The organism is Desulfohalobium retbaense DSM 5692 (assembly GCF_000024325.1).
GTDB classification, from domain to species: Bacteria; Desulfobacterota; Desulfovibrionia; order Desulfovibrionales; family Desulfohalobiaceae; genus Desulfohalobium; species Desulfohalobium retbaense.
The window spans coordinates 749729-807399 of record NC_013223.1 but is presented as its reverse complement, the minus strand read 5'-3'; the positions used below and the strand labels follow the sequence as shown (position 1 = coordinate 807399).

At 54.4% G+C, this 57671-nt stretch carries 51 protein-coding genes, 1 tRNA gene and 1 pseudogene (1 of these 53 cut by a window edge); 13 read left to right on the top strand and 40 right to left on the bottom strand.

What is annotated here, in order from left to right; all coding sequences use genetic code 11:
- Together DRET_RS03385 and DRET_RS03380 are read right to left on the bottom strand one after the other, a co-directional pair.
- Window positions 1–183, bottom strand: partial view of an MlaE family ABC transporter permease gene (locus DRET_RS03385; RefSeq protein ID WP_015751126.1) — the beginning only. Its footprint begins 588 nt before the window's first position; 183 of the gene's 771 nt are visible here — the first part of the coding sequence; its start codon is at window positions 181–183; the stop codon falls past the left edge of the window.
- Between the two features lie 207 nt (window positions 184–390).
- Window positions 391–1677 carry an alkaline phosphatase family protein gene (locus tag DRET_RS03380; RefSeq protein WP_244147921.1) on the bottom strand — a complete coding sequence of 429 codons (1287 nt, stop codon included), beginning with the start codon at window positions 1675–1677 and terminating at the stop codon, window positions 391–393.
- A gap of 206 nt (window positions 1678–1883) precedes the next feature.
- Here DRET_RS03380 and DRET_RS03375 point away from each other — a divergent pair.
- Window positions 1884–1972: transfer RNA gene (locus DRET_RS03375), tRNA-Leu, on the top strand.
- Window positions 1973–2038: 66 nt separating this feature from the next.
- Here the strand turns inward: DRET_RS03375 and DRET_RS12875 are convergent.
- Complete coding sequence (locus tag DRET_RS12875; RefSeq protein WP_015751124.1) at window positions 2039–3106, bottom strand: GGDEF domain-containing protein; 1068 nt, start codon at window positions 3104–3106, stop codon at window positions 2039–2041.
- 86 nt (window positions 3107–3192) lie between these two features.
- Window positions 3193–4242: a cobalamin B12-binding domain-containing protein gene (locus DRET_RS03365; RefSeq protein ID WP_015751123.1), complete on the bottom strand. Its 1050-nt coding sequence runs from the start codon at window positions 4240–4242 to the stop codon at window positions 3193–3195.
- A 741-nt stretch (window positions 4243–4983) separates the two neighbouring features.
- Between DRET_RS03365 and DRET_RS03360 the strand changes: the two genes are divergently transcribed.
- Window positions 4984–5778: an ADP-ribosylglycohydrolase family protein gene (locus DRET_RS03360; RefSeq protein WP_015751122.1), complete on the top strand. Its 795-nt coding sequence runs from the start codon at window positions 4984–4986 to the stop codon at window positions 5776–5778.
- A 91-nt stretch (window positions 5779–5869) separates the two neighbouring features.
- Entirely contained in the window at window positions 5870–7372 is a 1503-nt protein-coding gene (locus tag DRET_RS03355; protein WP_015751121.1) for an adenylate/guanylate cyclase domain-containing protein, read from the top strand.
- A 474-nt stretch (window positions 7373–7846) separates the two neighbouring features.
- Here DRET_RS03355 and DRET_RS03350 read toward each other — a convergent pair whose 3' ends face one another.
- The 19 genes from DRET_RS03350 to DRET_RS03260 all read right to left on the bottom strand — a co-directional run bounded on the left by DRET_RS03350 (window position 7847) and on the right by DRET_RS03260 (window position 29008).
- Window positions 7847–8710, bottom strand: coding sequence for an HDOD domain-containing protein (locus DRET_RS03350; protein ID WP_015751120.1), 864 nt, complete (start codon window positions 8708–8710; stop codon window positions 7847–7849).
- Window positions 8711–8717: 7 nt separating this feature from the next.
- Window positions 8718–9179 carry a chemotaxis protein CheD gene (locus tag DRET_RS03345; RefSeq protein ID WP_052293265.1) on the bottom strand — a complete coding sequence of 154 codons (462 nt, stop codon included), beginning with the start codon at window positions 9177–9179 and terminating at the stop codon, window positions 8718–8720.
- A gap of 118 nt (window positions 9180–9297) precedes the next feature.
- Window positions 9298–9789 carry a J domain-containing protein gene (locus tag DRET_RS03340; RefSeq protein ID WP_041281873.1) on the bottom strand — a complete coding sequence of 164 codons (492 nt, stop codon included), beginning with the start codon at window positions 9787–9789 and terminating at the stop codon, window positions 9298–9300.
- A gap of 74 nt (window positions 9790–9863) precedes the next feature.
- The gene (locus DRET_RS03335; protein WP_083777108.1) at window positions 9864–10790 is read right to left on the bottom strand and encodes an HDOD domain-containing protein; all 927 of its coding nucleotides are present in this window, start codon (window positions 10788–10790) and stop codon (window positions 9864–9866) included.
- Window positions 10791–10808: 18 nt separating this feature from the next.
- Window positions 10809–11105, bottom strand: a complete 297-nt coding sequence (locus DRET_RS03330) for a late competence development ComFB family protein (RefSeq protein ID WP_015751116.1) — start codon at window positions 11103–11105, stop codon at window positions 10809–10811.
- A gap of 165 nt (window positions 11106–11270) precedes the next feature.
- On the bottom strand, window positions 11271–12302 hold the full coding sequence (locus tag DRET_RS03325; protein WP_015751115.1) for a protein-glutamate methylesterase/protein-glutamine glutaminase: 1032 nt from the start codon (window positions 12300–12302) through the stop codon (window positions 11271–11273).
- Window positions 12299–12769 (bottom strand): hypothetical protein, encoded by a 471-nt coding sequence (locus tag DRET_RS03320; protein ID WP_015751114.1) that lies wholly within the window; start codon window positions 12767–12769, stop codon window positions 12299–12301. Before DRET_RS03320 ends, DRET_RS03325 begins: the two co-directional genes overlap by 4 nt.
- Window positions 12766–13155, bottom strand: a complete 390-nt coding sequence (locus tag DRET_RS03315; protein ID WP_015751113.1) for a response regulator — start codon at window positions 13153–13155, stop codon at window positions 12766–12768. Before DRET_RS03315 ends, DRET_RS03320 begins: the two co-directional genes overlap by 4 nt.
- Before the next feature lie 99 nt (window positions 13156–13254).
- A complete protein-coding gene (locus DRET_RS03310; RefSeq protein ID WP_015751112.1) occupies window positions 13255–13746 on the bottom strand; it encodes a chemotaxis protein CheD in 492 nt (163 codons plus the stop codon).
- Between the two features lie 179 nt (window positions 13747–13925).
- Entirely contained in the window at window positions 13926–14741 is an 816-nt protein-coding gene (locus DRET_RS03305) for a CheR family methyltransferase (protein WP_015751111.1), read from the bottom strand.
- A gap of 69 nt (window positions 14742–14810) precedes the next feature.
- Window positions 14811–16838: a methyl-accepting chemotaxis protein gene (locus tag DRET_RS12870; RefSeq protein WP_015751110.1), complete on the bottom strand. Its 2028-nt coding sequence runs from the start codon at window positions 16836–16838 to the stop codon at window positions 14811–14813.
- Window positions 16839–16916: 78 nt separating this feature from the next.
- On the bottom strand, window positions 16917–19313 hold the full coding sequence (locus tag DRET_RS12865; RefSeq protein WP_015751109.1) for a methyl-accepting chemotaxis protein: 2397 nt from the start codon (window positions 19311–19313) through the stop codon (window positions 16917–16919).
- Between the two features lie 338 nt (window positions 19314–19651).
- Window positions 19652–20161, bottom strand: coding sequence for a chemotaxis protein CheW (locus DRET_RS03290; protein WP_015751108.1), 510 nt, complete (start codon window positions 20159–20161; stop codon window positions 19652–19654).
- A 116-nt stretch (window positions 20162–20277) separates the two neighbouring features.
- Window positions 20278–22131 (bottom strand): methyl-accepting chemotaxis protein, encoded by a 1854-nt coding sequence (locus DRET_RS12860; protein WP_015751107.1) that lies wholly within the window; start codon window positions 22129–22131, stop codon window positions 20278–20280.
- 143 nt (window positions 22132–22274) lie between these two features.
- Window positions 22275–24890 carry an Hpt domain-containing protein gene (locus DRET_RS03280; RefSeq protein ID WP_015751106.1) on the bottom strand — a complete coding sequence of 872 codons (2616 nt, stop codon included), beginning with the start codon at window positions 24888–24890 and terminating at the stop codon, window positions 22275–22277.
- Between the two features lie 392 nt (window positions 24891–25282).
- Window positions 25283–25594 carry a flagellar hook-basal body complex protein FliE gene (fliE, locus tag DRET_RS03275; protein WP_015751105.1) on the bottom strand — a complete coding sequence of 104 codons (312 nt, stop codon included), beginning with the start codon at window positions 25592–25594 and terminating at the stop codon, window positions 25283–25285.
- 4 nt (window positions 25595–25598) lie between these two features.
- Window positions 25599–26027, bottom strand: a complete 429-nt coding sequence (gene flgC / locus DRET_RS03270; RefSeq protein ID WP_015751104.1) for a flagellar basal body rod protein FlgC — start codon at window positions 26025–26027, stop codon at window positions 25599–25601.
- Between the two features lie 21 nt (window positions 26028–26048).
- Window positions 26049–26459, bottom strand: coding sequence for a flagellar basal body rod protein FlgB (gene flgB / locus DRET_RS03265; RefSeq protein ID WP_015751103.1), 411 nt, complete (start codon window positions 26457–26459; stop codon window positions 26049–26051).
- Between the two features lie 227 nt (window positions 26460–26686).
- Complete coding sequence (locus tag DRET_RS03260; protein ID WP_041281870.1) at window positions 26687–29008, bottom strand: tetratricopeptide repeat protein; 2322 nt, start codon at window positions 29006–29008, stop codon at window positions 26687–26689.
- Between the two features lie 643 nt (window positions 29009–29651).
- Here DRET_RS03260 and DRET_RS03255 point away from each other — a divergent pair.
- The 5 genes from DRET_RS03255 (at window position 29652) to DRET_RS03235 (ending at window position 34439) form a co-directional block, all read left to right on the top strand.
- Window positions 29652–30026, top strand: coding sequence for a response regulator (locus DRET_RS03255; RefSeq protein WP_015751101.1), 375 nt, complete (start codon window positions 29652–29654; stop codon window positions 30024–30026).
- Between the two features lie 175 nt (window positions 30027–30201).
- Complete coding sequence (locus DRET_RS03250) at window positions 30202–30678, top strand: chemotaxis protein CheX (RefSeq protein WP_015751100.1); 477 nt, start codon at window positions 30202–30204, stop codon at window positions 30676–30678.
- Complete coding sequence (locus tag DRET_RS03245) at window positions 30678–32756, top strand: transcriptional regulator (RefSeq protein WP_015751099.1); 2079 nt, start codon at window positions 30678–30680, stop codon at window positions 32754–32756. The genes DRET_RS03250 and DRET_RS03245 overlap by 1 nt, the downstream gene beginning before the upstream one ends.
- A 578-nt stretch (window positions 32757–33334) precedes the next feature.
- Window positions 33335–33604: an EscU/YscU/HrcU family type III secretion system export apparatus switch protein gene (locus tag DRET_RS03240; protein WP_015751098.1), complete on the top strand. Its 270-nt coding sequence runs from the start codon at window positions 33335–33337 to the stop codon at window positions 33602–33604.
- A gap of 313 nt (window positions 33605–33917) precedes the next feature.
- Window positions 33918–34439, top strand: coding sequence for a hypothetical protein (locus DRET_RS03235; protein ID WP_015751097.1), 522 nt, complete (start codon window positions 33918–33920; stop codon window positions 34437–34439).
- Window positions 34440–34724: 285 nt separating this feature from the next.
- Here the strand turns inward: DRET_RS03235 and DRET_RS03230 are convergent, their stop codons facing one another.
- The 3 genes from DRET_RS03230 to DRET_RS03225 form a co-directional block, all read right to left on the bottom strand.
- Window positions 34725–35951, bottom strand: coding sequence for an ISL3 family transposase (locus tag DRET_RS03230; protein ID WP_015751096.1), 1227 nt, complete (start codon window positions 35949–35951; stop codon window positions 34725–34727).
- Between the two features lie 64 nt (window positions 35952–36015).
- The gene (locus tag DRET_RS13290; RefSeq protein ID WP_083777104.1) at window positions 36016–36327 is read right to left on the bottom strand and encodes a four helix bundle protein; all 312 of its coding nucleotides are present in this window, start codon (window positions 36325–36327) and stop codon (window positions 36016–36018) included.
- A 441-nt stretch (window positions 36328–36768) separates the two neighbouring features.
- On the bottom strand, window positions 36769–37590 hold the full coding sequence (locus tag DRET_RS03225; protein WP_052293264.1) for an IS110 family RNA-guided transposase: 822 nt from the start codon (window positions 37588–37590) through the stop codon (window positions 36769–36771).
- Window positions 37591–37644: 54 nt separating this feature from the next.
- Between DRET_RS03225 and tnpA the strand changes: the two genes are divergently transcribed.
- The 3 genes from tnpA to tnpC are packed head-to-tail and all read left to right on the top strand — an operon-like array spanning window position 37645 to window position 39936.
- Window positions 37645–37986: an IS66 family insertion sequence element accessory protein TnpA gene (gene tnpA, locus DRET_RS03220; protein ID WP_015751095.1), complete on the top strand. Its 342-nt coding sequence runs from the start codon at window positions 37645–37647 to the stop codon at window positions 37984–37986.
- Window positions 37983–38336 (top strand): IS66 family insertion sequence element accessory protein TnpB, encoded by a 354-nt coding sequence (gene tnpB / locus DRET_RS03215; RefSeq protein WP_015751094.1) that lies wholly within the window; start codon window positions 37983–37985, stop codon window positions 38334–38336. Before tnpA ends, tnpB begins: the two co-directional genes overlap by 4 nt.
- 49 nt (window positions 38337–38385) lie before the next feature.
- Window positions 38386–39936: an IS66 family transposase gene (tnpC, locus tag DRET_RS03210; RefSeq protein ID WP_015751093.1), complete on the top strand. Its 1551-nt coding sequence runs from the start codon at window positions 38386–38388 to the stop codon at window positions 39934–39936.
- Window positions 39937–40038: 102 nt separating this feature from the next.
- On the opposite strand, the gene DRET_RS03205 is transcribed toward tnpC, so the two are convergent.
- Entirely contained in the window at window positions 40039–40326 is a 288-nt protein-coding gene (locus DRET_RS03205; RefSeq protein WP_041281868.1) for an IS110 family transposase, read from the bottom strand.
- 126 nt (window positions 40327–40452) lie between these two features.
- On the bottom strand, window positions 40453–41517 hold the full coding sequence (locus DRET_RS03200; RefSeq protein ID WP_015751092.1) for a flagellar hook-length control protein FliK: 1065 nt from the start codon (window positions 41515–41517) through the stop codon (window positions 40453–40455).
- 489 nt (window positions 41518–42006) lie between these two features.
- Here DRET_RS03200 and istA point away from each other — a divergent pair, with 489 nt between their 5' ends.
- Both istA and istB read left to right on the top strand, forming a co-directional pair.
- Complete coding sequence (gene istA / locus DRET_RS03195) at window positions 42007–43521, top strand: IS21 family transposase (RefSeq protein ID WP_015751090.1); 1515 nt, start codon at window positions 42007–42009, stop codon at window positions 43519–43521.
- 78 nt (window positions 43522–43599) lie between these two features.
- Window positions 43600–44427 carry an IS21-like element helper ATPase IstB gene (gene istB / locus DRET_RS03190; RefSeq protein WP_015751089.1) on the top strand — a complete coding sequence of 276 codons (828 nt, stop codon included), beginning with the start codon at window positions 43600–43602 and terminating at the stop codon, window positions 44425–44427.
- A gap of 522 nt (window positions 44428–44949) precedes the next feature.
- Here the strand turns inward: istB and DRET_RS03180 are convergent.
- From DRET_RS03180 to DRET_RS03130, 12 genes and pseudogenes are all read right to left on the bottom strand, one after another.
- The gene (locus DRET_RS03180) at window positions 44950–45642 is read right to left on the bottom strand and encodes a flagellar brake protein (RefSeq protein ID WP_083777101.1); all 693 of its coding nucleotides are present in this window, start codon (window positions 45640–45642) and stop codon (window positions 44950–44952) included.
- 131 nt (window positions 45643–45773) lie between these two features.
- On the bottom strand, window positions 45774–46232 hold the full coding sequence (fliS, locus tag DRET_RS03175) for a flagellar export chaperone FliS (RefSeq protein ID WP_015751086.1): 459 nt from the start codon (window positions 46230–46232) through the stop codon (window positions 45774–45776).
- 15 nt (window positions 46233–46247) lie between these two features.
- The gene (fliD, locus tag DRET_RS03170; protein WP_015751085.1) at window positions 46248–47651 is read right to left on the bottom strand and encodes a flagellar filament capping protein FliD; all 1404 of its coding nucleotides are present in this window, start codon (window positions 47649–47651) and stop codon (window positions 46248–46250) included.
- A 48-nt stretch (window positions 47652–47699) separates the two neighbouring features.
- The gene (locus tag DRET_RS12855; protein ID WP_015751084.1) at window positions 47700–48125 is read right to left on the bottom strand and encodes a flagellar protein FlaG; all 426 of its coding nucleotides are present in this window, start codon (window positions 48123–48125) and stop codon (window positions 47700–47702) included.
- 80 nt (window positions 48126–48205) lie between these two features.
- Window positions 48206–49051: a flagellin N-terminal helical domain-containing protein gene (locus tag DRET_RS03160; RefSeq protein WP_015751083.1), complete on the bottom strand. Its 846-nt coding sequence runs from the start codon at window positions 49049–49051 to the stop codon at window positions 48206–48208.
- Between the two features lie 48 nt (window positions 49052–49099).
- Complete coding sequence (locus DRET_RS03155; RefSeq protein WP_015751082.1) at window positions 49100–49945, bottom strand: flagellin N-terminal helical domain-containing protein; 846 nt, start codon at window positions 49943–49945, stop codon at window positions 49100–49102.
- A gap of 306 nt (window positions 49946–50251) precedes the next feature.
- A complete protein-coding gene (locus DRET_RS03150) occupies window positions 50252–52189 on the bottom strand; it encodes a 6-hydroxymethylpterin diphosphokinase MptE-like protein (protein ID WP_015751081.1) in 1938 nt (645 codons plus the stop codon).
- Window positions 52190–52224: 35 nt separating this feature from the next.
- Window positions 52225–52731, bottom strand: coding sequence for a tetratricopeptide repeat protein (locus tag DRET_RS03145; RefSeq protein ID WP_015751080.1), 507 nt, complete (start codon window positions 52729–52731; stop codon window positions 52225–52227).
- Between the two features lie 549 nt (window positions 52732–53280).
- Window positions 53281–53475, bottom strand: a pseudogene (locus DRET_RS13285) (ISKra4 family transposase); the annotation flags it as partial.
- 19 nt (window positions 53476–53494) lie between these two features.
- Window positions 53495–54178, bottom strand: a complete 684-nt coding sequence (locus tag DRET_RS03140; RefSeq protein ID WP_148214007.1) for a DDE-type integrase/transposase/recombinase — start codon at window positions 54176–54178, stop codon at window positions 53495–53497.
- 10 nt (window positions 54179–54188) lie between these two features.
- Window positions 54189–55514, bottom strand: coding sequence for a group II intron reverse transcriptase/maturase (ltrA, locus tag DRET_RS03135; RefSeq protein ID WP_015751079.1), 1326 nt, complete (start codon window positions 55512–55514; stop codon window positions 54189–54191).
- A gap of 539 nt (window positions 55515–56053) precedes the next feature.
- A complete protein-coding gene (locus DRET_RS03130) occupies window positions 56054–57391 on the bottom strand; it encodes a transposase (RefSeq protein WP_015751078.1) in 1338 nt (445 codons plus the stop codon).
- Window positions 57392–57671: the final 280 nt, after the last annotated feature.

The window sequence follows — 57671 nt, the reverse complement described above, 5'->3', positions numbered from 1 at the left end:
GGTCAAGATAACCACGAACCCGGAATGGACCCCCACAAACTCCATCTGCTTGAAAAAAAGACGGATCCTGAATGGACGGCGGAGCAGCCACCCGCAGGCGCTTCCCAGCAACAGGGCCATCTGCCCCATCTGCTGCAAGCCGCGCATCGTGCCGGCCCCTAGGGCCCCAAAAAGTTGCAGCATGGTCTTCCTTTCTCCGTCGTCCAATGCAGTGCGCCCATTGCGCCGCTGTCCTTTGCGATCCGGGACGATCTCACGGATGTTCGTTCAATACAGCCCTGCCAAAGATTCTGCTTTCGCCTGCATGACACGTCGGGTCTGCAAGGGATTCGCTGCTGAGCCATGTGCCCCCTGTCCTCTGCAGGGCGCGACAAAAACACACCCCCCGCCTCAGGAGGCTGTGAGGATCCGCGGGCGGTGGAAAAAATCCAGGACCGCCTGACCGACATCACGGACCCGTCTGGGACGCTCCCCTTCGCTGTCGTACAAAAAGGCGTCGCCTCTGGTGTGGGTTCCGTATCGCCCGAAGTGGCCGAAAATAGCGGTTCGATCAAATTTGGCCTTCAGTTCATACCCGGGTCGCGCCTCGCAGACAAGGTCCGGCGTATTGGAAAACGGACTTTGGGGGTAGAGTTCGTCACCCAGATGCACATCCTCCAGCACCGGCTGCCCGTCAAAGCGCAATTGGAGCAACTCGTCGCGGAGTCGGTGACGCATCCCGTCCAGTTCCCGGCGAGAGACTGTGCCACGGGCAAAGGCCTCGCGGCTGTGCAGATATATCCGGCCCGGGTCAAGCGCGAAGGCTGTGGTGCCCGGGCCGATCACCGAAGCGTCCAATTCATCGCTCGGCACGCCCTGCAGGTGCAGATAGCCGCGCTGCTGAAGCCAGACATTGAGATCCACTTCCGTTTTCAAGCAAGTGAAGCCGTGGTCCGCCAGACTGAGCAACCGCTTGGGTTCCGGCAGGGCTGCATAGCGCTCCAGGAACCGGCCCAGACAGCGGTCCCACTCGCGCATGAAATCCAAGCAGGCCTCGTGGCGCGGATCTTCGGGATTGTCCAGGGCGGCGAACAGAAAATGGCCGAGCCGGTCGGTTTCGGTGAGCACAAAGACGAACAGATCCCAGGCCAGGTCCGGCCAGAGCAGGTCCAGGGCTCGTTCCCGCCCGGCCAGGGTCTGGTGGAGTGCGCCCAGCAAAAAATCCGGGTCAGCCTTACCGCGCACGGTGTCGGCCTCCAAAATATATCCGGCGTCCTGAAGGGGGCCGGCCAGGACCCGGGGAAAGACGGCCCGGGACAACTCCGGGGCCACAAAACCAGCCACCAGCATGCCGGGAAAGGACCGCGCCGGATAGGTATTGGGCAGATTGAGGGCCTTGCTGGTCAGCCCCTGCTCGCCCAAGCGCTGGAAGACGCTCGGCGACTGCACATCGTCGCCGTTGACCATCCGTAAGCGGTAGTCACGACGGTCCATTTCCACAAAACCGAAAATACCGTGAGTTTCCGGGCCACTGGCTGTGGAGAAGGAGGTCCAGTTCACAGGAGAGAGTTCCGGTGCCTCAGCCTGGAGTTCCCCCGCCCGGGGATCCAGAGCCAGGGTCGCCAGATTGGGAGTCACGCCTTGGCGGCTCAGCCGCTGGGCCAGAGACAACGGTAGACCGTCCAATCCGAGAACCACACAACGGGGTCGATGGTGTAAACCGTTCATTTTGGGGAGGATAGCAAGAGTCGGCGCGTTTGTCAGCCGGCACGTGGCCAGAGCCTGGGCGACAACGGCATGGCGAAGTACGCAATCAGCCCGCGGGTGACACGGAGGTCCCTGGGCCCTGAAGCCCAGGCGAGCTATTGACGCCTTGACAGGCCGGGGCTATGGTGTCGCCTCTCGCCCGGGTGGTGGAATCTGGTAGACACCAGGGACTTAAAATCCCTTGGAGCAATGCTCCGTGCCGGTTCAAGTCCGGCCCCGGGCACCACCGACGACAAAGGCTTGAGGACGCGTCCTCAAGCCTTTTTTATCACACACCGGTAAAATCCCGAATTCAAGCCCCCTTCCCACGCTCCTCTGCGCATGGGGACAGAGAGGAGTCAGGCTGGGTCTCATTTTCCAGAACCACTCTGTCTCTGCCCTTGTTCTTGGCCGCATACATCGCTTTGTCTGCGCGTTGGATTACCGATTCAGACCCTTCTCCTGCACGGTAGGCGGCCACACCGAAACTTGCTGTTTGCTGCACCCCTTCAGCAACCAGCACAGCTGTGGCAACCTTCTGCCGCATCCGGTCGGCCAGGCAGCCGCCCGCTTCTAAGGTCGTATCCTGGAGCACGAGCAGAAATTCTTCGCCGCCAAACCGCCCCACCAGATCTTCCGTGCGGCAATTTTCCAGTAACACCGAGGCAAATCCCTGCAGAGCCTGGTCGCCAACCGCGTGGCCGTAGGTGTCGTTGACTGCCTTGAACCGGTCCAGGTCACACATGACCACGCACAAAGGCACACCATGCCGCTCGCTGCGGGCCACGGCCTGACCAAGGAAGTCCTCGACATGGCGACGGTTGGCCACACCGGTCAGCGGGTCAGTGCGCAACAACTCATTGATGCGTGTATTGGCCGCTTCCAACGCCGCATTCTTTTTGGCCAGTTCACGCTGCAAATTGATGAGTTCATTATTCATCTGTGTCAAATCACTCCACAACCCGTCCTCTTCGTCACCGGTGTCATACAGCCGTTCGGCTTTTTCTTTAAGGACATGGCGGAGCTGATTGACCTGTTCATTATTGATGAGCATGAGCTCTTCGTAGAGGGAATAAACCCCGTCCTGCGAATGAGAAGCGACGACGAGAATTTTTTCTTCATGCACTACTCCCGCGAAATAGAAGGGCACCGCCTGCTCCTGGCAGCGCACGGCTATCTCCCAATCAAAAGCGCTGCCATAGCTTCGGACGCGAAGAAGAAAATTGAGCAGCTTACGGCGGTCATCCTTATAGATGATGCGCGAGAGCAGCGGTTGCGATCCGAGATGGTCCATCAGGCCAGTTTCATCCCGGATGACTTCCAGGACGGAACCGGTGGGGGAACAAAACAGGGCCAATCCCCCCTGGCAGGAATAGGGCATGGGTCAGATCCTGGATAGATATTGCACTGGGAGTCCCGGCAAAGAGTGTGGTCACACCCCAATAACGGGAGATCTGGGACGAACTGCTAGGAGGCGACCAGGTGTTCGGCGAGCCGCACCGCATCCTGAGCATTTTGTGCCGAGCCGTCTGCGCCGATGTCTCGGGCCAGGGTGGTCGAAATCACAAAGGGATACCCTCCGACCAGAATCCGGACCGAGTCCCCGAGTTCGTCTCGCAAGGCGGCAATGAGATCCTGGGCCTTATGCACATAATAGGTCATGGTCACTGAAATCCCGACCACATCAGCCCGTTGGTCCAAAACGGTCTGGATCACGCTTGCACTGGGGGTGTTCGCCCCGAGGTAGTACGTATCCCACCCGGCCATTTCAAAAAAATCAGCTACCATACGAGGCCCGAGTTCGTGGAGTTCTCCCCCGACGCAGGAAGCCACAAGGGTCCGGCCGACGCGACGGGTGGCGAAAATATACGGATAGAGTTGGGCCATGGCCATCTGGGTCACGGCCGTACAAAAATGTTCCTGAGCGACACTGATCTGATTGAGCTGCCACAGCCGCCCAATCTCGTATTGCACACTCTGAAAGACGTCCAGATAGATATCCTGCACCGGGGCCCCGCCGCGGGCCATCGTCTGGATCAATTGCAAGGCGTCATGGCGCTTTCCGGCCAAAAGCGCGTCCAGATAGGTCTGCGCTTGTTCGGCCAGAGGGCTTTTGGCTGAAATATACGAAGCCGGAGGAGTCGTGTCGTCATACAAAGCGGCAACCGCAGCGTCCAGAAACGGATCGACAAACCGGGCCTGGCTCTCGGGCAAGTGGTAGCCCAACACCTTCTGCAGGCATTGCAGCACTGTTTCCAGATAGTGTTGGCTGTACCCCCCTTCGGCCTCCAGCGATTGCGCCCAGTGCATATACTCAGTGAACAATTCGACTTCCCCGGAGCGCACGGCCTCGCTGAGATACAAGAGGTGCTCATTCACATTGGAGTGCATGGCAGACGAATCGGGCTCTTCTTTCGAATATCCGCTGGCTTCCCGCACACATTGAACCGTTGCTTCGGTAATGGAGGAATCTGGCCTGGAAAGGGCCTCAAACAGAGCGTTCCTGTCATCGAGCATAGAAGCTCTCTTTGGCTAAAGGGCTGTATCGAGGGCAAGGAATCGATGGCATTTGCATTGCCTCCAGCGTAGCAGAACAAGAAGCACCGTCGCCCTTGTTGCTTTGCACTTGCATCTGTCTGTACGGCAATTCCAGGCCAGTGTGAAGTGGTCTTGGGGCGGTATTCCATACCAAGCAGGAGCCCCACCGTCCTTGACGGGTTGGGACGTCTCCACCCGACTGGGGATGGTGTCCTTTCTCTCCTCGTTTTTCGCTATATCAGGGCTGTGGCACCCAAAATTCATATCCAAGCTCTTCTCTTTCCAGGAAAATTCCGCTTTTCCCCATTCGCCGCTCCGGGTTTATTGCCTACAAAAGCGTTTGGCCCGCCGACAAAAATGCCCGCGGCGTTGGCCCCCATTGGAGGCCCTGCAGCAAACCATCGCTGCACTCCATTTTCCACCTCCAAACGCGACTTGAATTCCATTGCCCCATCCCACAGGCTCCACCCTGGCAAGCCTCTTGATATTCTCGCCCGCACATCGTTCACCGCAGACGTGATTTTGCTCCATGTATCATGGAAAATGTCATCTCAAGCTATTGATTTTTCTTTTTCTTACAACTGATATCAGCCGTGAACATGGTTTTGCGACTTTGCGTCTGGATTTTAGCGCACAATTCGTCTATACTCGGTCGCGACCACATTTTTTCCATGATCACTGCAACCTGTTTTTTTCGCCACTGGAGACAGGAGACTGCGTATGCTCGGAGCCATTGCCGGTGATATCATCGGATCCATATTTGAGGGCCACCCTCACAAATCGAAATCCTTTCCCCTTTTCACTGCTCACAACCACTATACGGACGATACGGTCCTGACTGTGGCTGTGGCCGAAGCCATCCTTTACGGGCTGCCCAATGCATTGACATTGCAAAGCTGGGGGCGCCGCTACCCCCACGCCGGGTATGGCGGCCGTTTTCGGCATTGGCTGCAAAGCCCGATGCCCCGGCCCTATTTCAGCTGGGGCAATGGGGCGGCCATGCGGGTCAGTCCGGTCGGCTGGGCCTTTGCAGATTCCCAGACCGTATTGGAAGAAGCCAAAGCCACAGCCATGGTCACCCACAACCACCCCGAAGGGATCAAAGGTGCTCAAGCCACAGCACTGGCTGTCTTCCGAGCCCGGACCAAAACGAGCAAAGAGGCATTGCGCGAGGAAATTGAGGACCGGTTCGGTTATGACCTCTCCCGCTCCCTTGATGAAATCCGCCCGCAGTACACCTTTGATGTTTCCTGCCAAGGCTCGGTCCCCGAATCCCTGCTCGCCTTCCTCGAATCCACGGACTACGAAGACGCGGTGCGCAATGCCGTTTCCCTCGGCGGAGACGCCGACACCATGGCCTGTATCGCCGGCGCCGTGGCCGAGGCCGCCTATGGGGGCATCCCGGAGCACATTGCCTGCGTCGTTCGGGGGCGCCTGCCCATCGCCCTAGGGAACGTCGTCGCCCAATTCCTTCGGGCTCACAGCCCCGAGGTCCCCGAAATCTTTTGTGATTGATGCCCGGCGTCGTGTATCCACTACGGCGCTCTTCTGACCGCTCGAACCTCACCTGGTCACCGCATTCGCCGGGGCCGAAAAAGGAAGTCCCATGTCCATGCGTATCAAGGTCTTTGTCGGTATCTTCTGCATCGCTTTTCTCGCTTCCGGAGCCACCGGCTCGTATTTCTATCTCCAGGCCAAAATGGCATTGTATCAGGGTATCCGCCAACAATTGGAAGCCAGTGCCGCGAGCACGGCTGCTCTCATTGACGGCGAAGCCCTGCAACAGCTGCGATCTCCTGACGATGCCGGTTCTCCGGCCCACAGAACCATCCAGGAGGTCCTGCACAGCGTCGCCCAGGCCACGCCGGAATATCTCTATGTCTACACCATGCGCCTGGATGACGGCGGCGTGGAGTTCGTCGTGGATACCCCGCCCTCGGACGACAACGGTGACGGCACCATCTCCGAGGAAGAAATGCCCGCCCCCATCGGCACGCCCTATGAAAGCGCCCCCCAAAGCCTGCGGAGAGGCTTCACCCAGGTCAGCAGCGACAGCGAACCCTATGTCGACCAATGGGGGCGGACCATGTCCGGATACGCCCCCGTCTACAACAGCCAGGGCGACAGCGTCGGGCTTTTGGGCATCGACATGGATGTCAGCCGGATCCACCGCAAACTCTCGCTCATTGTCCAGGGCGGCCTGATTTCGCTCGGGATGGCCGTCGCGTTGGCCATCGTGCTTGCCTACTATTTCGCCCGGCAGACCCTGGTCCCGGTCCGCCGCCTGCAAAATGCCATGACCCGTGTGCAGGAAGGGGATTATGCGGTGCACATGGACACCGACCGCAAGGATGAGTTCGGGCAATTGGCAAACCATTTCAACACCATGGTCACGCAACTGCGCCAAAAAGCCTGGTTGGTCAACAACATGGGCAAGGTCGTCAACAAGAATGTTGTCCAGCGCATCCAGGACGAATCCCTGGAATTGGGCGGAGAAGTGCTGCAGACCACGGTCCTCTTCTGTGACCTGCGCGGATTCACTGCCTTGTCAGAAAAATTGCCCCCCAAGCTCCTGGTCCACCTGCTCAACGAGTACTTCTCGGCCATGGTCGAGGCTGTGGAGCGTCACGGGGGCATCGTGGACAAATTCATCGGCGACGCGGTCATGGCTGTCTTCGGCCACCCCACACCCTTGCCTCAGGAACAGGATGCTGCCCTGGCCGCTGCCCAGGACATGCTCGCCGCCTGCGACTCCCTCAATGTGACCATGGGGGTGCACAAAGATATTCTCCTTATCAATTCCGTGGGCATCCACACCGGAATGGTCATGGCCGGCAATATCGGGAGTCCGGAACGCATGGAATTCACGGTCATGGGGGATGCGGTCAATGTCGCCGCCCGGTTGGAAAACCTGACCCGGCAATTGGGCACACGTCTGGCCGTATCCGGGGACGTGGTCGCCACCCTGCAGGACGGGTCTCCCCTGGTATCCGCCGGAGAATGCGATGTCTCCGGAAGAAAGGAGCCGGTCCAGGTGGCTATCCTGTCCCAAGTCGAATCGAGTTCCCTGGAGCGGTCCCCGATCCGTACCGATTCCCAAGGGGATTAACTCACCCGCACCTGCGGACTTCTTGCGGTTCAACCTGGTTCGCCCCTTCTTTTCCGGTTAGCTTCAACGGAATGCGGGCGCCCAGACAGAAAAAAGGGGCTCTTCGTCACAGGGCATGGAATTTCAGACGCAAAAGTTTGCCGTCTCTTCTGTGTGCTTCGAGCGAAAGGCCCGCACATTTTCTTGGTCCCGCCAAAAGGGGGAAACCGGACCGCGAACTGAATGCTCCCTGGCGGATTCCGATGCAACAAGGGCCATCTTCGACACCTGGAGTTCTGTTCTACTTGAGAGTCCGGAGGGGGCAAGGATCCCCCTTTGGCGGGATTTAGAAAATACCGGGCCGAAAGTGGGCACACAGAAGAGACGGCAAACTCCAAAAATCCATAGGATCCGTCAAAGAACCAAAAAAGGCCGGTGCGTGGACTCCCACGCACCGGCCTTGGACCGAAAAATCGTACCCTACAGCACGGGACCTCATTCCGGATGGATCGACTTGTCCTCTTCCAGACTCCGGAACTGGTCATCGACCTCCATCATGATCATGGCGATCTGATCAAATGAGAGCGCAAAATAGGAGCTGTAGCCCTCGTCCAGGGTGTATTTCAGCGTATCGATCTCTGTGCCCCACCCCGACATCATGGCCAGAACATCGCCGAGGTGGATCATGTACACCAGGGGGCGGTAGCCGGCCGGGGCCTTATGCGGCTCGTGGTGGTATTGGATGCTGGTTTCCAGCGATCCCGGCAGGTTCCATTGCCGGGCGATCTCGCCGCCCACCGCGCAATGGTCGGTGCCCAGGTGCCGCCGTTCCAATTCCAGATAGTCCACTGCGTCATTGTCCATGACATAAGGCATCAAATCCTGGCCGGTCCGGGTCTGGTACTGGGATATGGCGACTTTGCCAATATCGTGCAAAAGCCCGGCAGTGAAGGCCAGATCCGGCGTCACCCCGATATCCGTCAGCCGGGCGACCTCCCGGGCCGCCAAAGCGGTTCGCAGTTCGTGCTTCCAGAACACCCCCCGAGCGCTATGGTAGCCCTGGAGTTCCTTCTCCACCAATTGCGCGTTGAGATTGACCAGCGCCAGACTGACCACAGTCTGCGACCCCAACAGCACGACAGCCCGTTCAATGGACTGCACCGGCTTCATCAACCCATAGGCTGGTGAATTGACCAGACGCAGGATGCGGGTCGTCAGCCCGGAATCCACCCGCACAAGATCGATAATGTCCTCAAACTCGTAGTCTTCCTGAGCGATGAGGCGGATAATCGAACTCGCGCTGGGCGACAGCGCTGGAACATCCTGTATCGATTGGGCGATGATCTCCTGCGTCCCCATAATACCCTTATTGCAAAGCCCGGACAGGCAGCCCCGGGGTCGAAAGATGAAGAGTTCCGGTTCCGACGAACAGCTTCAGGGTCCGGCTGCGGGTTCCGCCGACATCCCGGGCGGCAACACGCACTCCATAGTATTTGAACAGTTCATCGAGCCGGTTCAGGTTGGCCCGGCCAATTTGAAAAACATCGTTGGGCAGCCGCAGGTCAGCTCCCCCAACAAGATAGACGTCATAGGTGGCCGGATGCAGGCGGGCATCAGCCGGGGCCATCTCCTTGAGCAAGGCCTCCAATGCCGTATCCGCGAAATACCCCGGCTGCTCCTGCCCCTTCTGGGGATTGATCCGGGAATCCGGCAAGGCCACATGGGCCAGTCCCGCCATGCAACGGTAGGAATCGACGAGGGCGACCCCCACACACGACCCCAGTGCATATGTGGCCAGGACATCGCTGGGGCATCGGGAGACAGCCATATCCCCTACTCCTAAAACCTTGACGCTCATTGCTACTCCAAATTGTTCCGTTCGTCACCACCTCTCCGCCCCGTATCAAGGCGGAATGGAGCGTTTCCTCAGGAGTCCGACCCGCGATTCAGCTAGTTTTTTTCCCTGATGACAGCAGGTCGTAGCCTTCGTTGATGATGGTCATCGACTTGTGACTGCCGCCGCTGTCGGGATGAAATTTTTTGGCCATGATCCTCCGTTTCCACCCCAGATCGACCGCCTTATCGATCACGCTGTCCAGATTGAAGAGATTGCGGAAGGCCTCCTCTTTCTGGCGAAAATCCATGCGATCGATCTCCTCGAAGACCGTGGTCGGAAGATGTTCCAGATGGTGCTCAAACCGCCGCTTGCTGATTTCTTCCTGCAATGACGGATTGCTCACATAGCGGACAATGAATTCAAGGATGTCACGTTTGTCAAAATGCGAAAACCGCCCCAGGGCTTCGAACCCCTGCATCGACGTTTCGTCGCAAATCCACAGAATGCAGCTCTCTCCGCTGGCCACGCTCCACGTCACCTGAAAAAGGTAGTGGTCAATCTGCACTTGAGTCAGGATTTCGTAGAAGGCGTGTTGGGTCATGGCCGTGCGCCTGTTCCTCCTGGTGCTCGGAATGGCGGCCGGGACCACCACTCGACCACCCTCCGGTCATCCGCTCACTCGTCAAGCAATTCCTGCATCAAAAACGATTTCTCTGCGGCACTGCCTATCGCCTCGGCCAGGGCAAGACAATCTTCTTCGTTGAGGCCGAGCCGCTCGGAGTGGGACACCGTGCCGGGCTTGATATCCCCGCCGCTACTCAGGCCGCCGAAATTGACGATTTCGTTCGAAGCCGCGGTCAAACCGAGAAGCGTATACGGGGTGCTCTGCGTCTGCTCCGGGGCATGGTGCCAGCGGATGGCGTGCCAGACCTCGGCCGGAAGTTGCCAATGTTCACCAAGCCAGGCCCCCACCGCGCCGTGGTCGGCCCCGATCACCTGGCGTTCGGCCCTGTGCAGGGGCATGTCCTGCTGCCGGCTCAGTAACAAGGCCTCGGTGAATTCATCATGGAAATACTGTTCGAAAATAATCTTGCCCATATCATGGAGCAAGCCGGTCAGGTGGAGCACGTCGCGCCGCAGATTCTTCCGGTCCTGCACCCCGAGATGGCTGGACAGGACCTCAGTGCCCACAGCCACCTGAATGGAATGTTTCCAGAAGGCGAAGCGGTTGAATTCGACTCCCTCCCTGGGCGGGAAGGTTGAAAAGACCGAGGTGGACACCGCAATATTAAAAACGGTGTGCATCCCCAGCCGGACCACCGCGTCCTGAAGGGAAGTGATTTCTCCAAACCCCCGATAAAAAGCAGAATTCACCACCTTCATCATCCGGGCCATGATCGCCGGATCATTCTCAATAAGATCGGCAATCGTCCGCGCATCTGAAGCGGGGTTCTCCACGGCATCGCGCAAACGCTGCACAATAAGGGGCAGTGTCGGCAATTGATCGATTCGCGCCAGGCGTTTCCAAAACCGCTCACTGTCAGCTGTCTGGGCGGCTTGGTTGAACATATCTTCCTGGGAGCGAGTACCGGAGGGTGTCATACACGGGCACCATCTTGCTTAGCGTTTGGGGGAGGCAATGACCTTGTCGATGGCAGCTCGAAGCGCTTCCTCGATTTCGGCATCCTGAATAGGTTCCTTGAGCACGATGGAAAAGGCTTGCGTATACCGAGGAGACAGAGAGTTCAAGGTCAGGGCATAGACATCCTGCACCGCGAGCCGGTCAAGCGGAAATTCCTCGTATTCACTGAGAATGCGCGGCAACTGCTCCCTGACGCGCCGCTCGTTCCGGTTGACGATCCCGGTCAGGGATACTTCGCCGATTTCCGGGATATCAACAACAGCGTTCGTGGGCATAGCTGGCCTCCCTGGAGTCAATGGTCAAAAAATTTTCAGGGTCCGGGACCAAGTACGCGAGGGTCCCAGGCTTGAAAACCGTCCTGGCGGCCCACAAACCCGCGTCTCGGGCCATACGCCTGAACGGGAATGTCGGCCGCATATCCTCGTATAGACGCGATCCTGCTATTGCTGGGCCAGATCCAGCATGGCTTCCGGAATGGCCGACAAGGGCAACGTTTTGTCCACGCCGCCAAGCTTGATGGCCTCTTTGGGCATGCCGAAAACAACACTGCTGGCCTCATCCTGGGCGATGGTCCGCGCCCCGGCCTGGTGCATGGTCAACATCCCTTCCGCCCCGTCTCGCCCCATCCCGGTCAGGATAGCACCGACGGCGTTGCGCCCCGCTGATTGGGCCACGGATTTGAAGAGCACCTCAACGCTCGGGCGCTGCCGGCAAACCATCGGTCCCTCCTTGACCTGGACATAGAAGCGGGCCCCGCTGCGCCGCAGGAGCATGTGGTAATTGCCCGGGGCCAGCAGGACCAGCCCAGGACGGACCGTATCGTTGTTCCGCGCCTCGCGGACCTCCATGGCGCAGAGCTCATTGAGGCGGGCGGCGAAGGAGGCCGTGAATTTCTCCGGCATGTGCTGGACGATGACCGTGCCTGGGGCGTTGCGAGGCATGGCCTGCAAAACGGCCTGAATGGCCTGGGTTCCGCCTGTGGACGCCCCGATGGCCAAAATGGCGTTGGTCATCTTCCGGTCCGTCAATTGCCCCTGCGGAGGGGGGACTCGACTTGGCGAGCTCTGCAGTGGCTTCTCCACGCGGGCCTTGGCCGCGGCCCGGATCTTGTCCACCAGGGTCGTCGACATGTCGGCCACGGAAAAGGCCGAACCGGGCTTGGTCATCACTTCCACTGCCCCGGCATTGATGGCGTCCATGGCCAGTTCGCCGCCCTGGTTGGTCAGTGAGGAGACAATGATCACCGGCAGCGGATAGTGCTTCATGAGTTTGCGGAGAAAGGTCAGGCCGTCCATGCGCGGCATTTCGATGTCCAAAAGCAGGACATCGGGCCGGAGTTGCACGATCTTGTCCCGGGCCACATACGGGTCCGGGGCCGTGCCGACCACTTCAATATCCTCGGCCTGCCCCAATTCCCGGCTGAATACCTGGCGGACGATAGCCGAATCGTCCACGATGAGCACTTTGATCATGCCCGCTCCTCAGTGTTCAGGACCAGAACCAGCGGATTGCCGTCAACAACCACAGTCAAGGCTTGCTCTGAACCGGTCACGGCCTCCCATTCCTGGGCGTCGCACACGCCGCTTTCCGGAACGGAGAGATGGACCACGGTCTCTCGCCCGTAGAGTTCAGCCACCAGGCTGCCACAGATCACGTTCAGCAATTCGCACAGCGCGTTTTCCGATGCCCCCTCGAGCATGACCTCCCCGACTTCCAGCCCGAGGACGTTGTGGGCCAGATCGTCGCAAAAGCCGCTTCCGGCCAGGGCGGAGACAGCCCCCTGTCCCTGCGGCGATTCAAAAGTGATGTCCGCACGGTACATTTCTTCGTCCTGGGGCGGCTCGGGCGCTTCCTGGGGCAGATCGTCCACAAACATGAAGGCGAAATCTTCCAGGGTCTGCTCCGCGACTTCAGCCAGGGTTTCGTGCGCCGTATTCATGTCGCCTCCTTCCCGGGCAAGAGCCGGTCAACGGTTTCCTTGAATTGCTCAGGCATAAACGGCTTTTGGAGATAGGCATTGACCCCCTTGGCCTTCAGGGCCTCGATGCGGGTCGTGCTGCGTTCCGTGGACACGATGACCACCGGCACCCGCTCCAGGAACCCTTCTTCGGCCATGGCATTGACCATCTCCACCCCGTCCATGACCGGCATGTTGATGTCCGCAAAGACGATGTCCACCTGGTTGTTGCGCAACTGGTCCAGTCCTTCCTGACCGTTGGTGGCAAACAAAATGGTGCCCAGCTTCAGGCCGGACATGCGCAGCGTCTTGGCGACCATGCTCCTGATGATCATGGAGTCGTCAACGACGAGTACTTCGTATCCCATATCCTTTCCTTCTCTTCACTCCCGGATCGTGAACACCGGCCCTTGTCACAGGTCCGGCCATTCCTGCCCGCTTGGTCGCAACCCGGAGCTGTGCCTCAGCTACGGCAAACCGTATTCCGTTTCCTTGCCCTGCGTCTTGATCACGAAACAGCCGCTGTCGTTGTGTAGCCGGATGGTCCGGGAATTGGTCCCCCCGACATCCGAGACGTGCATCAAGAGTCCGTTTTTCCATAAGATCTTGCGCATGACCGTAAAATTGCGCTCCCCGATCTTGAACATATTGTTCTCGTTATTGAGCACATGGGCCCCACCGGCGACATTGATCACGATCCGAGACTTCCGGGCCCCCATTTTGAACAGGGTCGTCAACAAAAGCGAGACGCCGGTATCAACAAACATGCCCGGCCTGGCCTTGGCTTTGCTCGGGTCCACCTTGGACAGCGGAAGCATACAATGGACCATGCCGGCAACCTGGATCTGGGGATCATAGACCGTTATTCCGAGGCAGGATCCCAGAGAGTAGGTCACCAGGACATCGGCAGGATTCTCCGTCACCTGCATCTGCGCTATATCAACTACCACTTGGGGCATACTTGACCCTGTTGTTTCACCTGTATTCGCTTCGGAGTTGCCGGGGCAATTCCGCTTGGCTTGTATGATTGTGCCGGCCTGAACGGCCAGCGTCTTCCCTCAAACCAGGACCTGCAGCCATGACCGTCCATTCTGCGAACCGGTCCATGGGTCCAGGACCGGTCCCTCATCCCCGAGCATCATCCCGGTTTGGTATAGATCGACGGGGCCACGCTTTGAAACTCACTCAAGAGCCCGGAAAGGCTTTCGGCATGGCCGACCATGAGATATCCGCCCGGTTTGAGCAAGCGATACATTTCATCCAAAAGCCTTTTCCGCACAGGATTATCGAAATAAATCATAACATTACGGCAAAAAATCACATCCAGTGGCCCACGCATGGGAAACGGGGGTTCGGCCAGATTGAGCCGGGCGAAGGTGATCATCTCCTTGATCCGGGGGGCCACCTGAAAAGCGGTGCCGTCGCTTTGCCGCAGCGAAGAAAAATATTTGCTCCGCATCTTGGGCGGAATCTTCGAGACCCGCTGCTGGTCGTAGACACCGCGCCGTGCGGTCTCCAGGACTTTGGTCGAGATATCCGTGGCCAGGATCTTGGTGTCCTGGAGCGACTGCAGGGTTTCAGCCAGAGTGATACCGATGGTGTAGGGTTCCTCGCCGGTGGAGGCGGCGGCGCACCAGAGGCGGAAGCGGCGCTGACCGGCCTGCTCCCAGTTGCGCACCAGATCGGCCAGAACGTCGAAATGGCGCTCTTCGCGGTAAAAATGGGTCACATTCGTGGAAATGGCGTCCAATAGCGCCACCAATTCCGACTCTGTGCTGTCGTTTTGGACAATATCGAAATACTGGTCGTAATCGCTGATGCCCAGCACCCGCATCCGCTTGCCAAGCCGCGAAGAGACCAGGGCCCGTTTGTGCGGCCCCAGTTTAATCCCGGCGCGCTGGTAGATGAGATTGACGAATTGCTCAAAAGTAGCGGTATCGATATTGGCTGTCACAATGGCACCTGATCCGGGACGGCCCCGAAAGCGGGGCCATCCCGGAGGGATAGCTGTTCTGGTCTGGATTTAAAAATCCCGGAAATCCTGATCGTCCAAGGGGATGATATCTTCGGGATTCGTTTTTTCGCTCCGCTGCACGTTTTGACTCCGTGCAGCGGGGCGCTGTTTTCCTGAACCGGTTTTCGACGTCCCTGCTCCGGCGGATTTCTTCTGGGAGGTCTGTCCCGAATCTTTACGCCCCGCCGTTTTTGCAGTGGCACCCTGGTGTTGGTGCTCCTGGAGCGCGCCCCCCACAATCACCGTGAGTTCGCTGACCATCCGGTCGAGTTCCACGGCCCGGGCGGAAAGTTCTTCAGCATCTCCCGCGGCCTCTTCAGAATCCGCCGCCGTGTCCTGAACGACCTTGTCCATTTCGGAGACAGCGGTATTGACCTGATCAATGCCCTGCGACTGCTCCTTGGACGCGGCTGCGATCTCGGCGACCAAGGCGTTGACCTTGCTCACACTCTCCTGGATCCGCCCCAGCCGTTCAGCAACGCCTTCGGCCATATTGACGCCCTTGTTGGCGCTGTTCTGCGATTGTTCGATCAGGGCTGAAGTGTTCTGGGCCGCCTCAGCCGAGCGTTGAGCCAGGCTGCGGACCTCTTCGGCAACCACCGCAAACCCTTTCCCCGCATCACCGGCCCGGGCCGCTTCCACGGCCGCGTTCAGGGCCAAGAGATTGGTCTGAAAGGCGATGTCGTCGATGGTTTTGATGATCTTCGAGGTTTCACTGGCCGACTGTTTGATCTCATCAATGGCCGAGGACATCTCCTCCATGGCCTGGACCCCGCCGTTGACCTCGTCGGCGCTTTCACGCATCGCCTTGTCCGCCTGATCGGCATTGTCCGCGTTCGCCCGCGTTTGCGAGGCCATTTCTTCCAGGGACGAGGACGATTCCTCCAGGCTCGCCGCCTGTTCGTTGGCTTTTTCGGCCTGCGACTGGCTGGCCGTGGTCAGATGTCCGCTCGTGTCCTTCAGGACTTGGGAGGTCTGCCCCATCCCGCCGATGACCCGGCGCAGCGGAGCACAGGCCACGCACAACCGCCAGAACAGAAATCCGCTGACACCAAGGACAAAGGCCACACAGACACCCACAAGCGCCATGTGCATCGTCTCTAATGTGGCATACAATCCACCGGCATCGACGCCGAGCAGCATGACCCCGATCTGTTTTCCACTGTAGTCCTGAATCGGAAACGTGGAGATGGCGTAATCTCCGTTCCGGGCCTGATTCGCCCCCTGGGCGCCCTGGCTCAGGAGATCCGGGGTGACCAGGGAGTCGGTGACCGGTTTTTCCGTGGAGGAGACAAAGACAAACTCGCCCCCTTCAATGGGGTGGGCTTGGCGGTCCTGGAGTTTGTGCGCCGTGGGCAGATATTCCTTGTTCATGTACACGGCGATGTATTCGTTTTCCGTGGCCATGGACTGCACCAAGGGGTCGTAGCTGGAGAGGACTTCCACCGAGCCCCGATATCCGCCGCTGTCCGATTGGATTGGGGCAATGCCCCGAATCGCGAAACCGCCGCGCCCGATCTCGATCCCCGAAATCGGCTCATGGCTTCCCCGGCTGATATCCAGGACGGTGTTGCGAAACCCGCTCAAATCATCGCTCACGGACTGCTCCGGCTTCCAGAGCCGGAGCAGACTGCGCGCTGAGCGGAGATGGAAGTGGATCCGGAACCGCTCCGCTCCGGTCACCTCCAGATACCCCTTGCGAAAAGAGGCCATCTCCTCCCGGAGTACGGAGCGGGCCGCATCCAGCGAAGGGCTTTCCGCCGTATTGATGTCCCCGCCGTGAGCCTTTTCATAGGCCTTCTGGACAGGGTCCGCCTGACTGAAAAGCGCCGCCCGGGCGAGCATATTCGCCCCCCGGTCGGTTTCAGCGGCACGGATCGCGTCGATTTTGTTTTCTATTCGCGTGTCAAGGGCAGTGGAAATGAGCTGGTTGACCAGCCTGTCACCCCCCACATACAGCGCCACGGCAAACAGAAAACTGATGAGGACAACGGGCAACAAAAGGCGGTACTCGATTTTCAATCGTGTCGTACCCATAGGTATCCTCCAGGGTTTGGCATCAGCAAAAAACGCGTCCGTGTCCGAAACACTCAGGCGACGCTGTCCTTGTATAGGTTAAAAATCCCGGAAATCCTGATCGTCCAAGGGGATGATCTCTTCGGGATCCTGGTCGTGTTCTCCGGGGGCGTGGTTACTTGAGGCCCGTGAGTGTTGCGACCTCCTGGTGCTGCTCGCTGTGGCCTGTGCCGGGGATTGTGCCTCCCTGTCGCCCCGGTCCAGAGCGGCAGCCGAGTCCCGGCCTTGCCCAGCATCCAGGTTACCGCCGATAAAGGCCGAGAGTTCGGTCACCATCTGCGTCAATTCTTCGGCCTGTGAAGTCAATTGCTCCGAGGCACTGGCCGATTGTTCGGCATCCGCGGCCGTGTGCTGGATGACCTTGTCCATCTCGGCCACGGCAGTATTGACCTGCTCGATGCCTTGCGACTGCTCCTTGGACGCGGCCGCGATCTCGGCGACCAGGTGTTTGACCTGGCTGACGCTGTCCTGGATACGGCTCAGGCGTGACGCGACCCCTTCGGCCATGGCCACGCCCTTCTCGGCACTGGTCTGGGACTGCTCGATCAGCGCTGAAGTATTCTGGGCCGCCTCAGCCGAGCGCTGGGCCAGGCTGCGGACTTCTTCAGCGACCACGGCGAATCCCTTGCCGGCCTCGCCGGCCCGGGCCGCCTCCACGGCCGCATTCAGGGCTAAGAGATTGGTCTGAAAAGCGATATCGTCGATGGTCCTGATAATCTTCGACGTCTCGCTGGAGGACTGCTTGATCTCATCAATAGCCGCGGACATTTCCCCCATGGCCTGAACGCCGCCTTCGACCTCGCCAGCGCTCTCGCGCATGGCCTTGTCGGCCTGGTCCGCATTGTCCGCGGTCTGTTTCGTCTGGGAGGCCATTTCCTCCAACGAGGAAGAGGTTTCCTCCAGGCTCGAGGCCTGCTGGTTCGAGCCTTCAGCCAGAGACTGGCTCGTCGAGGCCACCTGTTTGGCCGCGACCGAAGTGTGCTCCGAACTTTGGGACAGACTGGCCGCAAACCGCTTCAGCATCCGAATCATGCTCCGGGCGATGAAGAAGGCCAGGAGACACCCGAGCAGGATCCCGACACCCCCCAAGACCAGGACAGTGGTCTTGAGCTGGGTCACTTTGCCCAAGAGCGCGGTTTCGCTGATAACACTCGCCCCGACCACGGACTGGGCCTCATCGAGATGGTCCCGAACCTCGGTCAGTGCCGGCACGGTCTGGGTGGCGTAGATCTCCATGGCCTGACGCTTCTCGTCCAGGGCCGCTTCCGCCTTGTCCTGCAGGTGTTGCAATCCGCCCAGGACATCATCAAGCAGCGGCTGGGTCTGGTCCTTGAACACAGCGTGGGCCTGCTGCCGACCGGCGAGCAATTCCTCTTCCACAGCCAGGACCTCTTTGAGCCCGCTCTGGACGTTTTTCAGGGCCGGTCGCCCTTCCTCGGAAAAAATGGTCTTGGCCTTGTCAAAGGCCGCATCGCGATCCTGTTTGATCAAAAATTCGATCCGGGCCACAGCCGAATGCAGATCCTCGTGGGGTTTGGCAATGGACTGCGCCGCCTCGGCAAAGGCCGGAAAGACCTTGGCCAATTCCTCTGCCTCGTCGGAACGCAGAAACTGGGTCAGCGGGCATGACGAGCCTCGGACATGGACCCGGAGCGTGTCCTGCCGGGTCAGCAAGGCGCTCTGGATTTTCGTTCCCCAAGAGTCGTGGATGGCGATCAGATTCTGGAGCCGGTTCTTCAGGCCGGGGTGGATCTGGCGATAGGCCTGAACCACCTCCAGGGCGCTGTCATGGAGCTTGGTGTGCGCCGTCTGGAGCGTTTCCCACTGCTTTTGGAAACCAGCGTCGCCTTGGGCAAAAGCGGTTTGCCCCTCCTCGCTGGCCATCCAGCGTCCCAGCGCGCATTGGCTCGCCTCAGTCTGGACATCGATCTGCTCGGCATTGGCCAGGAAGCCGTCACGGATCGTATTGGCCCATTGCAGGTGTTCAGCCCGCTTGGCCGCAAGGATGCCGGGTAAATTGGTGTCCACCGCCTGAAAATGCGCAGCTATGGCTGCAGCGGATTCGTGGAGTCTGGCATGGGGGCCTTCCAGGGCAGTGAAGATCTCGGCCAGTCCCTCGACATTGGCTTCGGCCTTCCTCCGGGCCGGACTGGTCAGAAAACTGCCCAGAACACATTGGCTCGGATCGGTCTCGACCTCCAGACTGGTGACCTGGTCGTCGTTGAGGTAGCGGCTCAGTCCGTTGATCCAGCTCAAGTGGGCGACTTCGACCTCCGCCAGCCGGCAATCCAATTGATTGCCATAGATGACGTGCTCGGAATCATCGGCCAGGTCACTCACGCCGCCCAGCGTGACTACGACCACTGCGACCAAGACACACAGTACCAGGGCAAACCCCGTTCCTACCCGACGCCCGACTGTCCACGATGAAGCCATTGTATCTCCTTTGCTACGTTCCTCACGACCCGTCCTCACCTTGGCTGGCGGGCCAGGCACCAACTCCGCTGCCATTGGGCGAGAGAGTTTTCTGGTGAACGGGCAGCGGCGCAGACCCGTCACCAGCACCCAATCGCCTCCCTCATCTGGAGGGATTTTCTTGCCAGAAAGAAGCGTGCCCGTCGGCAGGCCGGCGGGCACGTTCCCCAATTCCCCAAACGAGCCACCCGGAATCGTTGAACGGTTTTCCTCGTACCGTGCGCAGCACTGCACGACGGCATATATTGCACATACCGTTCAAAACGCCTGGGCGCGTTCTTCCAGTTCAAATCCAGCAGTCAGCTTGCAGTCCGGGCCAATGCCTCCACATCGCCTTCGGAGAGGACTTTGTCGATATCCAGCAAGATCTTGAACGAATCGTTTGTCTTGCACATGCCCAGGATAAAGGTCGTATCCACTTGGGTCCCGAAGGCCGGAGCCGGTTCGATCTCTTCAGGGCTGATCTCCACCACTTCCGAGACTTCGTCGACAATGGTGCCCATGACCACACTGGAATCGCCGCGCTGGACTTTGACGACAATGATGCAGGTCTTGCGGGATTCCTCGGCCTTTTCCAGACCGAATTTGGCCCGCAGGTCGACCACAGGAATGACCTTGCCTCGCAGGTTGATTACCCCCCGGACGTAATCCGGGACCCGCGGCACCCGGGTGATTTCCATCATCTCGATGATTTCCTGCACCTTGAGGATTTCCAGGCCGTACTCCTCGTCGCCGAGGAAAAACGTCAAATATTTCCCGGCCAAGGCGCTCATGTCCTTTTCGTGAACTTGGGCGTCGGCTACGCTCATAGTTGTACTCCTTGCTCACACTGTCTTGGGTCTGGCCGGGAACGGGTCCCGGTCCCATTGATTCGTATCCTGCATTCGTCAAAAAACATCACAAGCCGCTTCACAACACGCGGGCCTCAGCGCTGGTTGTCCCCGCTGCCCAAGGCCTGCCGGGCCGTCTGGGCGAGTTCAGCCTGCCCCTGGTGCCCCTGGCTCACCGCTTCGCTTCCCTGCTCCGCCTGCTGGTGCGTCTCATCCAGCGAAGCGCCGACAGAGCGCATCAAGGCACGGACAGCACGCTCCATCTCCTCGGCCTGGGCGGCCAGTTCCTGGGCCGCGCTGGCTGAGGCCTCTGCTCCGGAGGCGTTGTGCTGGACGACCTTGTCCATCTCCGCCACCGCGCTGTTGATTTCATTGAGGCCTTGGGCCTGCTCTTCGGAAGCGGCCGCTATCTCATCGACCAGGGCGCCGACCTTTGTGTTTTCTGCTTCGGTACGCTCAAAGGCCGCCCGGGTCGTTTCCACCAACTGCGCGCCGCTCTGGATTTCAGCCACCGTGGATTCAATCAGGTTCTGGGTATTCTGGGCCGCCTCGGCCGAGCGCTGGGCCAGACTCCGGACCTCTTCGGCAACCACGGCAAAGCCCTTGCCTGCTTCGCCGGCCCGGGCCGCCTCCACGGCGGCATTCAGGGCCAGGAGGTTGGTCTGAAAGGCGATATCGTCGATGGTCTTGATGATCTTACTGATCTCGTCACCGCTTTTGGCGATCCGTTCCATGGCCTTGGTGGTCTGTTGCATGGAGGACTTGGCTTCCTGCAGGGTATTGTAGGCTTGGTCTCTGGAGTCGATAGCCTGCTTGGCATTGTCCGCATTCTGCCGGGTCTGCGAGGTCAGCTGCTCCAGCGAGGAGGAACTCTCTTCCAGGCTCGAGGCCTGCTCGTTGGTCCCTTCGGCGATGTCCTGGCTTGAAGAGGCGATCTGATCCGAAGCCGCGTTGACCTGGTCGGCGGTGGCAAAGAGATGCCGGAATTGTCGCCGCATGGGCCGGGTGATGCCCATGGTCAGGAAAAAAGCCAGCAGCCCGCCGACACCCACGGCCCCGCCGACCCCACCGAGCATGAGCCAATTGGCCTGCCCGACAATGGCGGCCGCGGCTTCCTGGTGCGCGGACTGCGCTTTGGCCGCTGCGTTCTGGACCTTCTGGGCCGCGGTCTGCAGGGCGGTGTCCGCCTCGTGCTGTTCACGACGCAGGGTCAAAAAGGTATCAAAGGCCTGTTGGTAGGTCTCGGCCGCGTCAACGACCCGTTTGCCCAGTTCGGCCTCCGTGGCGTGGGTCGAGGCCTGCATGACATCGCCGAAGACCAAAATATTGTCGATGGCTTCCGAGGCCTCCAGCGCTGCGGTCTCGTCCCCGGTCATGGCAAAGGTCTTCTCCCGGACCCGAGCCAGACGAATCACGCGAATAAATCGGTTGGCCATGTCCGCGTTGAGCATCATCGGCTGGCCGGCTTCCTCGGCGCCACCCTCATCACCGGAATGGCTGAAATCGAGCATGTCGTTGCCCGCGGTCTCAATGGCTGCGGCCGCCTTTTCCATCCGTTTCTGGACCTCGGCCTTGTCCCGGGAAAGGCGGATATAGGTCTGCATGGCCGTTTCGTAGGCGGTTGCGCCCTCCTGAATGGCCCCCATCCGCTCTTGTTGGGCCGCAGAGGGCATCGCCGTTTGCAGCGCTTTGGCCTCGCCCTGTACCTCGTCCAACAATTCCAGGACCCGGTCAGCCACCTCCCGGTCCGGCTCCAGGGCGTATTCCCGGTCCAACTCCCGGGCCTGCAGGACTTCGGCGATAATCGCCTCCGAACGATTGGCCAGGTCCACGGCCCCGGACATGCGCTGCATGCCCACATACCCCACAACACCAACCAACACGGTAACCACCAGCACAGCAGCAAACCCGCTGCCGATCCGAACTCCAAGCCGCGCGTTTTTGAACATCCCTCTGCCTTTGCGCTTGTCCCGTCTCGATCAGAGGCGCGACGTCCAACAGCTCATTTCCTCTATCCGGTCTTCTCGCGTCCCAGCCCGTGTGCCCGGCAATAAAGCCCTGCTCGTTTGTGCGTGAATTGCGAGCCGCAAAGCTATGTGCTGCGTCCCCCTCCTTGATTCGTGGCCATCCGGACCACGCCGTTGACATCGATGATCAATCCGGGCGTGCCGTCGGACAAAATGCTCGCCCCGGAGACACCGCGGATGGAGCCCATGGCCTCACCCAAACTCTTGATTACGGTCTGATTTTGCCCCAACAATTCGTCAACGAGCAGGGCGACCTGCCGCCCCCCGTCCTCGACCACCACGGCGATAGCCTGAGTCGGGTCGGTCTCGGCATCGTCGACGCCGAAGAGTTCACTCAGCCGGAAAAGCGGCAGCAGCCGGCCGCGAAAGGGCAGGGTTTCCCCCTTGCCGACCACGGTGGCGACCATCTCTTTGGTCGGCTGAAAGGATTGGATGATCGAAAGCAAGGGCAAAATATACCGCTCACTGCCGACCTTGATCTGCATGCCATCGATAATGGCCATGGTCAGCGGCAGGACCAGGGTGAAGGTCGTGCCTTCGCCGGGCGTCGAGCGGATCCGGATATTGCCGCGCAGATTTTCGATATTGCTTTTGACCACGTCCATGCCCACACCCCGGCCGGAGACGTCGGTGACCTGGGCCGCGGTGGAAAAGCCCGGAGCGAAGATCAAGCCGTAGATCTCCTCATCGCTCATGCCGTTGGCGGACTCGATGATGCCCCGCTCCACGGCTTTGGCCGCGATAGCCTCCCGGTTGAGCCCGCGCCCGTCGTCCTCAATGACAATATGGATGCTACCGCCCTCGTGGAAGGCCTTGAGCCAGATCCGGCCTTCTGCGGATTTCCCCGCGGCCACCCGGTCTTCCGGAGTCGGCTCAATGCCGTGGTCGACCGCGTTGCGGATCATGTGCACCAGAGGATCGCCGAGCTTTTCGACCATGGCCTTGTCCAGCTCGGTCTCCTTGCCGACCATTTCCAGCTCGACCTTCTTGCCGGATTTCTTGCCCAGGTCCCGCACCAGCCGGGCCATACGCCGAAAAGTCGTCTCAATGGGCACCATGCGCATGGACATGCCCATATCCTGCAGACTGCGGGTGATCTTGGTCAGCTGGGCCAGATTGCGCTCCAATTGCGGCGAGGCCAGATCACTCAATTTCTCGTCCTGGGTGACGATGGATTCGATGATCACCAGCTCGCCGATGGTGTCCAGGAGCAGATCGATCCGGTCCGCATCGATCTTCATGGTCTGCTTGATCTGCATCCCTTTCTGCCCGTTCTTGCGGGGTTCGCCCTGGGCGGGTGCGGTCTCGGGTTCTGGCTGGGCAGAAGAGGGTTCCGGAGAAGGGGAAACGCCAGCGGAAGCGGCCGGGGCCGGTTCTGGAGCTGCCGGTGCGGAGCTCTCCGGTTCAGAGGACGCCGGCTCCGGCGTGCTCGGAGCGGCCTGTGGGCTGGGAGCCGACGGTGCCGCCGCCTGGGGCTGCTGTCGGATCCGGTTCACAAAATCGAACGTTTGGCGCAGGCTGGGATCCGGGACATATTCAGCCCCCGCTCCCAGGGCCTCCTCCAGCTGCCCGACCATCTTTTTGAGCATGTCCAGGGCGCTGAAGGTGGCGTCGACCACTTCTCCGCGGAAGGTCAAATTTTCTTTGCGGACCTCATCGAGCAGGTTTTCGGCCTTGTGGGCCAATTCGGCGATCGGGGTCAGATCGAGAAAGCCGCAGGTCCCCTTGATGGTGTGAAAGGCGCGAAAAACCGCGGCCACGGCATCCAGATTGTCCGGGTCGCTTTCCAGGGTCAGCAGATTCTCGTCCGCGATCTCGAAATGTTCCTGGGCCTCGGAAATGAATTCCCCGGTGATTTCCGGATCGCTGATGGGTACGGGCTGCAGGAGAGGATCGTCACTGGCCTCTGCCGCGGGAGCGGCAGGGGACGCAGCCCCCTCTGCCCCGGCGCTGGGCCCTTGCACCTCCCCCTCGTTTGTAAACAGGCCCATTACAGCCGCGGTGTCCGGAAGGTGGGCATCCCGGCGGCAGGCCTCGACCGCGCTTTGGAACCAATCCTTGAAGGCCAGCAATGTGTCCGGGGAAATGGCTTGTCCCTGGTCCTGGATATAATCCTCAAGGCCGTGGCAGACCTCGGCTATCGACCCCAGGCCCATGACCCCGGCTTCGCCCTTGGCCGTATGGACCAGGCGACGCACAGCGTCCAGATTGTCGGTGTCGTGGTGCTTCTCATACTCCAGAATATATTCTTCCAGATCCCCCAAGGCCGATTCCTGCTGGGCGATATAGGCGGCAAAAATCTCCTGATCCACCCCGGCGGCCAGTTCGTCGCCCTCCGGTCCCGTGCTGCCCTCGGGATCGAGATGTTCGGGAAAAGAGAGGATCTCTTCCTCCTTGCCCTCGATGATCGCCCCCTGGAACGCCCGGGCCAGCTTTTGCAAGGCAGCCAGATGCGATTCATCGGTCTCGCTCGACTCCGCCCCCAGCTTTTCACGGACCAACGCGGCCGCCGCGTCGGCAGCGGCCCGGCACCTGGGGTAGCTGCCGTTCAGACTGTCCCGCAGCTGTTGTAAGGTCTGCGCCAAGCGGTCCACTTCGGCTTGCTGTTCGGGATCGAACAGGACCAGTTGTTCGGCAAAGGCTTCGACTATGCCCTGAACATGCTGTGTGTCGGTACTCATGCTTCTCCCGTCTGGGGGCTCAAGATTCTTGGATGAAAAAAAGAAACGACCGTGTCAGACACGGTCCCGATTTGCTGCCTGCGGACCATTTCCCGGCCGGACAGACGCGCATGTGGCTCACCTTGCCTATGCTGCTGCGGTGACACGGATGTGGCAACACAGTGCCCAAACGGTATCCACAGCTGAATACGGCCCCGGAGCGCAGCAGGCTACCGGTCGAGTGCCGTTGCGCCAGTCGGTGAGCTAATTGATGAAAAAATTCTTCTACTGCAGGTCGTTTAAAAATACCAAGTGGAGACAACAAACCGTTCAAGCTCGAAGCATACGTATTCGCATGTACGAATTTGCATTTTTTGCAGCTTTGCTTTCATTGAGAGACTTACAACAACCCACTAGACTTGCATGCGCATGATTTCCTTATAGGCGTCCATAGCTTTGTTACGAACCTGAACCATGAGTTTCATAGACGTGCCCGCCTTCTCCATGGCCACCATGGTTTCGTGTATAGATGTCCCTCCGCCTGTGGTGCTATCCAAAATAGCCGTATTGGCAGTTTTCTTCTGGCTATCTACTTCCTGGACCGCCTCCAATAAGGTATCGCGAAACGACTCCACCGGAGTCTGTTGTCCGCCAGCGTTGGCCGCGCCGCTTTGTTCCAGAAAGTTGGCCGCTCCGGCCGCGAGGCTGGGATCGATTACTGGCATACGGTTATCCTCCGATTTCCAAGGCTTTCACCGCCATACGCTGAGAGGCCTTGATGCTTGTCACATTGGCCTCATAGGCACGGGTCGCAGCCATGATATCAGTCATCTCCTCCAGGACATTGATATCCGGCATAGTCACATAGCCCTCCCCGTTGGCGTCAGGATGGCCCGGATCATAGACATCACGCAACGCCTCTTGGTCCTGACGGATCGCCGCCACTTCCACGCCAGCCACCCCCTCGGGCAGGCGCGAAGCCAGTTCGTCGTCAAAGGAATTCTTGGGACTGAGGACCACCGATTTGCGGTAATACGGCTCACCTGAGGCAGTCCTGGTCGTCTCCGTGTTGGCCAGATTGGAACTGGCCGCGTTCATACGCAACGATTGAGCGGTCATAGCCGATGCGCTGATGTCCATTGCGGTAAACAGATTCATAGCTCTTCTCGCTGGTCCTTCTTAGGATTTCGATGCTTCCTGAATCACATATTCAAGGGAGGCGAATTTCCGCGACAAAATCCGCGCCGCCGTCTCATATTTGATCTGATTTTCCGAGAGTCTGGCCATTTCCTGTTCCATACGCACCCCATTGTCGGAAACGGCCTTGCCGGGATCCGAAATCACTTCCCCATCAACCTGATTGATGTCATCGACAAATCCGAAATGATCCTCGTGCGTGGCTTCCATCTTTTGTGCCTCAGGGTCAAAAGCGGCTCGCAATTGCTCTTCAAATTGCAAGTGCTGCGAGGCATACCCCGGAGTTTCCGCGTTGGCAATGTTCGACGTCAACATCTCGTGATTTCGGGCTCGCAGGTTCAGGGACTGCTCCAACAGGCCAATCGTCGATCCAAATAAAACGTTATCCGACATGTCATTTTTTCCTGGTTAGGTCACAAAGAGATTTCAGCGGCCCGTGACTTTGGTTACGGCTTCAGCAAACCATTCCATTCAAGCACCTTCGATCCCGAATTACCCTTTGCCGGTGACAGCGCCGGGAATAAAAAACGCTTAGGCAACACCTGAGCCCTAATTCTTCAGACTGAGAGCAAAACATCCCTACCGGGCTGGCTGGCAAACTCGAGGGGCCATTCTCAAACCTAGTTCGCCAATGTGGCGCGGACCTGCCCCATGGCACGACTTTCCTCGGCCATTTTCCGCCACACCTGATTGTCTGTCTCATCGGCCAAACGGGTGTAGAGTTTAGCCGAGTCCCGATACCTGCCGGTCTGCGCCAAGGAATCTGCGGCCTTGTAGAGTGCCCGAGTGCCAAAAATCGGATCGTCGAACAACGTCCGCCACAGCGGCAGGACCCGTTCGTATTGCCCCAACTGGTAGCACCCGTCGGCCCAGATGTACCGCGTACGCGGTGAAAGCATATGCTCCGCCAGTGTAGCCCGTTCCAGATAGCGCCCCATGCGGTTGAATTCCTGCAACGCGTATAGCGCCCGGGCCGTCAAAACGTCCAAGCGGCGACTATAGGGACGCTGCGGCCTCAAAAGCCAGTCCAAAGCTTTTTCTGGTTCGTCATTGTCCAGAAATGTCGCTGCAGTTTCAGCGATCACTTCCCCGGCCTGGTCCCCGTTGGGGAAATCTTGCAAATACATGTCCGCATACTCGGCGGCGCGCAAAGGATCGCCAACATGGCGCCACAACCGAACTGTTCGAGGCAATAAAAGTTCCCGTCGCCCGGGATCATTGCTCTGGGCTAACATGTACAAAAAAACCCGAGCTGCGCGTTCGTATAACCCGAGCCTTTCAAAGGTGTCCCCCACTGTTTCCAAAAAGGGGTGGGGCATATCCGTGTGCACGAGAATATCACGGTGTTCGGCCACAAGAGCCAACCCTCGGACATAATCGCCCTGGTCCAAGTAACTCCGCACCACCGATGGGAGCATGCTCCCCATAAGCACCCGAGCCTCATTCTGGAGGTTGCCAGCGCCGAATGCGACAAGAAAATCAGATAACCAACGCACAGCCCGTTTCTTCTCGCCCATGGCCCGCATGACCAGAATGCGTTTAAAAGCTGCTTCGCCACGGACCTTACGCTGAGGTGATTGGCTCATGACCTTCTCGTAAGCAGTGACATGGCTGGGTTTGAGTTCGCCCATCTCCTCCATGACGGCAATATCGTTGCGAACGACGCGGGCACGGTAGCCGGCAGCCGTGTGCGGCCATTTGTCCAAAATTAAGGACATGACCTGCTTGGACCGTTGTGGACGCCCGCTGTAGCGCAGACTCATGCCCATACGCCATAAGGCCATAGCCTTGGGCCCGGTTGTGAGCAATGAATCAGCTAGAGCGTTGTAGATGCGCATAGCCTCGGCAAATTTGCCCCGGCCATAAAGAAGATCGGCGTAACGCTCTAACGCCGCCGGCACGCGACGAAGAAAGTCCAACGGCAGCTCGGTTCTCCGGCTCACTTGCCACGCCTCTTCGCGGCGACCAAGATCGTAAAGAGCCTGCACCCGACGGGCGGCAACTAAACGAACCGAGACCACTCCAGCCAGGGGCGGTTGATCCAGCTCAGCAAGGGCCTCTTGCGGCTGCCCGGTCTTCAACCCCAATTCCGCGCCCAACACCCGCCAATACAAGCGCATGTCTGGGGAGATCCCCTCAGGCAAGGTGATATCGTGGTATGCGGTATACGCCTGGTAATGGCGATCAAGTGCCATCAAAGAGTGCAAGTACAGGTAGTGCACTCGCACATCCAACGGTCCCTTCGGAGGCAGGTGGCGTGGCAGGCGTTCTAGGCGAGCCAAGGCATTACGGGGGGCGCCTGTGGCCAACAAGCCGCGGGCGGCCAACGTGTCCTGGGAAGGGGAGGTGGCATTCGCGTAACGTGGTGTCAACGCGCTGACGGTCCCCTCCCAATTGCCCTGCTTTGCTGCTCGCAGCGCAAGGGCATCAATCTCAGCGACATTCAATCCTCCGGCCAAGACAGCGTAAGGTGCCAGTGTCAGTTGCATATCCACCCAGGGGGCAACAGGTGCTGAATAGGTTTGAAAAAAATTGTCCCACTGGCCGCTGTACTCTGAACTAAGATAGCGTCCGACAGCCCCCCCTTCCCGGACGATCGTCAGGCGATCACCGGGATTATTGGTCAGCCCGGGCCGCACCCAGCGCCCTTGCTCTGACCAACGAAGCGCCACACGGACCAGGCTTTGATCCGATGATGTCAGGGTTTCGACATCTTCCGGAGCTCGTCGCAAAATGACGGTCACCTCGGTCTGTTGCCCGATACGGGCCACTCGACTCTGCACCACATCCCCGCCAGCCTGGACCCCACTCACCCCCTCGGCAGGGGCGGTGCGCTCAAAGCGGACCAGTATTCGCTGACCTAAGGCATTCACCGTAAATTGCGTCTTGGAATCCAGTTCGAATTGCAGCACCGTCTCCCGGTCTCCAGGAATTCGCTGCATACGTTCTAGGATATGTGCCGCCTGAGCCTGCACCTCAGACGGCGCCGTAGCGATAAAAATAAGCACGCTAAGAAGCCAGAGCGCTAATGCGCACAGTGCCCGGCCTCGGGAGTGGCATCGGGAAGAACCCCGTTGTGGTCGCTTTGCTGACTCAGAGTCTCCACTCACAATGATGAACATCCTTGCTTGATTGCTGAACAAAAAAGTTTGACGGATACATGAAAAAAAACGCAAGACCAGACCGAGCTTAGCAGGAAGCCGGGGACTGAAAAATTGGGCCGCTTGCGCGGTTCCATCAAGCCACCGGAGAATTCCGGAGTAAGCCGTTGTGCACCATGTGCGGCTAAGGCTGACCACCCTCGGCAGGAGCTAAAGATTATGCAAAATGCGAACCAGACAGCGCACTGTGCCCGATTGACGACCGGCTCCAGCTACCGTATTCGTCCGCTCCATAAACTCTTGTCTGTTCCTGTCCGACAAATAATGGTGGGAGTGTGCCCTTTGAAGGCGTCATTTTTTTGACCACCCCGAGAGGGGGCACCACCGCACGGCCTTAATCTACGCTGGCAAATTTTTTGCAATCGATACGAAAAACTCAGTCACCGCACACGGGCGACTGCAATCCACCACGAAGGAGCGACGAATGTCCAAATCCGTACTCATCATTGACGATTCAAAGACTATGCGCAAAATCATCACCCGCACTCTGCGCCAAGCTGGGGTCAATTTCGAAACCATTGAAGAGGCCGACGATGGCCAAATGGCTCTGGATCAATTGGCCCAATCCAAGCCTGACCTGATCCTCTGCGACATCAACATGCCCAATATGGACGGGTTGACCTTTTTGCAACACAAATCTGAAGATGCTTCCATCAAAGACATCCCCGTAGTTATGATTACCACTGAGGGAGGCTCTGAAGACGTGGTCCAGGAAGCCAAAGATAAGGGCGCCGTGGCCAGCATAAAAAAGCCCTTTAACGCCGAGCAAATCGAAGACGTTATCGCCCCACTTGTCTAGCCAGACAACAACGCAGCAACGTCTTTACTCGTTTGTATGATAAACTTGTTCTCTCTACGAGTTGTGTTGCTTAGAAACGCGTTTTAAACGCCGCCGACTCAAGGAACACCCGAGCTTGCCCACTCCTATGGCAAGCCCCGAGGTATATCGCAAACACCATCCAAAAGGAGGTTCTGTGTCCAATTTTGACCCCGCCTTTCTGGGCCAAAAAATCGTCGAGGCCACCACTGAAATCTTTGAAACCATGATCATGGCTGAAATCACGGCCAAGCAGCCCCTTCCTGAGCAGATTAAAAAATTCGAACACAATGTCTCCGGCATCATTGGTTTAGCTGGTACGCATCAGGGGATGCTGGCTATCCACGCCCCGGAGGAGGTCGCCAAGGGTATCACTTTTGATTTCCTCGGCGTGGAGGTCGAGAGCATCGACGAGGACGTCAAAGACGCCATAAGCGAACTGGCCAACATGATTGCCGGTTCCGTCAAACCTGCGCTGTCTGCTAACGGCAAGGACATCCAGCTCTCCATCCCGTCTGTTTTTCATGGAAATTACAGCGTCAATTACTATTCCCAGGCTGACTGGGCTATGGTTCCCTTTATCATCAACTCCGGCCAATTCCTGGTTGAATTCCAGCTGAAAAAAACTGAATAATGACACCCTCCGAAACCGGACAGGAACCCACCGAAACCGGCACTTCTTCGCCCTCCTCCCTTGCTTCACTGCAGCCCAAGGGGTGGCAAAAGCAAGCGAGCGCCCTGGCCGACACGTTGGCAGAAACGGTATCCTCCTCCATAGGCCAGGATGTCACCATCGATGTCGGCGACACTCGGACTCTTGCCACCGAAGCACTGGCCGAGGTGACCACTGCGCCGCTTTTGGTCGTTGGACTCTCACTGACAGGGACCTACGCCGGAACCGTTACCGTTGTCTTTCCCGAGGTTACGGCCATCGCCATTGCCGACTCCCTTCTTGGCGCTGAGGCCCCGGAAAACCCCAGCGGACAGCTCGACGAGGCCCGGGGGCAGGCCATTGAGTCCCTCCTTAGCTCCCTTGCCTCGCTGGCCGCCGCCCAGGTCAGCGAGGCCACAGGCGAAATCGCGGATATGGTGGTCAGCGACCGGGACCGTTTTGAAAGGAGCGACCAGCTACAATCCTATCTTGCTCCAGAAAGCGGCGACAAAGGCGTCCTGGAGACCACCGCTGCTCTCCATGCCGCAGAAACACGACTAGGTGATGTCCACATCCTGGTTCCCGCCGCTGTGATGCAGGAAATGGCCGATGCCCCTTTCGACGACGAGCCTCAGGAAGAAACCATCACAGGGCCGCAATCCCCTTCTCAAGACGACCTCCAGGAGACTGCGGCGAACGCAGAAAAACACGAAGCGGGAGAAACGACGGAGGGGGACGAAGCGAGTTCCGCATCCTCTGAGCCAGAGGAAACACTGGCGCCGTCATCTGAAGAGGAAAAGACGGAGGAAGGCGATCTCGAAGCTGGGGAAAACGATGATAGCGATTCCCACAGCGGCGTTTTGAGGCCGGAGGAAATGGCCGCGCTCATCGGCGATGACGACAATGATGTCGATCCTCAGCACTTCGAAGACGATGGCAACGGATCAGAAGCCGATGAGGACAAGAAGGCCGACGATAAAGAGAAAGCGGCTCAAGAGGAGGAAGATGACGTCCCTGAGGATCAGGCCGTGGACATGCACGCCGTGCACACCACCCTGCTTCAGGCATCGTACCATATCGACGAGGAGCTCAAGGCTTTTTTCGGTGAACCGCTGGAGCTCTACGACTACGTCGGGCGGGTCATAACCAAGCGCGAACTGCTGAAGCGATTTCAAGGCAAGATCGTCGTCACCAATATGGCCATTTCCGGCGACACCTACGGCGAGGCCTTTACCGCCGTGGCTCTGGACGACGCCATCTTCCTCGGCGCGACGCTGATCATGCTTCCCACCGAGGAGATCAACCGCAAGATCCGCAACGGCCACTTCCGCGAGGACGAATCCGACGCCTTTGGCGAAGTCATTAATATTTTTGCTGGTGCCTATTCCGCGGCCTTCGGTGACTACTTCCCCAAGAATCTGCGGCTCAAAAAAGACCGAATGACCACGGTCGCTCCGACCAAGGTCGACGTCACCGCTGAAGAGCCCTTCCCGGACGGGGACTATTTCCTGGCCACCTACTCCATGCGCCTCGGCAGCCGTCCATTGCAGGAGTTCCACCTCTTTTTTCCCCCCAAGCTGTTGGGGATCACCAAACAAAACGCCAAGGAACTCAAAGAAAAGCCGGTCACGGCTACAGAGGACTCCTCCGGCGGTCCCGGCTTCGCTACCATCCAAATCGCTGGCGAGGATACTGGCAATCCCGCCATCGCCGTTCTCGCCGATGACGCCAAGCAATTTGCGGCCATCAACGAATTCCTCGGCGAACAGAATGTGGAGATCTGCCAAGCCAAACTCCGCGACAATCTTCGTGAAAAATTTCGCGCCTACGACATTCTCGGAGTCTTTTTGGTCATGAAGAATATTGACGAAAACAGTTTGGCCAGTCTGATCAAGATCCGTTCTTTGCTCAAAGGACGCTGCCCTATCATCGTCGCCGCGCCCAAATGGGACCGGTCCATGGTCATCAAAGCCGTCAGCTATGGCGCCAAGGATATCATCGTCACCCCGACGGACAAGGAAACCGTCGAGGCCAAGGCGAAGCAGCATATGTTGGCTTGATTATCTGGAAGAAGAGAGTGTTAGGTTTTAGGTGTTAAGTTTTAAGGAAGAGCAAAGGCGAAACTGCATTTCCAAATCGGGATCGGGATCGCTATCAGGATCGGTCTTTTGAATTGAGGGATTGAAGAATTGAAGGATTGAGGAATTAGAAAATTCAAGAATTCAAGAATGAAAAAAATACATCTTTTGAATAAGATAAAAAAAGTGTTAGGTTTTAGGTGTTAAGTTTTAAGTAATACAGAAGAACTAAGTCCATCATCCAAATTTACATCGAAATTGAAATAGCTATCGGGATCGAAATCGATTTTGAAAATCAAAAAAGCGTAGTTTATTGCGTAGGTCGGCTCCAGCGAAGCTGAAGCCGACACTGATTTTCAGTATTTGCATTGCACTGATATCCACTCCGACAGGAATATACACGATGTGTATTTATTGTCTTCTGTCTTCGGATTGCCAGGCGCCTGCCTGGTTTGCATAATAGATGCATCTCATTCTTTAATCTTTCAACTCTTCAATTGCTAAATTCCTAATTTTCTAATTCTTACAATCCCTTAATCCCTCAATTTCTCAATCCAACTATGACCCAAGACAAACGCAAAGGCGCAGTTGCCCTCAAATACGAACGCAGTAAAGACGATGCTCCACGGGTTGTGGCCAGCGGTCAGGGTCGCCTTGCTGAACGCATCCTCGCCACAGCCGAGGAGGCCGACGTTCCCTTGCGTGAAGACCCGGACCTGCTGGAAGTCCTGGCCCAGGTCCCTGTCGGCGACGAAATCCCGGAAGACCTGTACCAAGCCGTGGCCGAAATCCTGGCCTTCGTCTACCGGTTGAATGGGAGGCAAGAGTGATTGAAAGATTGCAAAATTGAGGAATTGAGGAATTCAAAGACCTAAGAAAAAGTCAAGAGATACAATCTATAAATGATAAACATGCCACATCAAGCCCACAAGCATTTTTATCGTAAGTTTAACTTCATGGCTACAAACAAAAATTGTGTAACAAGCTACATCCCAAAAGCAAATTCATGGATCGTAATGCCCTTTTCACCTCTTTAAATTTCTGCAATTCTTTAATTCCTAAATTATTGAATTTTTCAGCTTTCAATTTCTTTATCCTTCAATCCCTCAATCAATAAATCCCTAAATTCTTAATTAAAGAACCATGACCAATCAAACCGAACTCCATTCCCCGATCTTGCGCTGGGGCTGTATTGGCCTCCTCTTTCTGGTTCTAGCCGCACCGCTGGCGGCCCAGCAATGGTCTGACTGGGAGCAGGACCACGCTGTGGCCAAATACAAGGACTGGCTGGTGATCAAAGAACCCGGCCGCTCCGACTGCTACCTCAAACAATCCTACGACGATCCGCACAAGATGGAGCTGAGCATCAATGAGCAAGGCCAACCCTTGCTATGGGGCGCGTTTGCCCTGGAGCCGGTGGACTTGACTATCACGTGTCAGGTCGACACCAACCCCGCACGCACTACTACCGCCTCCAACGTAACCAACGGCTGTATTTTACCCCAACCGCTGGTTGAAGAAATGCTGCGGGGGTTCGTCCTCTCCGTCAAAGTCAGGCCTCAACATCCGGATCGCTCCCTGCAGACCGTCAGAGAACAGGCCTTCGGCCTGGAAGGGCTCATGGACGCTAGCGAAGCGCTCGATTCAGGGATATGTGGAATGTAATTGGGGGATTGGGGAATTTGGAAATTGAGGGATTGAAGAATTATTGCATTCAAGAACTGGGAATTTGTAAAATCAAAGAAAACAAAAAAATTTCAATCTTGAATAGTAAAAAATGTTACTGAAAAACCTTTAAAATTATATATAATCGCAGTTGCGCAAATACCTTCGCAAACCTTTGATCTGCTTTCGGCATAATGCTGCCAGCCCATAGATAGCATTGACTTGCTCAACATCTATATATGAAAAATGGTTCCTCACACAAATCTGTGCATAATTTGGGGTTCCTCACACAAATCTGTGCATAATTTGGGGTTCAGGTAGCCCGCCCATGCAATGGTACAGATTCCGGATGTAGTTCTTGGCCGACCTGAACCCGTATGCTCTGTGACTAATGACTTTAGCCTTATTGTTGAGGCCTTCCACCGAGCCATTGCTGATGGGCATATCGAAATAACTGAGAATATTTTCTTCTTTGCGGCGCAGCATCCAAGCAAAATTTCGCATTGGCTTCAGCCTGGAATGCGTCGCCCACCAGAACCACTTGTCGAGGAAATCTTTGGCTGAAGTCCTGCACTCATACGACCAGAACTGGCGAAATGATTCCTTGAGTAAATACGCCCTGTTGATTTTGAGATTGAGTTTTTCCAGTGCACTCAACCGAGATGCCTGCTTGTCAGTCAGGTTCCACGGGTTCTTGAGCCAGATATATCGGGTGTCTTTAACCAGATCCTTGTGCTTTTGGCCCTTTTCCCGGATCTCGTCTCTACGGACCTGGTCAACGGCTTCATTGAGATGCCGGACAATGTGGAATTTGTCGAAGACCATCGTCGCTTTCGGGGCCTTGTCTTGAACGACCTGGGTATACGGCTCCCACATGTCGCAACAGACCCCTTCAAGCTTATCGGTCTTGCTAGGACCTAGCGAAGTGAAGAAGTTGGTGATTGTTGCCTTTGTCCGTTTTTCCCCGCTCCATACGAGTCTGGAGGTATTCAGGTCGTAGACATTGGTTAGGTATACTTGGCCCTTTTCTCGGGAGATTTCGTCAATCCCAATGTGCGTCAGATTCGAGAGATCTTGATGGGCCAGACCATACTCGACAATCTGGTCAACAGCAGCGGCCACGGTACCCCAGGAGCAACCAAAAAGCTGTGCTACATGTTTCCAGGGCAGTAACCGGGCCCACGAAGCCAGGAAGTGGGCAAAAGCCGTTGTGAACCGATGTTTGCCAGTGCTCCAGGGGAAATACTCCACCTTGACGCCGCAATGTCCGCACCGAACTCTGCGGGGGCTGTACCGGAGCCATACAGGGATCCCCCAAAGAGGGACATGGCGAAAATAGCGAATTGTAAGGGTATCCCGATACTTGGCAGCGCCACCGCAGCGGCTGCAAAAGAGCAGATGACGCCGGTCTGGGGCTATATCTACGGTGATCCCGCTCGTATCACCCTGAACCCGACCGACACGAAATCCTTGAATATCCAGCGTCAATTTGGTTAACTGGGACACGAGCATGAGTTCCTCCTGGGTGATAGGTTTGTGTGGTAACTACCTAACTACCCGAGAGGGCTCATGCTTTTCAAGTTTTTGGCCTCAAGTCAGGCACAGATTTGTGTGAGGAACCTGAAAAATCATAGGCCCGGTAGAGCTGCGATTGAACTTCGCCACAAGAGCGTTGAGCATAACCCAGAAATCGTATAAATTCCTTGGCTGATCCGTCATCAAACCCTTCGGCAATATTATCCATGACATATCCTGACGACCGTCTGATCTGATCCTTTAGACTAAAATCTTCTCGCAACTTTGTTGTATACACGATATCACTCACTGCCTGACACAAACTCCGTGCTTCTGGCCAACATGGCAGCTCTTCAAACTGATGATACCGCATATTTGACCCTTAGTTCCTTCGTAAACCCATATCCAAAAACATTTTACTTCTTCAACCTTTCAATTCTTCAGCTCTTTAATTCTTCAACTCCTCAATCTTTCAATCCCTCAATTTCTAAAATCTTCAATACCTCAATTCCTTCCATGAGAAGGCATGTCAACGTCCGACGTGGCGGACCACCGTATTGCCCTATAGTCCCAAGCAAGTCGCACTTCCATACGCACTCTTCGAGGATCGTTGCCATTTGATCCGGTGTCTCAGTACTATTCGCTTGGTGGAAGCTGCCACCTCAATTGCGGCCTTGTGTGGTTTTGCCGGCAAGCAAAGAGGCCTAGGAATTTGCCGCAGTCTTCCGAATGGGACTTTATTTGGTGCTAGCGGTGGTTGACCACGAGGCCGTTGCTGGGCCCCCTGGAAAATTTATTTCTACGTGGTGAAGCGTTATGCAGCTTCGACGGTGGAATCCTTGTGGCAATAAAAGGGGTGATACTCCTCCCCCGTCACCCACAGTCGGTGGAGCAAAACCGCCAGTTTGCGCGCCACAGCTACCACAGCCCGTTTCTTGGCGATCGTGCCCCCTCTCGCGGCAATGCGCTGCCCGAATCGTCGCAGCTCACTATCAGCCCCAAATGGGCCCAGGACGTAGTGAGCGACATTGACCAGCAAGGTGCGCAACTGGGAGTTACCGCATTTCGTGATGCGTAGCTGCTTGTCGGTATCCCCGGATTGGTCCCTTTTGGGAACCAAGCCTAGAAATGGCCCTACATCTCGGCTCTTGGTGAAACGGTCCTTATCTTCGAGCGTCAAAACGAACGCCAAGGCTGTGATCGGCCCAACGCCGGGGACTTGTCGCAACACTTCTGTCTCAGGGTAGTGGGTGCGGCTGAGGTGTGTCACTTCGTGCTCGTATTTTTTTATCCCTTCAGTGAAATTGGCAATTTGTTCTATCAACGGCAGCAGGGCTGCTTTGAGTTCACTGGGGATATGCTCCGGTGCTTTTTTGTGGAAGCTGGCGGCGCTGCATTTCGGCAGGCGTTCCCCGGCGCATTTTACGGTCCCTCGAACGTGGTTGATAAGAGAGGTCCTGCTTTTTACCAGCGCATCACGGGCTTGCAGGATGGCCAGCCTGGCTTGTGCATCTGCGCTTCGGTGCTCAATGGGGCGCAAGAGTTTGGGATCCATCTTGGCCACCCGGGCCAACATCTCAGCGTCGCGAAAGTCTGTTTTGATCGGCTCCTGCCGTAAGCGTCCAATTAAACCCATCTTTCGCTATTTTCCCCATATGGTAAAGGTCTCCTTCAAACCAAGGAGGCCTTTATGGACGACCATTCCCAGGGCGATAAGCAAAACGTATCCAGCACGGCCGAGTACTGGCTGGAGCACATTCGCAAGTGGAAGGAAAGCGGCTTGAGCAAGGCCGAATACTGCCGGCAAAATGAATTAACCAAGCATAGGTTCTACTACCGTTGCCAGCGGCTCCAGCGAGTTGCCCCAGAAGAGGGCACCGCCGTTGCCTTGCCGTTTCAAGCCAGCGATCTCGTCTCGAGCCGCTCCAGCCTGACGATCACCGTTGGTGAACGCTTCCACGTCGCCGTGGGAGGGGATTTCCACCCGCCTGTTTTGCAAAAGCTCATCCAGACCCTGGAGCAGATGCCGTGATCTTGGGGCAGAGCCAGGCCAATGTCTATCTGGTCACTGGCTACACGGACATGCGCAAGGCCATCAACGGTCTCTCCATAATGGTCCAGGCCCAACTGGAACACGATCCTTTTTCTGGCCATCTCTTTGTCTTTTGCAACCGTAAACAAACCATGATTAAAATCCTTTACTGGGATCTCAATGGCTTTTGTTTATGGCAAAAAAAGCTCGAAAAACACATCTTCCAATGGCCTCAGTCGGAAAAAGAGGTCTTAGCGGTTCGGAAACGCGAACTTCTCTGGCTTCTGGACGGGCTAGACCTGGCAAAAACAAAAGGCCATAACAGACTCAACTACAACACATTATTCTAATTGCAACCCTTGTCATCTGGTGCATCTTTGCATATATGTATACGCAGCCATGAACACGAAAGACCTTCCCAACGACACACAAGAGCTGAAAAAAATCATTTCTGACTATCAGTACCACGTATCGTATTTAAAAGAGAAAATTGACCTTCTGCAAAAAGCGATATTTGGCACGAAGTCTGAAAAAAGCTCGAATGCACAATCTTTGGAAAACCACCTGCCTTTGCCTGGTTTTGAGATGGCAGAGCCCGAATCCAAAGAACAGCACAGCGTTACCGTTCCCGAGCATACCCGCCAAAAACGCGGCAGAAAGCCTCTTCCCCCTGATCTGCCTCGCGAGGAGATCGTCCACGACATCTCTGAGGAAGACAAGGTCTGCGCTTGCGGTACCTCACTGACTTGTATCGGCCAGGAAGTCAGCGAAAAGCTGCACTATGTGCCCTCACGCCTTTGTGTGCACAAGCATATCCGCCGCAAATACGCCTGTCGGGGCTGTGAGGGCGTCGAAAGCCAGCAGGGAGCTGTGGTCACCGCGCCCATGCCGGCCCAGCTGATCCCGCAGGGGATTGCCACCCCCAGCTTGCTGGCGCACATCCTGGTGGCCAAGTTTGTGGACGCCTTGCCGTTTTATCGCCAGGAGAAACAGTTTGCCAGACTGGGCGTCGATCTCTCCCGCTCCACCATGGTGGCGTGGGCCATGTCTGCAGCCAGGGCCTGTGAGCCCTTGCTCGGCTTGTTTAAAAAAGATCTGCTGGCTGATCACTTCCTGGGCATCGACGAAACCCCGGTGCAAGTACTCAACGAATCGGGCAAAGCCAACACCACCAAATCCTACATGTGGGTCTTTCTGGGCGGATCGGCTGAGCGCCCCACCGTGTTGTATCAATACCATCCCAGCCGCAGCGGCAAGGCGCTGGACTTCCTCCAGAACTTTACTGGATATATCCAAACCGATGGGTATGCCGCCTACGAAGCCCTGGGCGAACGGCCGGGGATCACCCATGTGGGCTGCCTGGCCCATGTCCGTCGCAAATTTATGGATGTTATCAAGATCTCCAAACGGGCAAAGGCCAAAGGCGGCGTTGCCCAGGAGGTCCTCGATCGCATCGCCCAACTCTACAACCTGGAGCAGACGCTGGCCCAGCAAAAACTGGAACCGGGTCGGATCAAAGAGCAGCGGGAACAATATGCTGTCCCCATACTGGATGAAATCAAATCAATCCTGGACCAAGGATCGCTGAGCACTCCTCCCAAAAGCCAGTTGGGCAAGGCCATCGCGTATGCCCTGAACCAGTGGGACCGCGTGGTGCGTTATGTGGAACACGGTAGGATCAGGCCGGACAACAACCTTGTTGAAAATGCCATCCGACCCTTTGCCCTGGGCCGGAAGAACTGGCTGTTCGCCGGCCATCCCAATGGCGCCCACGCCGGAGCCCTGTTTTTCTCCTTGATGGAAACCGCCAAGCTAAACGGCCTGGAGCCCTATGCCTATCTGTGCCATCTCTTTGAGCACCTGCCCCGGGCTCAGGATGAGCAGGATGTTCAAGCACTCCTGCCCCAGCACATCGATCCCGCCCTGATCCAAACGCCTTCCGCAGGCTAGCCCAACAACCGACTTCGTCCCAACCAGGCCCGCTTGGTAGCACCTACCAAGCGGGCCTTACCATTTCCTGCTCCCCTCTACCATGTGGGGTTAATTGGACGCTTACGTTTTGATCGGCTCCTGCCAAATGCAGCGGAGTTTGCGAGGGTTGCCGACGACAACTGCGCAACCAAGCTCTTTGAGCAGGCGGCTGATCCAGGCAGAGTGTGTCCCCGCCTCAATGGCAACAAAGGCTCCTGAGTAGGCAGCAAACCGTTTACGCATCGCAGTCTTGGTATTGGTCACCTTAAAGGTGGTGGCAATGTCCCCGTTCCAGTCCAACACGCATACGACGTTCTGCTTGTCACCGAGATCGACACCGATGGTATGATTTGCTAAATGGCACTTCATGGCTGGGCCTCCTGGTTTGCAGCATATGACTGCGTTGTTTTGGTGAGCATAGCTCTAAGCTATAGCTCGTCAGGTGGTCCAGCCTTCTCATCCTACCTCAATCGTGCAATCTTCAATCCTGCAATCCTACACCCACGCCTCAAACGACCGCTCCCCCTCCGGCACAATGAGCCGCAGCAAGTGCTGACTCGGATCTTCTGCCCCGATCCCGATCTGCAACTTCTTCACCGGCAAAGCCTGAACGGTGTCCACTAATTCCTGACGAGCGGTTTCGAACTGGTGGGCTGCTTCGCGGGTCTCGCAGAGCACCCGGACGTTGATCCCGCCACCCTGACTGACCACGTGGATATTCAGCGCGCCAAGTTCCTGAAGCTGCAAAAACAGCCCCACAGTCCAGGGCTCGATGTCATCCTCTTGACCCTGCTGCTCCTGGCCCGATTGGTCAGCGCCGCGCTCGGCCACAAGATAGCCTTGGTCGAGAAACGGCAGCGGCAACGGCAGCCACTCCTTACCCAGCTGGGCCAACCGGACTCGGCAGAGCTGAAAGAGCTCCAACTGGTCCACCAGCTTTTCCGCCCGGTCTCCAGCCTCCTGGCCCTGCCCGGCCTGCGCCAAAGTGTGCAAGGTCGCCTTGAGTGTGGCCATAGCCCGATCCGCCTGCCCCTGGGCCAAACGGTGCTCGGTGTCCAGGCCGAGCAGCCTGAGCAGACTGCTAAGTACGTTGGCGTCTGGGCTGCCGCCCAGACCCAAGAGCGTCCCAGCCTGTTGCAAGGTGGACTCCATCTCGGCACCGCGGGAATGGCCCTGCAACAAGCTGCTGAGCTTGTCCAGGCCCAGAAAGCCACTCAGATCGAACTTACTTTGCAGATGGTGCAAGGCTTGGAAAAGATTTTTGAGCGCGGTCTGATCCACAAGACGGAGCTCGATAAACGGGGAGGTGCGCACCACTTCGGCCTGGATACGCTGGCCGGTGGTCAGCGGCACTCGGGTCACGGCAGTGAAGCGTTGCCGGCCGAGTTCGAGTTCGGCCTTGTCCATACCGCCACGGACCACGGAGGCGAGCACGATCTGATAGGGCTTGAGATCAAGGAGTTGGACGTCCTGCTGGACGTTGGTCGGCACGGGCTGCTGCTGGGCAGCCGGCTGGAGGGTAATGGAGACCCCCGGCGGGGGCGCAGCAGGGAGTTGCATAATTTTTTACTAAATTGGAAAATTCAGGAATTATGGGATTGAGGGATTGAGGGATTGTAAGATTGGAGAATTAAAGCAATTGAAAAGCTAAAATATTACCAAATTGAGGAATTAAGAAATTGAAAGATTCATAAAGAACTGTAGAAAATTGCATTTAAAGATTTCAACAATAAAAAAGCCTAACAATTGTGCTTTCTTAAAATTTTGAACTGGAAAGGCAAAACAGTGTCAGTGACCGCGCTAATGGATCCACTCCATGTCCACGCTAATGGGGCCAGTCCATGTCCACCTAATGGATCCACATGATGTCCACCCTAATGGAGCCAGGTCATGATCGGCGTAATGGAGCCACCCTTTGACCGGTCTAATGGCGCCACCTTGGGATCGGCCATGTAGCCATTTTGAAGGTTTCGAACCTCCCGCATTCAATATACCTCCTTGGAAACACCAACATTCCAGGGGGGTACAATGGCAAACAGGAGGTTCGAAATGTATCAGTATCAGCATGTTTTGCACCGGATGCGCTTGGGCGATTCTGACCGGCAGATCCAGAAAGCTGGGCTCATGGGGCGCCGCAAGGCGGCTACCGTCAGACAGAAGGCTCGAGAGCAGGGTTGGCTTGACCCTGCGTGCCCCATTCCGCAAGAGGCGGACCTGCAAGCGACTTTTGGCTCCCAATCCGCAGCAACCGCGATGTCAAAGCTCGAACCGCACAAAGAGAGGGTCGCACGCTGGTATGCACAGGGTATCCAGGGTTCTACCATCCATAACGCCTTGCGCCGCGATCACGGCTTCACCGGAGCGTATTCCTGTGTGCGCCGCTACCTCAAGACCCTCAAGAACAAGGAACCAAAAACGACGGTTCGGCTCATCTTTAAACCCGGGGAATCCGCCCAGGTGGACTTCGGTAAAGGACCTGATTTTAACGATCCCCATACCGGCAGCCCCGTTAAAAGCTGGATCTTCGTTATGACCCTGGCCTGGAGTCGGCACATGTATGCTGAGATTGTGCCCGATCAAACTATCGAAACCTGGCTGGGCTGCCACCGGCGGGCCTTCGAGTTTTTCAACGGCGTTCCAACCCAGGTACGCATCGACAACCTCAAATCCGCCATCACCAGTGCCAGCTACTATGAGCCGAAAGTACAGCGTTCGTATGAGGATCTGGCGCTTGGCTACGGCTTCAAGATCGATCCCTGTCCCGTCCAGGACCCACAAAAAAAGGGCCGGGTGGAGTCAGGGGTCAAATACGTCAAAAATACCTTTGTCCCCTTGCGCAGGCATCGGAGCATGGCGGAAAGCAACCGTCAGCTCTTGGTATGGATCATGGATGTGGCTGGCAATCGCATCCACGGCACCACTCATGAAAAGCCCCTGGAACGGTTTGAGCACACCGAGCGTTTTGTGTTGCAGCCCTTGCCCGCTATCGCGCCAGAGCTGGCGGTGTGGCAGCAATGCAAGCTCCACGGAGACTGTCACATCTGCCTAAAAAAGTGTTTTTATTCAGCGCCCTACATCTATGCCAATCAAACTCTCTGGGTCAAAACCCTGGAGAAGACCGTCGCCATCTACAAAGACCACCAGTTGGTGGCGGCGCACCCCCGACTGTTTAAGCCAGGTCAGCAATCCACCAACAAGGACCATTATCCGCCAGAGGCCCAGGCCTATCTAATGCGCGATCCCCAGTGGTGCGTGGCCCAAGCAGAGAAGATCGGCCCGTCCTGTCGGGCGGTGATTGACGCGCTCTTCGCCGACAGGGTCCTGCACAATCTGCGTGCAGCCCAGGGGCTCATAAGCCTCAAGAAGGCGTATGGGGCCAAATCCCTGGAACTGGCCTGCAAACGTGCCGTAGCCTATCTGAGCCCTACATACCGCACTGTAAAGAGCATTCTTAAACAAGGTCTGGAGCAGGAGCCCATTGAAACCCAAACCCAGTTGCCGCTGGATGAGGTGTATACCGGTAAAGGCAAGCATACCCGACCCCCAACTGATATGTTCCAATAATGGCCGGCTCTCGTCGTGCCCCGGGCGTGTCCTTGCCCGGGGCGATCCATCGCACCACCATTATCAGGGAGTCATTGTATGCAGCCCAAACCAGACATAACCCCTTTACTCAAAAAACTGCGCCTTTCCGGTATGTTGGACTCACTGGAGGTCCGGAATAAACAGGCGATTTCAGAAAAGATGCCCTATACCGAGTTCCTGTCGCTGCTTTTGAGTGACGAAGTCGCCCGCCGGGACCAGAAGAAGTTCACCTCCCGGATGCGCAAGGCGGGCTTTAAAAGCAGTAAGACATTGGAAGAATTCGATTTTGACTTCAACCCCAAGATCGACAGAAACCAACTCTACGACTTGGCCACCTGTCAGTTCATCCATGAAAAGGCCTGCGTGCTCATGACAGGCCCCTGTGGTACCGGCAAGAGCCATATAGCCCAGGCTCTGGGCCACTACGCCATACGACGGGGCTTTGATGTGCGCTTCATCACCCAGACCAAGCTGCTGTCCACTCTGCACGGCGCCAGGGCCACGCAGACGTATGCCAAAAAGTTCAAGGCCCTGGCACAGGTCCCGCTCCTGGTTATCGACGATTTTGGGCTCAAGCCGGTCCGGCCCCCGCACGATGAGGATCTGCATGAGCTCGTGGCCCACAGATACGAACACGCGGCCACCATCATCACCAGCAACCTCGACTTTCTGGAATGGGACCGGGCGTTTGAGAATAAGCTCCTGGGGTCAGCCACCATCGACAGGCTCCGTCATGACGCACACCTAGTCTACTTGGACGGGCCGAGCTACAGGACCCCGAAACCCAACCAAAGCGTAAAAAAAGCACCACCCAAAACACCAAAACGGCCTAAAAAATGGGGGGTTCGCAACCGCAAAAATGGCTACTCAAAGTGGCTCCATTAGGGCGGACATAGAGTGGCTCCTTTAGGGTGGTCAAGGGTGGCTCCATTGGGGTGGATATTGACAAACCAGAAACTGCATCACTGCAAAGCCAGGCAGGCGCCTGGCGGTCCAAAGAATGAAGACAGAGGACTATGGACAAAAGACAGCAAATTCAAAATCGTGTATTTTGCTATTGCAGTGGATGCCAGTAAAATGCAAAGACTGAAAATCTGTGTCGGCTTCAGCTTCGCTGGAGCCGACCTACACAATAAATTGCGCTTTCTTGATTTTCAAAAAACGATTTGGATCCCGATAGCGATCCCGACTTGGAAACGCAAATTCCATCTTCGTTCTTCCCTAAAACTTAATACCTAAAACCTAAAACTTTTTTTGTCTTATTCAAAAGATGTATTTTTCATTCTTCAATGCTTGAATTCTTGAATCTCTAAATTCTTCAATCTCTTTATTCCAAATTCTTCAATTCCTGAATTCCTGAATTCCCCAATTCCTCAATCCCTAAATTCTTCAATTCCCCAACAACAATCACTCAAAATCACGCACGCGGACCTGGTTTCGCAATTGCTCGCGCTGCTTGGCAAAACAAAAAGCCATGATCGCGTCGTGATACTCCCCGTCGAGATCTTCAAAGGTCACGGCTACGTCATACCCTTCCCCGGGTGATTTACAGCGCACCACAATAGCATAGCATTGGATGGGTTGGCGGGCGAATTCAGCCAAATCGAAATTCAGGCGAAGTTTCGTGCCCGGACGTAAAGGGACTCGAGTCCACATACGCATGCCCCCACCACTGATATCCCGAGCACAGACCACTTGCGCAACGTGGCGGTTCGGATGCGCCTCGGCCGGCATAACCTGGACAGTAAAATCAGCACGGACCCGAAAATATTCCCGGCGCTGTTCGGATTTCGTAATTTCTTGCGCCCGGAGCAAAACTTTATCCTCGGATTCAACGCCATGGAGCCTGGCCTGGAGGGTAATGGAGCGGAAATCGACCCCGGTGAGAAGTTCATAGTTTTCATCAGGCGCGAAATTCATGGCCGAAGGGCGGTCCCGGCGGCTAGTCCCATCGCAGGTAAAGCGCAACACTGGAGGCTCTTCAGTAGCAAAGGCGATAACGCGCCCATGCACTTCGGCCGTGCCTCCATCACGAAGTGGCGCGATCAACCTAGCCCGCCGGGGGGAGGTAATGGCGTACAATGATTCAAGTTCTGGCATATAAAAGACTGTACGCGCTATCGGGCTGAATCACAAGAATAGAATACGGCACGAAAGGGCCCGTCACATCATCGTTCAGATGGCGCACTGAATACATGTTCTTGATATACACCGATTCTCCGGTACCCACATCACCGAGAGCCTTCGTAGCTCCGCATATCTCCATAATTCTCCGCCTGCCCGTAACTCGGTCCACCCAGCGGCTTGTGCTGATGCTGTGACTTCTTGTACTCAGCCACAGCATCCTTCCAGCCCTCAAAAAGGGTACTGAGCACATCCACCACATTATCAAGGCGTTCAAAATCGTCATTGAGCGAAGCCTGGGTAATTTCCCGGAGCATAAAATCATACAGACTGTGCAGGGAATCGACCAGTTCCTGATCGGCATTCGCATCTAGGGTGGCGTCCAGATAACTTATAATGTCAAACGCTTTTATTCGTTGCTCACGGGCTTTTCCGATCTGGTTTTTTATTTTGTAATCTTGGGCTTGTTTGAGGCGAATAATCGCCCCTTCAAAAAGTTGGAGCAGGATATCTTCACGGGGTGCTGTATGCACTTGATTTTGCTGGTAGGGATTCACTGGTTGCATAATACATCTCCAATATTAACCGTCTTTGTTGAAACTTAAAGTAAGGCTAGTTATAGACTCTTGCATCTGCTGGTATTGTCGAATTTGAGTTTCCATAGCGGTATACTTGTCTACCAAACGGTCTCGATACGATTCAATAGAATTATACGCATCTTGTTTATCGTCTTCCAAACGCGACATCTGGTTATTCAGGGACTCAAGCTTGTAGGTTAAAGATCCGTCTATTGAATCAGTATATCCGCCCAACAAGGATTGCATCTTATCGGCGACACCACCGTCCTCAGTAAACAAGGAAGCGACATCCTGCCCATTGGTTTCCATAGCCTCTTGAAATTTGGCAGAATCAAGGGCCAGTGTCCCATCCCGCTGGAGCTCCACACCGATTTCCGGCAACCGGTCATAGGTATTTCCGGATAGCGCAGCAAAAGAATCAATAGCGAGATTGGCCATGGACATTTCCAGACGCCCAGCTAACGAACTCCCCAAAAGCCCCCCAGCTGTGTCATCGTCCTCAGAGTAGCTCGATTTTGAAGAAATAAACGACCGGACATCATTAAAAGCAGAGACAAAGGCACTGACTTTCTTCTCAATGGCTTCGGTGTCCTTTTCCACGCCCACGGAAACCTGCCCGGCAAAATTTTCATTTAAGGTCATACTCACACCGGGAATGACGTCCTCAATCGTATTACTGGACCGCGTATACGAAACGCCATCAACCGAAAAGGCGGCGTCTTGTCCAGCCATAGAATTTTCGGTGGTGGTACTCGTCCCAAAAAGATTACCGCTTATATTACTGATGAGATCATCAACGCCACCACCCGGAGTATCACTTTTTAAGGACAGGGCATATTCCGGGTCATCTTGGGTGCCAATATTGGCAGTATAGGCCTGAACCCCAGCATCAGAGGCGTTAATCTCATCTGCCAGGGCCTGTAATGATTTTCCTGTGGTATCAAACGAGTGGGTGCTGCCATTGTGGTCAAACTCGAAGGTGACATCCTCAACCAAACTCGCGTCGGTCGTATCAGCAATCCCGGTGTCCACACCGGTCGTGGTCCCGTCATCCAAGCCAACAAGTTGCACGTCTGCCTGGGCAAGGGTATCCACTTCTACGGTATAGGAACCGCTTTGGGGAGCCCCATTCTGAGCAACTGAAAGGGCTTGGTCATTAGAGGAGCTTACCTTGGCCTCCTCAAAATCCGACGAATCTTGGAGGTCACCGAGCGTGTCTTCCAAGGAAGCCACCTTGGACTCAAGTGACTGGAATAACGAAATTCGGTCGTCAACTTCATTAATATCCTGATTAATGGGCGTAATTTTTTGCTGTTGCCGGGCACTCACTAATTGCTCGACCAGATTATCCGGAAGACCACTCGGCCGTCCTCCTAAATAGACACCGCTCACACTCCCTAACGCCATAGCCGCCTCCCTTTTTCATGAAATTGCAATCCCACGCCCCGCAAACGGTTATCCCCATTCACTGATAAGCAAACCGGTCATTTCTTCCATACGTTTCGCCATACGAACCATAGCTTCCGGGGGGATCTGACGGATGATTTCTTCTGTTTCAGGGTTCACAACCTTGACGATAAGGTCTTCGGTCTCTTCCGCTTGGCTGAATTCCAACTGCACGCGGATGTCTTTTAAGGTCTCGTTAATGGCCTGCCGCACATCCTCAAGCTCATCTGAGGTATACTCTTTGCCTGGCTCAGCAGGCTGGGCACCCGTATCTCGAGATACACTGGAGCGCCCGTCTTTTCCCTGCACCCCGGGTTGATCGAAAGGTGCAGCAGGGTCTCCGGCTTTATGCCGCTGAGCGGGCATGCTGGGCTGAGCCTGCTCGAGCTGCTCACCACCTAATCCTCGGGTATTGGAAATATTCTGTATCGCCATAATCTTTCTCCCCTAAAAAAAGGGCAGGGGAAGGGCACATCCCTCCACCCTGCCCTTTTTATAACAGCTTAAATCCCAAATTACCCGAGCAACTGCAACGCAAGCTGCGGCTGCTGATTCGCTTGCGCCAACACAGCGGCTGAGGCCTGCTGGCGGACATTATTCTGGGTCATTTCCGCGGATTCTTTAGCGATATCCGCATCCATAATCCGAGAGCGGGATTCAGTAAGATTTTGTGCAGCATTTTCGAGATTCGAAATACTCGACTGAAGTCGATTTTGAGTAGCACCAAGCTCGGAGCGAAACTCATCGACTGTCCCGATAGCGTCATCAATATCTGAAATTGCAGTTTGTATCTGAGTTAAAGACGAACCACTCCCGATATTTAAGCCGTTAACACCAAGAGCACCTGTTGCGGCACGCAGATCTTGGCTAAGATCAATATTAATCGTATCATCACTTGTGTTATTTGGACCTACTTGAATATTAACACTTGCCCCAGCAGAACCTGTAAGAAGATTTTCCTTATTAAACTGGGTTGAATTACCAACACGAGTAATCTCAGCAGTCAATTCATTGAATTCTTGTTGCAATGCCTTTTTATCAGCATCAGTATTGGTATCGTTTGCTGCCTGAACTGCCAACTCACGCATGCGCTGAAGCATATTGGTAATCTCTTTAGCTCCACCTTCAGCAGTTTGGGCCATTGAGATACCATCATTGGCATTTCGAACAGCTTGATTCATGCCCCGAATCTGGGAGGTCATTCCATCCGTGATTGTCAGTCCGGCGGCATCATCAGCTGCAGAATTAATACGCAGACCAGTGGCCAACCTTTGTTGGTTTTGCTCCAACGCCTGAGTGCTATTTGCCAAAGACATCTGCGACTGAAGCGACGCCATATTGGTGTTGATCGAAAGTGCCATGTGATCCTCCTTGATTTGTTTCTAGCTTCCTTGCTAGTTTAGAAAAACTTAACCTAACAACTGTAAAGCAAGTTGTGGCTGCTGATTCGCTTGCGCCAACACAGCGGCTGAGGCCTGCTGGCGGACATTATTCTGGGTCATTTCCGCGGATTCTTTAGCGATATCCGCATCCATAATCCGAGAGCGGGATTCAGTAAGATTTTGTGCAGCATTTTCGAGATTCGAAATACTCGACTGAAGTCGGTTTTGAGTAGCACCAAGCTCGGAGCGAAACTCATCGACTGTCCCGATAGCTGTATCAATACCTGAAATGGCTGCTTGAATATCAGATAAGGTTGAACCACTTCCTATAGTTAAACTATCAACAGCGAGGCCTGCAGCAGAAGCGCGCAAGTTTTCACTTAGATCGATATTAATAGTATCATTACCAGTATTGTTAGGCCCAACCTGTATAGCTACTGATGAACCTTCCGTACCAGTAAGGAGATTTTTCGTATTGAACTGTGTTGCTTCACCCACGCGGCTTATTTCAGAGGCCAATTCGTCGAATTCTTGTTGCAGTGCCTTTTTATCAGCATTAGTATTGGTATCGTTTGCTGCCTGAACTGCCAACTCACGCATGCGCTGAAGCATATTGGTAATCTCTTTAGCCCCACCTTCAGCGGTTTGGGCCATTGAGATACCATCATTAGCATTTCGGACAGCTTGATTCATTCCCCGAATCTGGGAAGTCATTCCATCCGTAATTGTCAGTCCGGCTGCATCATCAGCTGCAGAATTAATACGCAGACCAGTGGCCAACCTTTGCTGGTTTTGCTCCAACGCCTGAGTGCTGTTCGCCAAAGACATCTGCGACTGAAGCGACGCCATATTGGTGTTAATCGAAAGTGCCATGCGTTCCTCCTTGAAATGTTTTTAGCTTCCTTGCCTTCATCCAACATACTGAAATAAAAAATACTTTGACCAAACCTCCTTTGTTGTAGCCTTTAGGTTTTTACTGCTATTGCTCTTTTTATCGGATTTCGACCACATTCCTTTAGCCCAAATTTTCTCATTCCAAATATCGAGAGCCATAAACAGCAAACTTCAAAAACACAAAAAAGTTTTAAATTTCAAGTAATTAATGAAAATCATATTTTTCCGATTTTTATCCCATCTAGCAATTTTTGAACCCAAGTTATTCAATTGAATCTAGGACAGCTAGCGCGCTTCATTAACTGCCTCTGCTAACTCAGCGAGCTCGGGCTCAAGATCACACAAAAAGTCATACAGTATACGGTTAGCCTTTTCCACAAATTCTATCGTTAAATCTTCGTCAACAATGCTATACGCATTAGAAAAAACAATATGCATATACTGCAATAGCGTATAATTGATAATATTAAACAAAGCAGGTGAATTATCCTGCAAATTATTTTGCAAATAAGAATGCAAATCCATATATAAATCGATGAATGTACTGAAACTATAAATTTTCTGAAACAGCATACTTTTAAAATCTTTTATCAGCGCATAATATAAATAACATAAATCAAAAAAAACTTGATCATTAATTTCATTTGTGCGTTTAATACTATATAAGTTATTTTTAATATAATAATTTGTATATATATATTTAGATGGAATAGGGAAAGTATTACACACCTTTGCGCCATTACTTGTATTCAAAACACATGATTTATTGTAATTTTTTAAAATAGTTTCATAAGTTTCTATTTCATGGTAAAGAACTCCGTCAGAGCAAACATGGTTTTTAAAATTACCGGGTACTACCTGCATATTAATCGCATCATATTTATATGTATATTTGTAATGAACATGCCCCTTAGCATGATGATTTTGAGTATTAAAATACCCCAAGTCACACCCAAACAGGTAAACAACATTAAAAGTTGCTTGCAAGGCGAGTTCTAAAGCATAACTCGTTACTGTCAATCCTCCGCTTAAAAGCAAATCGCCCTCGGCCACATTAGCAAAAAACAAATCATAGTTATTTTGTACATGAAAGTATGTTTTCGATTTAAACAAATCGGCATACTCATATCTTTCTTTGAAATAGATTGGATACAATACATGAACATTGTTTAAATATTCTTTATCAATATAATTAATATAGGGCTGAATATTGTGCTGACGCTCAATATCGACATGATAGTCAGGCAAAACATTATTTTCATAGAGTGAAAGAAGAGAAGATCCGCAAGAAAAAATTGTAAAATTATTTTTATGATCTTTCAAATATTTTATACTTTCATCTAAAGAAGGACCAGAACCTACGATTGCCGCCGCAAAAATACTACTATCTTTTGTGCTTTTTTTACAAAAATATCTTTTTTGCAAGACTTGACGAGGTTTTGACATATTAAAAGCCGTATTTTTACATATTCGTAGCTCCGTATCAACAACTCGCATTTCGAAAAGTTTTCCACTTTCTAAAGATAGTTTGTTATAACATGACTCAAAATCATTACACTTATATTGAAATAAATGCATAGATGAGTAAATAAAAACAGGATTAGATTTTAATGCAGTATCTAATGTTTCTCTAAAAAGCCTTTGCGTATCATTATCAATTACAACATTTAAATGAGTATTCTTTTGCTCAATTAAGTCCAACACTCCAACCCAATCAATAAAATAAAGTGACGCTTCAATAATATCTATACTTCTTTCTATAAACACTAAGTGGCGTATATTGAAATTTTCTAATAGGTCTATAATTTGCTGACCGCCAATAACACCGTACACATATATTAATCCAATATCTTTTTTTGCCACTTGAAAAACATTTTCAGTGTTTGCATATTCGTCAGCAAGACAATGCAATTGATTATAATATTTTGCAAACAAGGGATTCCTTTTTAAAAACTCTCCTTTCAAACTTTGCTGAGCGGGCTTCAAGGCTGTCAATTTTAAATTATCTTGAAAAAGATTTGAAAGTTTTTTTTCAATACTTCCTTCAAATATTAGTTTGTTTTTTTTAAATACTTGGACATAATTATTTGATGAATATATACTCAATTTATCGCTATCGCAATTTAATATTTTAGAATACAAATCAAAAAATTTTGTCTTTAATACTGAAATATTACGCTTATACCTTGCATTAAAAAAAACATTTTGCTTAACATCGATCATTATATAATCACCTAATAAGGCTATAAATTTTCATTTTAAACACAAAGAAGCAAATCCTCAGAAACAAAACTCGGATCTAATATATATAATGTATTTATATATAAATTCAACAATTCGCTACCGGCTTCTGATGTTTCTATAAGCAGCTTTTCTAAATAAAATGCTGATTGATGATGAAAACCCATTTCATTGGACAACAAAGCTAAATTTTGAACAGCATTTAAATCATTTACATCTAATTTATAAACGCGATAAAAATAACTATAAGCCTTTTCTATCATTTGCAAGCTGTAATATGATAACCCTAAATTTTCTAAATATTCTTTTTCTTTTGAATCATACTTTACAGATTGTTCGAAATGAATAAGTGCTTGCTCAATATAGCCTCGCGAGAAAAACTCCTTACCAATAATATTGTGGACTTGAGCAGGATCTTGACTTTCTTCGGCCAAAGTAAGCATTTTTTTAAAAAACGAATCAACATCTGAATTTTCATTTTTATCAATAAAATCAATAAATAAATTTCTTAAACTCTTTTCCATTATTGATTTTCTCCTTGTATCTACCTCAACTTTCGGAGATAGCCTTATTGCCATAACGCTCTAAATTTTCTGCATATTATCGAGGTTTAATCCAAAAAACAAACTTGATTGAAGCCCCGAATATAAGTTCTTCGGCACAAGCTGTGGAATTTCCCGCAGACACTACACAATGATTGTGATAATCCAAAACTGACCAGGTAGCCCGGGGTGTGATCACCGAAATTTGACCACCTCCAGCACCCCCTTCATCTTGGGAAAGCCAACTCAATCCAAGATGGAGGAAAGGAGGTATGCTGAAGGTGGAACAATTTGACTCGACTTTAGCAGGTCAGCCCGGAAAACCGGGCACTCACGAAACACGATACGCAAGGTCCTACGCAACGAGCACAGCGGCTATGCCACCAGGAAGCAGCAACCGATGCCGGCATTAGAGGGCTTTGCGGGGGTCATCGATTCTTGGCTTGAGCAGGACAAGCAAAGGCCTCCAAAACAGCGGCATACCGCGAGGCGGATCTTTCGCCGGCTAGCCCATGAGCATGGGTGCATTCGCTACTTGCGACGGCCACCTTGACAAAGCGATAAGTGGGGCTGAGCCGACCCTAAGTCCTGCCGCTGGCTTTTTTCATAGGCGGCAAAGAAGCGATCGATGGATTTGTTGTACCTCGAACAGCGCAAAGCCAGGATATTGTTAGCCAGGTCGACTTTCCACCAAGCTCCTGAGCGTTTGAGCCGTATGCGGTAAATTTCAAGGAAGTTGTCGCTTCTAGGCTGCAGACTTTTCCGCTTTAGAGGTTCTGTGTTTATTTAGGGTGACCGCTACCGTCGTAGCCCATTGCCTGGTCTGTCCAGACCACCTCTCAGGCTGTTTTTGCCTTGCTCTTTGATATACGGCCCGACGATTGGCCAGAATGGCTTTGTCCTGCCCTGTATGCCGCTCGTTTGGAGTCACATATTCCAGCTTACTGTGCCGGTGTTCAAAGTTATACCACTGCACAAAGCCTTCTACCCATTCTCTGGCCTCGCTCACGCATTGAAACGGCCTGTGGGGATACCAGGGACGATATTTCAGGGTCTTGAACAAAGATTCCGAATAGGGGTTGTCATTGCTAACGTGGGGCCTGGAAAACGAGGGCATGACGCCCAGTTGCTGCAAGGTGGCCAACATCGTGGCCCCTTTCATGGGCGAGCCGTTGTCCGAGTGCAGAACAAGCTGTTCCCGGGCCACGCCTTCCTGGTAGCAAGCTTCGCGAATCACTTCGCTAGCAAGTGTCGCATCCTCTCTGTCATGCACCTGCCAGGCTACGACTTTTCTGCTGTAAAGGTCCATGACCATGTAGAGATAGAAAAAGCTGCCCTTGGTTGCACTTGGTAAATACGTGAGGTGAGTAGACCAACGGAATCTCACCGTCAGCCTCTCGCAGAACGGTACGTGAGCCTCTCGGCTCATACCGCTCCCATCAAGCAAACGCACCCAACATCCCTTGCTTCCAATGAGCAAACAAGTACGGCCTCAGCTTGGCCACGCGTTCCAAGACCTGCATGGCCCGGGTCTTCTTCCCACGGAGATGCTTGAACTTCCGCATCGCCCAACGTACCAGAGTTTGGTTAACATACCGGACCAACCGGTACATCTCCGAACGGTAGAATGCACCATGATATTCCAACCAACCCCACAACACCGGGTTGATCCTGGCTGCAATCTCCTCCAGAGATATCTCTGTATGACTCCGAATACGCATCTTCCGAATCTTCTGACGCATTGCCTTCATTGAAGTTGCGCTTGCCGCCGGCATAAAACCCAGAAACATCTGGCCTGTTCTACGGTCTCGACCGCTTCGCCGCCGGAAAGTATAACCCAGAAAGTCAAAGGAAGTTTGGGGATAGTCCCCGGTTCGTCGTCCATCCTTGCAGTAAACAATCTTTGTCTTCTCTGGATGCAGTTCCAGGCCGCATTCCTTGAATCGCTGACGAAGCGCTTCCAAAAGGAAACGAGCTTGGGCCTCGCTTTCGCAATGCACCAAACCATCGTCAGCGTACCGGCACCATTTGACGCGGGGATAATGCTTCGTCAACCACGCATCAAAGACATAGTGCAGGAATAGGTTGGCCAGGACTGGGCTAATCACGCCACCTTGCGGGGTGCCCTTGTCACGATCCACCAACTCGCCGCTTTCCAATTGCATTGGCGCCTTCAGCCAACGCCTAATGTATAAGCGCACCCACGGATTGTCGGTGTGCTTTTCCACGGCCTTCATCAGCAGATCATGGTCTATGTTGTCGAACAGGCCCTTGATATCGAATTCCAGCACCCAATCTTGGTCCCAACACCGCTTACGCGTGACATCGATGGCTTGTCGGGCCGACTTCTTGGGCCGGTAGCCATACGAGTCCGGCAGGAAATGCGGTTCCACTTGGGCCTCGAATTCCAGCCTGGCCGCCATCTGGGCAATGCGGTCGCTGACCGCAGGTACCCCGAGCAAACGCGTTCCGCCTGATTTCTTCGGGATTTCCACCCCCTTAACCAGCGGGGGCATGTAGCTTCCCGAGGACATCCGATTCCAGAGTTTGTAAAGATTGTTCTTGAGGTCCTTCTCGAAGTCCTCCAAGGATTGGCGATCAACGCCTGCTGAGCCAGCGTTGGCCTTTACACGACGGTACGCCTCGACCAATCGCCACTTGTCGATGTTGAATGGTTTTGCCTTTCCACCCCCTTCCTCCTGAGCCTCGCTCAGTTGAGAGGATGGCTCCAGCTGCTTGATGCTGCCCCTTCGCTCCACGTTCATTACAAACGCTTCCGCACTACTACAGGCAGCTCCGCCCCAGTATCATGCATCGGTACTCTCGGTCTCGCGGTGATCGCCGCTTGCACCTTCTCCCTTGGTATCATGATGACTGGTTCCCGTAGTTCCCAGGAAGAGCCTGATACCGAGTCACGCCCACCTTTATGCCGGGCACCGCCTGCGCAGCATTCGGAATTCACCCGCAGACTTATCACGGAGATGGGACACGCCTCCGCTTTTGATGCCAAATCTGGTTCTCGACACGTCAACATGGGTTCGGAGATCCTCGTCTCTCGATATCTCACCTGATAACGTTTAGCGCTACCTTCTCACCCAACGCTCACCACCCGTGCTCTTAACACGCGCAGCTTGGGTTGGTTTGAAGCCGGCTTCCGACAGCAGACTCCGGAGGGCCTACCTCCATCTCTTCCTAAGAGCCTGTTGTAAAACTCGACTAACCCAAAAAGTAGTGAACAGGTATTTAGGGTCCCAAGATCGAGCTTTGACTTTAAGGGGTGCGCTTTTCCCCTATCTTTGGGAACCTACTGACTGGTGGTGGCCCCTGACAACCGAAGCAGCTTGAGCATATTGCTCACTGCACATTGGAGGTCCCATTCACCCTGAACTTTTTTGAGGCTACGCAATAGAAAATTCCTGTATCCAAGGCATTCCTTGAGTTGACCGAAAATAGCTTCTATCGTTTGTCCGCGCTTGGCATAGATCCGCTGGCCTCTTTGGGTCAGTAGCTTTCGTTCCATCAACTCCCGCTGGGATAACCCTTTGGGGATCCGCCCTCGAGGTGGGGATTTTTCACGGTTTTGTTTTCGCTGCTTCCAGCCTTTGCGGGTAGCCATAATCACCTCTGGGCCATTGCTCTCGATCTTTGAAATATCAAGTTTCTCAGCCCAGTAACCGGCATCTGCCGAGAAGGTTTCGGTGTTCTGGCCTGTCTCTATCTTGGACAAGTTGCCTTGAGCCGCTTGGAGCATTGGTTCGAGTTGGTGGGCGTCATTGCAGTCTTGAGTAACCGCGTTGGCGACAATAAACTGATTTTCGTCTGAAACTCCTTGGCAATTATACCCTTGCACCCAGCCGTTCCGTGTTTTCATTATTCTGCTGTCAGGATCGGTGATATTTGCTTTTTCTTTGTTGCCAGTGGCCGTTTTTTCATCACCGGTACCAGCTCCAGGACCATTTGAGTCGTCGTCATCTCGAGACTCTTTCGCCGCAGCCTCTTTTTCAGCTTCCAGCCTGGCCTTGGCAGCCTTGAGTCGCTCCAACCGGGATTTGGGATCAGCAAGCTCAGGGGGCAAAACATCATCCCGGTTATCTTCGCCAAGCTGCTTATCCTCACTGGCATCGACTGCCTCAGCTTCGTCCACGATGCGTTCAATGTCTTGCTTAATATGCTCGAGATTACGATTGGCTTCCAAGGAAGCCGAGCCTTTCACCTTAGTTCCATCAAGAAAAAGACTGCCTATTTTTAACGCACCGGATTCAGCGGCCAAACAGATTGTTTCTCGGAAAAGCTGCTTAAAATTTTCTTTATGCTTAGCGCGGAAGCGGCAAATAGCAGAATGATCAGGGATTATATTTCCAGTAAGCCACCGGAAAGCAATATCTTCTTCGCATAAAGCAGATATCTTCCGAGAAGAGCGTATTCCTTTGCTGTATGCATAAATAAGAATACGAATCATCATAGCAGGGTCATAAGGCGGCTTCCCCTCGTGAGAGTAGCTTTCATAAAAAATTGATAAATCAATATTTTCTACACAAGAATCGATCAACCTGACACTGTGGTTTTTTGATATCCAGTCATCAATCGAAGGTGGCAACAGGTAGAGTTGATCTCGATGCCCTTTAATGAACCCTCTAGCCATTTTTAGCTCCAAGTTGTAATGTAATTTGCATTGAAATTACATTATTCATTAGCAAATAACTGTATTTAAAGCAAGAATTAATCTATGGGTATTGCGACAGACTCCTAAGCTTGCAGCTCCAGCCGAAAAGTCTACGCAGACCTCTCCGCTTTTGCTTCTACGGCACACTGTCCCAAGTCCAGATCTGATTAGCATCTGTAGCAACAAGCTCTGTTGGCTTTTGATGCTTCTTGGGGCTTGCGTCTTGCCTATGTGTATTTTGGCCGACTTCTTTTAATAT

Bases quoted from the DNA above. Each gene is read 5' to 3' on its own strand.
- DRET_RS12875 (WP_015751124.1), bottom strand. From the start codon at position 3,106: ATGCCCTATTCCTGCCAGGGGGGATTGGCCCTGTTTTGTTCCCCCACC.
- DRET_RS03365 (WP_015751123.1), bottom strand. From the start codon at position 4,242: ATGCTCGATGACAGGAACGCTCTGTTTGAGGCCCTTTCCAGGCCAGAT.
- DRET_RS03360 (WP_015751122.1), top strand. From the start codon at position 4,984: ATGCTCGGAGCCATTGCCGGTGATATCATCGGATCCATATTTGAGGGC.
- DRET_RS03355 (WP_015751121.1), top strand. From the start codon at position 5,870: ATGTCCATGCGTATCAAGGTCTTTGTCGGTATCTTCTGCATCGCTTTT.
- DRET_RS03350 (WP_015751120.1), bottom strand. From the start codon at position 8,710: ATGGGGACGCAGGAGATCATCGCCCAATCGATACAGGATGTTCCAGCG.
- DRET_RS03345 (WP_052293265.1), bottom strand. From the start codon at position 9,179: ATGGCTGTCTCCCGATGCCCCAGCGATGTCCTGGCCACATATGCACTG.
- DRET_RS03340 (WP_041281873.1), bottom strand. From the start codon at position 9,789: ATGACCCAACACGCCTTCTACGAAATCCTGACTCAAGTGCAGATTGAC.
- DRET_RS03335 (WP_083777108.1), bottom strand. From the start codon at position 10,790: ATGACACCCTCCGGTACTCGCTCCCAGGAAGATATGTTCAACCAAGCC.
- DRET_RS03330 (WP_015751116.1), bottom strand. From the start codon at position 11,105: ATGCCCACGAACGCTGTTGTTGATATCCCGGAAATCGGCGAAGTATCC.
- DRET_RS03325 (WP_015751115.1), bottom strand. From the start codon at position 12,302: ATGATCAAAGTGCTCATCGTGGACGATTCGGCTATCGTCCGCCAGGTA.
- DRET_RS03320 (WP_015751114.1), bottom strand. From the start codon at position 12,769: ATGAATACGGCGCACGAAACCCTGGCTGAAGTCGCGGAGCAGACCCTG.
- DRET_RS03315 (WP_015751113.1), bottom strand. From the start codon at position 13,155: ATGGGATACGAAGTACTCGTCGTTGACGACTCCATGATCATCAGGAGC.
- DRET_RS03310 (WP_015751112.1), bottom strand. From the start codon at position 13,746: ATGCCCCAAGTGGTAGTTGATATAGCGCAGATGCAGGTGACGGAGAAT.
- DRET_RS12870 (WP_015751110.1), bottom strand. From the start codon at position 16,838: ATGGGTACGACACGATTGAAAATCGAGTACCGCCTTTTGTTGCCCGTT.
- DRET_RS12865 (WP_015751109.1), bottom strand. From the start codon at position 19,313: ATGGCTTCATCGTGGACAGTCGGGCGTCGGGTAGGAACGGGGTTTGCC.
- DRET_RS03290 (WP_015751108.1), bottom strand. From the start codon at position 20,161: ATGAGCGTAGCCGACGCCCAAGTTCACGAAAAGGACATGAGCGCCTTG.
- DRET_RS12860 (WP_015751107.1), bottom strand. From the start codon at position 22,131: ATGTTCAAAAACGCGCGGCTTGGAGTTCGGATCGGCAGCGGGTTTGCT.
- DRET_RS03280 (WP_015751106.1), bottom strand. From the start codon at position 24,890: ATGAGTACCGACACACAGCATGTTCAGGGCATAGTCGAAGCCTTTGCC.
- fliE (WP_015751105.1), bottom strand. From the start codon at position 25,594: ATGCCAGTAATCGATCCCAGCCTCGCGGCCGGAGCGGCCAACTTTCTG.
- flgC (WP_015751104.1), bottom strand. From the start codon at position 26,027: ATGAATCTGTTTACCGCAATGGACATCAGCGCATCGGCTATGACCGCT.
- flgB (WP_015751103.1), bottom strand. From the start codon at position 26,459: ATGTCGGATAACGTTTTATTTGGATCGACGATTGGCCTGTTGGAGCAG.
- DRET_RS03260 (WP_041281870.1), bottom strand. From the start codon at position 29,008: ATGCAGCGAATTCCTGGAGACCGGGAGACGGTGCTGCAATTCGAACTG.
- DRET_RS03255 (WP_015751101.1), top strand. From the start codon at position 29,652: ATGTCCAAATCCGTACTCATCATTGACGATTCAAAGACTATGCGCAAA.
- DRET_RS03245 (WP_015751099.1), top strand. From the start codon at position 30,678: ATGACACCCTCCGAAACCGGACAGGAACCCACCGAAACCGGCACTTCT.
- DRET_RS03240 (WP_015751098.1), top strand. From the start codon at position 33,335: ATGACCCAAGACAAACGCAAAGGCGCAGTTGCCCTCAAATACGAACGC.
- DRET_RS03235 (WP_015751097.1), top strand. From the start codon at position 33,918: ATGACCAATCAAACCGAACTCCATTCCCCGATCTTGCGCTGGGGCTGT.
- DRET_RS03230 (WP_015751096.1), bottom strand. From the start codon at position 35,951: ATGCTCGTGTCCCAGTTAACCAAATTGACGCTGGATATTCAAGGATTT.
- DRET_RS13290 (WP_083777104.1), bottom strand. From the start codon at position 36,327: ATGCGGTATCATCAGTTTGAAGAGCTGCCATGTTGGCCAGAAGCACGG.
- DRET_RS03225 (WP_052293264.1), bottom strand. From the start codon at position 37,590: ATGGGTTTAATTGGACGCTTACGGCAGGAGCCGATCAAAACAGACTTT.
- tnpA (WP_015751095.1), top strand. From the start codon at position 37,645: ATGGACGACCATTCCCAGGGCGATAAGCAAAACGTATCCAGCACGGCC.
- tnpC (WP_015751093.1), top strand. From the start codon at position 38,386: ATGAACACGAAAGACCTTCCCAACGACACACAAGAGCTGAAAAAAATC.
- DRET_RS03205 (WP_041281868.1), bottom strand. From the start codon at position 40,326: ATGAAGTGCCATTTAGCAAATCATACCATCGGTGTCGATCTCGGTGAC.
- DRET_RS03200 (WP_015751092.1), bottom strand. From the start codon at position 41,517: ATGCAACTCCCTGCTGCGCCCCCGCCGGGGGTCTCCATTACCCTCCAG.
- istA (WP_015751090.1), top strand. From the start codon at position 42,007: ATGTATCAGTATCAGCATGTTTTGCACCGGATGCGCTTGGGCGATTCT.
- istB (WP_015751089.1), top strand. From the start codon at position 43,600: ATGCAGCCCAAACCAGACATAACCCCTTTACTCAAAAAACTGCGCCTT.
- DRET_RS03180 (WP_083777101.1), bottom strand. From the start codon at position 45,642: ATGCCAGAACTTGAATCATTGTACGCCATTACCTCCCCCCGGCGGGCT.
- fliS (WP_015751086.1), bottom strand. From the start codon at position 46,232: ATGCAACCAGTGAATCCCTACCAGCAAAATCAAGTGCATACAGCACCC.
- fliD (WP_015751085.1), bottom strand. From the start codon at position 47,651: ATGGCGTTAGGGAGTGTGAGCGGTGTCTATTTAGGAGGACGGCCGAGT.
- DRET_RS12855 (WP_015751084.1), bottom strand. From the start codon at position 48,125: ATGGCGATACAGAATATTTCCAATACCCGAGGATTAGGTGGTGAGCAG.
- DRET_RS03160 (WP_015751083.1), bottom strand. From the start codon at position 49,051: ATGGCACTTTCGATCAACACCAATATGGCGTCGCTTCAGTCGCAGATG.
- DRET_RS03155 (WP_015751082.1), bottom strand. From the start codon at position 49,945: ATGGCACTTTCGATTAACACCAATATGGCGTCGCTTCAGTCGCAGATG.
- DRET_RS03150 (WP_015751081.1), bottom strand. From the start codon at position 52,189: ATGATCGATGTTAAGCAAAATGTTTTTTTTAATGCAAGGTATAAGCGT.
- DRET_RS03145 (WP_015751080.1), bottom strand. From the start codon at position 52,731: ATGGAAAAGAGTTTAAGAAATTTATTTATTGATTTTATTGATAAAAAT.
- DRET_RS03140 (WP_148214007.1), bottom strand. From the start codon at position 54,178: ATGAGCCGAGAGGCTCACGTACCGTTCTGCGAGAGGCTGACGGTGAGA.
- ltrA (WP_015751079.1), bottom strand. From the start codon at position 55,514: ATGAACGTGGAGCGAAGGGGCAGCATCAAGCAGCTGGAGCCATCCTCT.
- DRET_RS03130 (WP_015751078.1), bottom strand. From the start codon at position 57,391: ATGGCTAGAGGGTTCATTAAAGGGCATCGAGATCAACTCTACCTGTTG.